General features: G+C 63.6%; 49 protein-coding genes (1 of these 49 running past the window's edge). 20 read left to right on the forward strand and 29 right to left on the reverse strand.

The window, feature by feature from the left end; all coding sequences use genetic code 11:
• On the reverse strand, positions 1–357 hold a 357-nt coding region (locus NKI08_RS22055; RefSeq protein WP_352772082.1), incomplete at its 3' end, for a helix-turn-helix domain-containing protein.
• Positions 358–844: 487 nt separating this feature from the next.
• Between NKI08_RS22055 and NKI08_RS22060 the strand changes: the two genes are divergently transcribed.
• Entirely contained in the window at positions 845–1,483 is a 639-nt protein-coding gene (locus NKI08_RS22060; protein WP_352772084.1) for a DUF1326 domain-containing protein, read from the forward strand.
• 61 nt (positions 1,484–1,544) lie between these two features.
• The gene (locus NKI08_RS22065) at positions 1,545–2,342 is read left to right on the forward strand and encodes a DUF2182 domain-containing protein (protein WP_352772086.1); all 798 of its coding nucleotides are present in this window, start codon (positions 1,545–1,547) and stop codon (positions 2,340–2,342) included.
• A gap of 132 nt (positions 2,343–2,474) precedes the next feature.
• Here the strand turns inward: NKI08_RS22065 and NKI08_RS22070 are convergent, their stop codons facing one another.
• Positions 2,475–3,050 carry a DUF308 domain-containing protein gene (locus tag NKI08_RS22070; RefSeq protein WP_352772087.1) on the reverse strand — a complete coding sequence of 192 codons (576 nt, stop codon included), beginning with the start codon at positions 3,048–3,050 and terminating at the stop codon, positions 2,475–2,477.
• A 77-nt stretch (positions 3,051–3,127) separates the two neighbouring features.
• The gene (locus NKI08_RS22075) at positions 3,128–3,724 is read right to left on the reverse strand and encodes a TetR/AcrR family transcriptional regulator (RefSeq protein WP_352772088.1); all 597 of its coding nucleotides are present in this window, start codon (positions 3,722–3,724) and stop codon (positions 3,128–3,130) included.
• A gap of 731 nt (positions 3,725–4,455) precedes the next feature.
• Between NKI08_RS22075 and NKI08_RS22080 the strand changes: the two genes are divergently transcribed.
• A complete protein-coding gene (locus NKI08_RS22080; RefSeq protein WP_352772090.1) occupies positions 4,456–5,373 on the forward strand; it encodes an alpha/beta fold hydrolase in 918 nt (305 codons plus the stop codon).
• Positions 5,374–5,547: 174 nt separating this feature from the next.
• Positions 5,548–5,802: a hypothetical protein gene (locus NKI08_RS22085; protein ID WP_352772092.1), complete on the forward strand. Its 255-nt coding sequence runs from the start codon at positions 5,548–5,550 to the stop codon at positions 5,800–5,802.
• A gap of 21 nt (positions 5,803–5,823) precedes the next feature.
• Here NKI08_RS22085 and recQ read toward each other — a convergent pair whose 3' ends face one another.
• The 9 genes from recQ to uxaC form a co-directional block, all read right to left on the reverse strand.
• Positions 5,824–7,659, reverse strand: a complete 1,836-nt coding sequence (recQ, locus tag NKI08_RS22090) for a DNA helicase RecQ (protein WP_352772094.1) — start codon at positions 7,657–7,659, stop codon at positions 5,824–5,826.
• A gap of 364 nt (positions 7,660–8,023) precedes the next feature.
• Positions 8,024–8,362: a cupin domain-containing protein gene (locus tag NKI08_RS22095; RefSeq protein WP_352772096.1), complete on the reverse strand. Its 339-nt coding sequence runs from the start codon at positions 8,360–8,362 to the stop codon at positions 8,024–8,026.
• 24 nt (positions 8,363–8,386) lie between these two features.
• Entirely contained in the window at positions 8,387–9,154 is a 768-nt protein-coding gene (gene kduD / locus NKI08_RS22100) for a 2-dehydro-3-deoxy-D-gluconate 5-dehydrogenase KduD (protein ID WP_352772098.1), read from the reverse strand.
• A complete protein-coding gene (gene kduI / locus NKI08_RS22105) occupies positions 9,151–10,008 on the reverse strand; it encodes a 5-dehydro-4-deoxy-D-glucuronate isomerase (protein WP_352772100.1) in 858 nt (285 codons plus the stop codon). Before kduI ends, kduD begins: the two co-directional genes overlap by 4 nt.
• Positions 10,009–10,023: 15 nt before the next feature.
• Positions 10,024–10,800 carry a FadR/GntR family transcriptional regulator gene (locus NKI08_RS22110; protein WP_352618125.1) on the reverse strand — a complete coding sequence of 259 codons (777 nt, stop codon included), beginning with the start codon at positions 10,798–10,800 and terminating at the stop codon, positions 10,024–10,026.
• Between the two features lie 10 nt (positions 10,801–10,810).
• Entirely contained in the window at positions 10,811–12,091 is a 1,281-nt protein-coding gene (locus tag NKI08_RS22115) for a TRAP transporter large permease (protein ID WP_292656436.1), read from the reverse strand.
• Positions 12,092–12,095: 4 nt separating this feature from the next.
• Positions 12,096–12,623, reverse strand: a complete 528-nt coding sequence (locus tag NKI08_RS22120; protein ID WP_023719697.1) for a TRAP transporter small permease — start codon at positions 12,621–12,623, stop codon at positions 12,096–12,098.
• A 104-nt stretch (positions 12,624–12,727) separates the two neighbouring features.
• Positions 12,728–13,705: a TRAP transporter substrate-binding protein gene (locus NKI08_RS22125; protein WP_352636901.1), complete on the reverse strand. Its 978-nt coding sequence runs from the start codon at positions 13,703–13,705 to the stop codon at positions 12,728–12,730.
• Between the two features lie 38 nt (positions 13,706–13,743).
• On the reverse strand, positions 13,744–15,153 hold the full coding sequence (gene uxaC / locus NKI08_RS22130; RefSeq protein WP_352772103.1) for a glucuronate isomerase: 1,410 nt from the start codon (positions 15,151–15,153) through the stop codon (positions 13,744–13,746).
• A gap of 175 nt (positions 15,154–15,328) precedes the next feature.
• Here uxaC and NKI08_RS22135 point away from each other — a divergent pair, with 175 nt between their 5' ends.
• Positions 15,329–16,831: a mannitol dehydrogenase family protein gene (locus NKI08_RS22135; protein WP_352772104.1), complete on the forward strand. Its 1,503-nt coding sequence runs from the start codon at positions 15,329–15,331 to the stop codon at positions 16,829–16,831.
• On the forward strand, positions 16,828–18,006 hold the full coding sequence (uxuA, locus tag NKI08_RS22140; protein WP_352772106.1) for a mannonate dehydratase: 1,179 nt from the start codon (positions 16,828–16,830) through the stop codon (positions 18,004–18,006). Before NKI08_RS22135 ends, uxuA begins: the two co-directional genes overlap by 4 nt.
• 168 nt (positions 18,007–18,174) lie before the next feature.
• Here uxuA and NKI08_RS22145 read toward each other — a convergent pair whose 3' ends face one another.
• The 7 genes from NKI08_RS22145 to NKI08_RS22175 form a co-directional block, all read right to left on the reverse strand.
• Positions 18,175–18,582, reverse strand: coding sequence for a F0F1 ATP synthase subunit epsilon (locus tag NKI08_RS22145; RefSeq protein WP_023678096.1), 408 nt, complete (start codon positions 18,580–18,582; stop codon positions 18,175–18,177).
• A gap of 119 nt (positions 18,583–18,701) precedes the next feature.
• Positions 18,702–20,267 carry a F0F1 ATP synthase subunit beta gene (atpD, locus tag NKI08_RS22150; RefSeq protein WP_352683656.1) on the reverse strand — a complete coding sequence of 522 codons (1,566 nt, stop codon included), beginning with the start codon at positions 20,265–20,267 and terminating at the stop codon, positions 18,702–18,704.
• A gap of 67 nt (positions 20,268–20,334) precedes the next feature.
• A complete protein-coding gene (locus NKI08_RS22155; RefSeq protein WP_352471280.1) occupies positions 20,335–21,219 on the reverse strand; it encodes a F0F1 ATP synthase subunit gamma in 885 nt (294 codons plus the stop codon).
• Between the two features lie 28 nt (positions 21,220–21,247).
• Complete coding sequence (atpA, locus tag NKI08_RS22160; RefSeq protein WP_352489181.1) at positions 21,248–22,777, reverse strand: F0F1 ATP synthase subunit alpha; 1,530 nt, start codon at positions 22,775–22,777, stop codon at positions 21,248–21,250.
• Positions 22,777–23,337, reverse strand: coding sequence for a F0F1 ATP synthase subunit delta (locus NKI08_RS22165; RefSeq protein WP_352636906.1), 561 nt, complete (start codon positions 23,335–23,337; stop codon positions 22,777–22,779). Before NKI08_RS22165 ends, atpA begins: the two co-directional genes overlap by 1 nt.
• Positions 23,338–23,583: 246 nt before the next feature.
• The gene (locus NKI08_RS22170; protein WP_352772110.1) at positions 23,584–23,979 is read right to left on the reverse strand and encodes an AGROH133_08824 family phage infection protein; all 396 of its coding nucleotides are present in this window, start codon (positions 23,977–23,979) and stop codon (positions 23,584–23,586) included.
• 108 nt (positions 23,980–24,087) lie between these two features.
• Positions 24,088–26,271 carry a primosomal protein N' gene (locus NKI08_RS22175; RefSeq protein WP_352772112.1) on the reverse strand — a complete coding sequence of 728 codons (2,184 nt, stop codon included), beginning with the start codon at positions 26,269–26,271 and terminating at the stop codon, positions 24,088–24,090.
• Positions 26,272–26,361: 90 nt separating this feature from the next.
• Between NKI08_RS22175 and fsa the strand changes: the two genes are divergently transcribed.
• Positions 26,362–27,015: a fructose-6-phosphate aldolase gene (gene fsa / locus NKI08_RS22180; protein WP_023719712.1), complete on the forward strand. Its 654-nt coding sequence runs from the start codon at positions 26,362–26,364 to the stop codon at positions 27,013–27,015.
• A 70-nt stretch (positions 27,016–27,085) separates the two neighbouring features.
• Here the strand turns inward: fsa and NKI08_RS22185 are convergent, their stop codons facing one another.
• Positions 27,086–27,667 carry an LPS assembly lipoprotein LptE gene (locus NKI08_RS22185; RefSeq protein WP_352772114.1) on the reverse strand — a complete coding sequence of 194 codons (582 nt, stop codon included), beginning with the start codon at positions 27,665–27,667 and terminating at the stop codon, positions 27,086–27,088.
• On the reverse strand, positions 27,654–30,278 hold the full coding sequence (leuS, locus tag NKI08_RS22190) for a leucine--tRNA ligase (RefSeq protein WP_352772116.1): 2,625 nt from the start codon (positions 30,276–30,278) through the stop codon (positions 27,654–27,656). The genes NKI08_RS22185 and leuS overlap by 14 nt, the downstream gene beginning before the upstream one ends.
• Before the next feature lie 146 nt (positions 30,279–30,424).
• Here leuS and NKI08_RS22195 point away from each other — a divergent pair, with 146 nt between their 5' ends.
• Together NKI08_RS22195 and NKI08_RS22200 are read left to right on the forward strand one after the other, a co-directional pair.
• Positions 30,425–31,087 (forward strand): YggS family pyridoxal phosphate-dependent enzyme, encoded by a 663-nt coding sequence (locus tag NKI08_RS22195; RefSeq protein ID WP_352767527.1) that lies wholly within the window; start codon positions 30,425–30,427, stop codon positions 31,085–31,087.
• 109 nt (positions 31,088–31,196) lie between these two features.
• Positions 31,197–32,246: an aldo/keto reductase gene (locus tag NKI08_RS22200; RefSeq protein WP_352772119.1), complete on the forward strand. Its 1,050-nt coding sequence runs from the start codon at positions 31,197–31,199 to the stop codon at positions 32,244–32,246.
• Between the two features lie 60 nt (positions 32,247–32,306).
• Here the strand turns inward: NKI08_RS22200 and NKI08_RS22205 are convergent, their stop codons facing one another.
• Entirely contained in the window at positions 32,307–33,215 is a 909-nt protein-coding gene (locus tag NKI08_RS22205; RefSeq protein ID WP_352772121.1) for a LysR family transcriptional regulator, read from the reverse strand.
• A 139-nt stretch (positions 33,216–33,354) separates the two neighbouring features.
• Here NKI08_RS22205 and NKI08_RS22210 point away from each other — a divergent pair, with 139 nt between their 5' ends.
• Complete coding sequence (locus NKI08_RS22210; protein WP_352772222.1) at positions 33,355–34,536, forward strand: MFS transporter; 1,182 nt, start codon at positions 33,355–33,357, stop codon at positions 34,534–34,536.
• A 55-nt stretch (positions 34,537–34,591) separates the two neighbouring features.
• Positions 34,592–35,626 (forward strand): aldo/keto reductase, encoded by a 1,035-nt coding sequence (locus NKI08_RS22215; RefSeq protein ID WP_352772123.1) that lies wholly within the window; start codon positions 34,592–34,594, stop codon positions 35,624–35,626.
• A gap of 45 nt (positions 35,627–35,671) precedes the next feature.
• On the opposite strand, the gene NKI08_RS22220 is transcribed toward NKI08_RS22215, so the two are convergent.
• The gene (locus NKI08_RS22220) at positions 35,672–35,944 is read right to left on the reverse strand and encodes an usg protein (protein ID WP_023678111.1); all 273 of its coding nucleotides are present in this window, start codon (positions 35,942–35,944) and stop codon (positions 35,672–35,674) included.
• A gap of 305 nt (positions 35,945–36,249) precedes the next feature.
• On the opposite strand from NKI08_RS22220, the gene acs reads away from it, so the two are divergent.
• The gene (gene acs, locus NKI08_RS22225; RefSeq protein WP_352772125.1) at positions 36,250–38,205 is read left to right on the forward strand and encodes an acetate--CoA ligase; all 1,956 of its coding nucleotides are present in this window, start codon (positions 36,250–36,252) and stop codon (positions 38,203–38,205) included.
• Positions 38,205–38,948: an MOSC domain-containing protein gene (locus NKI08_RS22230; RefSeq protein WP_352772127.1), complete on the forward strand. Its 744-nt coding sequence runs from the start codon at positions 38,205–38,207 to the stop codon at positions 38,946–38,948. Before acs ends, NKI08_RS22230 begins: the two co-directional genes overlap by 1 nt.
• Here the strand turns inward: NKI08_RS22230 and NKI08_RS22235 are convergent, their stop codons facing one another.
• The 3 genes from NKI08_RS22235 to NKI08_RS22245 form a co-directional block, all read right to left on the reverse strand.
• Positions 38,949–40,217, reverse strand: a complete 1,269-nt coding sequence (locus NKI08_RS22235; protein WP_352471295.1) for a class I SAM-dependent methyltransferase — start codon at positions 40,215–40,217, stop codon at positions 38,949–38,951. It abuts the gene before it with no gap.
• 387 nt (positions 40,218–40,604) lie between these two features.
• On the reverse strand, positions 40,605–41,966 hold the full coding sequence (locus NKI08_RS22240) for a pilus assembly protein TadG-related protein (protein ID WP_352772129.1): 1,362 nt from the start codon (positions 41,964–41,966) through the stop codon (positions 40,605–40,607).
• Positions 41,967–42,294: 328 nt separating this feature from the next.
• Positions 42,295–43,164, reverse strand: a complete 870-nt coding sequence (locus tag NKI08_RS22245) for a transglutaminase-like domain-containing protein (protein ID WP_352772131.1) — start codon at positions 43,162–43,164, stop codon at positions 42,295–42,297.
• Between the two features lie 178 nt (positions 43,165–43,342).
• On the opposite strand from NKI08_RS22245, the gene NKI08_RS22250 reads away from it, so the two are divergent.
• Positions 43,343–44,014, forward strand: a complete 672-nt coding sequence (locus NKI08_RS22250; RefSeq protein ID WP_352451228.1) for an HAD-IA family hydrolase — start codon at positions 43,343–43,345, stop codon at positions 44,012–44,014.
• A 17-nt stretch (positions 44,015–44,031) separates the two neighbouring features.
• Here the strand turns inward: NKI08_RS22250 and NKI08_RS22255 are convergent, their stop codons facing one another.
• A complete protein-coding gene (locus tag NKI08_RS22255) occupies positions 44,032–44,244 on the reverse strand; it encodes a DUF1674 domain-containing protein (protein WP_352772133.1) in 213 nt (70 codons plus the stop codon).
• Between the two features lie 116 nt (positions 44,245–44,360).
• Between NKI08_RS22255 and htpX the strand changes: the two genes are divergently transcribed.
• From htpX to purH, 4 genes are all read left to right on the forward strand, one after another.
• The gene (gene htpX, locus NKI08_RS22260; protein WP_352772135.1) at positions 44,361–45,374 is read left to right on the forward strand and encodes a zinc metalloprotease HtpX; all 1,014 of its coding nucleotides are present in this window, start codon (positions 44,361–44,363) and stop codon (positions 45,372–45,374) included.
• Complete coding sequence (locus tag NKI08_RS22265) at positions 45,365–46,753, forward strand: RsmB/NOP family class I SAM-dependent RNA methyltransferase (RefSeq protein ID WP_352772137.1); 1,389 nt, start codon at positions 45,365–45,367, stop codon at positions 46,751–46,753. Before htpX ends, NKI08_RS22265 begins: the two co-directional genes overlap by 10 nt.
• A gap of 146 nt (positions 46,754–46,899) precedes the next feature.
• Complete coding sequence (locus tag NKI08_RS22270) at positions 46,900–48,648, forward strand: heparinase II/III family protein (RefSeq protein WP_352540908.1); 1,749 nt, start codon at positions 46,900–46,902, stop codon at positions 48,646–48,648.
• 84 nt (positions 48,649–48,732) lie between these two features.
• A complete protein-coding gene (purH, locus tag NKI08_RS22275; RefSeq protein WP_352540907.1) occupies positions 48,733–50,349 on the forward strand; it encodes a bifunctional phosphoribosylaminoimidazolecarboxamide formyltransferase/IMP cyclohydrolase in 1,617 nt (538 codons plus the stop codon).
• A gap of 37 nt (positions 50,350–50,386) precedes the next feature.
• Here the strand turns inward: purH and NKI08_RS22280 are convergent, their stop codons facing one another.
• On the reverse strand, positions 50,387–51,763 hold the full coding sequence (locus NKI08_RS22280; RefSeq protein WP_352540906.1) for an MFS transporter: 1,377 nt from the start codon (positions 51,761–51,763) through the stop codon (positions 50,387–50,389).
• A 189-nt stretch (positions 51,764–51,952) separates the two neighbouring features.
• Positions 51,953–56,773 (reverse strand): NAD-glutamate dehydrogenase, encoded by a 4,821-nt coding sequence (locus NKI08_RS22285; protein WP_352772140.1) that lies wholly within the window; start codon positions 56,771–56,773, stop codon positions 51,953–51,955.
• Positions 56,774–56,903: 130 nt separating this feature from the next.
• On the opposite strand from NKI08_RS22285, the gene NKI08_RS22290 reads away from it, so the two are divergent.
• Together NKI08_RS22290 and NKI08_RS22295 are read left to right on the forward strand one after the other, a co-directional pair.
• A complete protein-coding gene (locus NKI08_RS22290; protein WP_352613247.1) occupies positions 56,904–57,467 on the forward strand; it encodes a peroxidase-related enzyme in 564 nt (187 codons plus the stop codon).
• 137 nt (positions 57,468–57,604) lie between these two features.
• Positions 57,605–57,671 carry the beginning of a YciI family protein gene (locus NKI08_RS22295; protein ID WP_023678126.1) on the forward strand. Its footprint extends 257 nt past the window's final position, so the window shows 67 of its 324 coding nt (coding positions 1–67); its start codon is at positions 57,605–57,607; the stop codon falls past the right edge of the window.

Genomic DNA, 57,671 nt, shown 5'->3' on the forward strand with positions numbered 1-57,671 from the left:
GCCGTGACGGTCGAGCACGGCATGCACGGTGCTTTTGGCCGGGATACGCACATCACCGGCGAGCTTCCTGACCAGCAACTCCCTGATCTTGCGAGCGCCCCAAAGCGGCTTCTCACGCTTGGTCTCGACGATCAGCCGCTCGATCTGCTCGGGCAACTGGTTGGCGTACCTCACCGGCCGCCGCGAGCGGTCGCAAAGCGCCTCCAGCCCTTCCTCCCTATAGCGGTTGAAGATCTTGTAGCCAGTCTTGCGCGAAATCCCGAAATCCCGGCACACATCGCTCATGCCTTCTCCCGCGAGAAGGCGGGCAACGAAACGTAGACGTTCCTCCATCACCGAACACTCTCTCCACGGCATCAACACCTCCGGCCAAAAGCCAAAAGTGTTACCCATGTGTCCGGTACAAAACGTCACCTATGTCTCAGGCCGCGCATAATTTTTTTGATGCTGCCTGCCGAACTCAGCCATAAATGCTTGTGAAGTCGCGGAGCTCAAATTGCAGCCCGGCGTTAGCATTGGCCCGCTACGTCTTTGTGACTAGGCAACCGAGCGGTGTTGCGGAAGGTTGTCAGTTCGCAGTGTGGGTCAAGCGTCAGTCGGATCGTGTATTTGGTGATCGACCCGTCGCGAAGCTATCCACGACCTCATCGATCACATGGAACGGAGCAAGAAACCACTTCGCACTGGATGGCGGCTGGGTTCTGTTGCGAGCAGTTACTGATCAAGACGCAGTGACTTGTTCTGCGGCGGCAAGGGCCACCAAAATCAGCGAGCGATGCACTAACTGCTGGAGCGCGCCCCGCCTTCGAGGTATAAATAGCGCTATATTCCGGGAGGAAGAGCCATGAACGCAGTGCCTCAATGGCGGCTCGCAGGCGACTGGTTCGACATCTGCAGCTGCGACATCCCTTGCCCTTGCGAATTCGCCCAGCGGCCGACCGGCAATCACTGCCAGGGCGTGCTCGCCTGGCATGTGCGCGAGGGTCGGTATGGCGACGTGAAGCTCGACGGCCTGTCGCTGGTGGCGCTCGGCGAGTTTGAAGGCAATCTATGGGCCGGCGAGGCAAAAGCCGTGATGGGCATGTACCTCGACGAGAAGGCGAACGAGCGGCAACGTGAAGCCCTTCAGGCGATCTTCGGCGGGCAGGCTGGCGGCTGGCCGGCGGGCTTTGCCGCCAACATCGGCGAGATGCGTGGCATGGAGTTCGTGCCGATCACTTTCGAGGTGGCGGGCGACCTCGCCACCTGGCGGGTCGAGATTCCTGGCCTCGTCGTCGGGCATGCGGAAGCACTTTCAGGTCCCACAACACCACCCGGCAAGCGGGTGCAGACGATCAACCCGCCGGGCTCGGAGGTCGGCCCGGGCCAGGTTGCCACCTGGGGGCGTTCGGTCGAGGTGAGCACCAAAGGCTTCGGGCTCGACTGGACGGGCACGACCCGCTCCAGCAAACACATTCCGTTCGACTGGACCGGCCCGAACTAGGGACGTGCCGATGCCTGACGCGTCCCCCGGGAAATCGTGGCGGCTCCGGAATTTGCGTGGCATGCCGCTCGGCCTTCTCGCATCGCTCGTGGTGCTGACAGCGGCGGCATGGGCGCTGACCCTCAGCATGGATATGCCAATGGGCATTGCGGTGCGCGGCGGGATGGAGGGTATGGAAGGCATGGCCGGCGTGGCGACGGCCGGAATTGCCGCCGACGGCTGGTCACTCGCCGGCGCCGCCGCCTTTCTTGCTGCATGGACGGTGATGATGGCTGCAATGATGCTGCCGGCGGCCGCGCCCATGATCTTTATGTTCGCAGCGGCGCAGGCCAGGCGCGAACAGCACGTCGCCATCCCGGCCTGGATATTCGTCGCGGGCTACATGCTCGTCTGGGCGGCGGCGGGCCTTCTTGTGTATGTCCTGGTCCAGCTCGCAAGCGAGTTTGCGACGAGCCTCGATCCGCCTCAGCGTTCGAAATGGGCGCCGCTCGCGCTCGGTACAACGCTTGGCGTCGCCGGCCTCTACCAATTCACGACCCTCAAGCACATTTGCCTCAGCCATTGCCGTTCGCCGCTCGCTTTCATTGCGCAGCATTGGCGCGACGGGCGGGTTGGCGCAGTCGAGATGGGGCTGCGGCACGGACTCTATTGCCTTGGCTGCTGCTGGGCTCTGTTTGCCGTGCTGGTCGCGGTGGGCATCATGAGCGTCGCCTGGATGCTGCTGTTGACGCTGGTCGTCTTCGTCGAGAAGCTGCTGCAGCGCGGCCGCCCCTTCGAAGTTGCTGTGGGCATTGCGCTGATGGCCCTCGGGGTCGCTGTATCGTTCGGCGCGATCGAGATGCCCTGGATGAGCGGCTAACCCTCAGCCGGGTGGTGAAATTCCAAACACGTCGGTCTCATTTTCAGTCCTTAGGGGTAAGGGTGGGTCGTTCTGTTTGACGAACGATGCCAGCAGCTGACAGTCGGAGCGGTGCTGGCTCAAGATGGCACGCTATGCAGCCTTCCGCCGCAATTGGCTCACGCTCAGCCACACCGCCGAAACCAGGAAGTAGAGGGCGCCTACTGCGGCATAGCCGGCCACGTTGGAGATCGATGGCGGCATCGGCATCCGCGCCTGCGCGATGAAAAACGTGCCTGCCAGTGCTGATTGCCCTCCGCTCAGGATCATCGCCCACTGCGCACCAGAGTTCTTCCAACGGCGGACGGCGGTGCCGAGTTGAAGCAGGCCGGACAGGATCGCCCATAGGCCGAACACGCCCAGCACCCAGTTCATGCTCATCTTCTGCGCAACAACGACCGCGAACGTTGTCGCCACACTGACCACGACGTTGATGGCCTGGGTGCGATTCTGTCCCAATCCTCCGCTGCGCGATGCGTCGACAAAATTGGCCAGGGCATCCCATGCAGGATAAGCCACGAGCAAAACCGCCGCGACCACCCCGGAATGCTGCCCCACCGTAAAGGCAGCCGCCACCCAGACAGCCGAGAACGCCGTCCGAGCGAAGTAATAGAGCTTGAGCCATTGTTCCTGGCTGGCGCGGAAAAGATTGTTACTGTAAGCCGTCATTGGATAAACCTTTCGACTAGTAGGTAGGGTCTCTCGACGAACGTCGCGGAGTGATCGCTAGTATGGTTAGTTGAGATCTAGGCTGGTATCCGGGGGGAAGCGCGGAGCCGCTCCAGGAGCGGGCCGGTCACGACGGCGAATGCCTTCGGATCGCCATAGGCCCGTGCTGAAAGCATCGCGCCATGAACGGTCGCCATGAACGCTTCAGCCTCGGCACGAGGGGTACTCATCAGTCGAAATTGGCCGTGCCGCGCACCGCGCTCCATCACGGATGTCAGCCAAGCCGACAACGAGCGGAAATGCGCCCGGACCTCAAGGCTAACTTCCTCGGGCAGCACGGGGAGCTCGCTTGCCAACAGCGCGCAGATACAAAACGGGGCGCTGGCGTTCGCGATGCAGGCTTCCCAATACCCGGCATAGGTCCGCAACTGTTCGAGCGGATCGGATTCGTGAAGTTCGACATTTGCCATCCCCGCTTCAGTTTCTTCGCGATACCGCGCAACCAGCGTCCGAACCAGATCGACCTTGCTTGGGAAATGGTGATGGATGCTCGCCTTACGGATCCCGACCACTTCAGCAATGTCGGCATAACTGAAACCGTTGTAGCCGCCAGCGACGATCAGTGAACGTGCACAAGCCAGGATGTCGTCAGAGGTGGTAGACAAGTTGCTCATGGTTTTACCTACCTTCTGGTAGGATGGCAGTCAAGCCTTATTGCAACGCGAGCGACAAACAGAGAGCAGTAGCGTGGAATTAGGTAGCTATGGCGTAGACGTAGGTCCCATCTTCGTCGTTCACGGCCCTCCAATTCAAAAGCTCCGGGTGTTTGTCGATCGAGGTAGCCATCCCACTTCGAGGACGAGGTAACACCCTCCGGCCGACCGGACCACCGCTAGTCGCCGTGCGGCACTAGGCGTTTGCACCGACTGCGCTATTTCCCCATCGTCAGCTTGTTCTATCGCTGGTTGAAGACTGGGAGGTTTCCATGGATCGGCGACTATTTTTGACAGGAATGTTTGGCATTGCCGGGGCCGCGGCCCTTGCAAGCACGGTTCGGCCAATCAATGCGGTGGCCGGCGTTCCAACTGCCAGAAGGGGCATTCTCGATGAACTCGAGGCGCCGGATGTCGAGACCTTCGACGACGACGAAACTCAAGCAGAGTTGCAACCAATCTATCATCGCCGGTGGCACATGCCGCGCCGGCGCCGCCGGCGCGCCTGGAGAAGGGTCTGTCGCGTTTACTGGCGAAACGGCTATCGGCGCAGGCGGTGCTTCCGCAGGCGCGTCTGGGTCTGGTTTCGATTCTAGCAACTGGCCGGCTTGAACCCTGGCCATCGCGGCCGGGCCTCAGGCGGCCGTTAGCGCCCTTACGGAGCTTTCCTAAGGGCGCGGAGGAAGCTGACGGTGTTTGCAGGTTTCAGAGCCACCAGCCTACGACTGGACGATACGACGATTTTCGCAAGGGTCGGAGGCACCGGTCCGCCGCTGCTGCTTCTTCACGGTTTTCCAGAAACGCATCTGATGTGGAGGGATATCGCCGCAGCCTTGGCGCCCCGCTTCACGGTCGTCGCCGCCGACCTTCGAGGCTATGGGCAAAGCGGATGCCCGTTTTCCTCTGCCGATCATAGCCCATACGCCAAGCGCGCCATAGCCGGCGACATGGTTCAGGCCATGAAGCAAGTGGGGTTTGAGCGGTTCATGGTTGCCGGGCATGATCGTGGCGGGCGGGTTGCCTATCGCCTGGCGCTGGACCATCCCGACAACGTGCTCAAAATCGCCGTCCTCGACATCATCCCCACCGCCGCAACATGGGATAGGGCGGATGCCAGACTGGCGCTTGGCTTCTGGCCCTGGAGCCTTCTTGCCCAGCCGGAGCCCCTGCCGGAGCGTCTGATCGGCGCGGCTCCCGATGCTGTCGTCGACGATGCAATAACGCAGTGGGGATCGTCAGCGAAAATGGTCTCCAAAGAGGTCAGGGACGCCTATGTTGATGCGCTTAGCGATCCCGCGCATATTCATGCCATCTGCGAAGAGTATCGCGCCGCTGCGACGATCGATCGTGAACATGACGCGTTGGACCGCGCAAACGGTCGTCGCATCGACTGTCCGCTACTGGCGCTATGGAGTGGCGAAGGCGCCCTGGAGAACTGGTATGCGCAAGAAGGCGGGCCGCTGGCCATCTGGAGGAAATGGGCCGACAGAGTGGCAGGACACGCTGTCCAAGGCGGGCACTTTTTCCCGGAACAGCACCCCGACAAGACGGCAGCGGCTCTCTCGGAATTCTTCGAGGACAAACAGGTCGGTCAGCACAGGGTATTGTAGAGGTCACATGCTTCAGTTACGCGGAACCTCGGGAGCGCTTCGCCGCCTGAGATCGAGAACCCTCCGGAAATCCGCCCGTCCGGCATCAATGTGCTTGATAAGGGAATGAAGGCGATCTCCACGGCCGCGCCTCTGATATGCAGCCTCATGTTTGTCGGAAGTTGCGCATCGCCTTTGCCGGCATCCTTTGATGCTGCGAAATACGACAAGATGAGTTGCGTCGAGCTCAACGTGGCGATGGGCGCTGTCGCCGACGAAATGTCGGCGACAGCCATCGCTCGTGGCAAAGTCGTCCACACCAACATTCCGGGCTGGCTGTTGGGAGGGCAGCGTGTCGCCTCGACCGTGGCTGCCCGCCAGAGTGCGAAGATCGAGCGCTTGCGGCAGCAGGAGGCTGCGGTTGCCGCGGCGAGACGAAGCCGGTGCTGATTGCGTCACTGAAGTGGGTCTTCAGCCCGCCACCCCGGATTGATGCGCAGCGATCGCGCCGAGGAATATCTCGCCGAAATCCTTGAGCTTGGCGGCGCCGACGCCGTTGACCGCGGCGAAGGCGTCCAGATCACGCGGGCAGCGTTCGGCCATATCGATCAGCGTACGATCCGAAAAGATCACGAAGGCCGGCACCTGGCGTTCCCGGGCAAGACGCAGCCGCACAGCCTTGAGCGCGGCCAGCAGCGCCGAATCCAGACCTTCCGTGCCTGCTGCGGTATCCTCAGGACGTATCTTGCCTCGCGATGACTGGCGCGCGTCCACGCGATACCGGAACGAGGCCTCGCCCCGGGCCAGCGCACGGCCCTTCTCGGCAATGGCGAGGCCGCCATGGCCGGCTGAGTCCAATGTCAGGAACCCTCCCGCGACGAGTTGGCGGAGCAGCGACAGCAAGAAACTCTTTTTATGCGCCACACCGGTGCCGAAGCTGGCAAGCCTGTGGTGGTTCCTGTCCAGGACCTTCTCGGTTTCATGGCCGAGCAGGACATCGACGACATGGGCGACGCCGAAGCGCTCGCCGGTTTGTGCGATCGCCGCCAGGATGATCCGCGCCTCCGCCTCGCCATCCGCATGCGGCGCCTGGTCGAGGCAGTTGTCGCAATTGCCGCAAGGCGAAGCACTTTCGCCGAAATAGCCAAGCAGGATCTGACGGCGGCACTGCGTCGTCTCGCAATAACCGATCAGCGTTTCGAGCCGGCCATGCGCGCGCCTTTTGTGCTCAGCCGGCGCATCCTCGTCTTCGATGAAAAGCCGGCGCATGCGTATATCGCCGAGACCGAAGAGCAAATGTGCCTCGGCCGCCCGCCCGTCGCGGCCCGCGCGCCCGATTTCCTGGTAATAGGCCTCCAAGCTGCCCGGCAGGTCGGTATGGAAGACATAGGCGACGTCCGGCTTGTCGATCCCCATGCCGAAGGCGATGGTCGCCACCATCACCACGCCGGACAAGGTCATGAAGGCATTTTGATTCGCTTCACGCGTGTCCTTGCTCATGCCGGCATGATAGGCGAGCGCGCGTACGCCGTTCCGCTCGAGGAACGCCGCCACCTCTTCGGTCTTTTTGCGTGACAGGCAATAGACGATCCCGCTGCGGCCGGCATGGCGCTGCACGAAGTTTAGCAATTGGCGCTTGCTGTCATGCTTGGGCTCAATGCCTAGCTTGATATTCGGCCGGTCGAAGCCGAGCACCACCGTATCGACGCGCCCGTCGAACAGCTGCGCGGCAATGTCGGTGCGCGTCGTCTCGTCCGCCGTCGCCGTCAGCGCAATAATCGGCACTTTCGGGAAGATATCACGTAGTCTCGACAATTCTTCGTATTCGCGCCGGAACGCCGGTCCCCATTGGGAGATGCAATGTGCCTCGTCGATGGCGATCAGCCGGACATCGAGCTTGGTCAACGCCTCGAGCATTCGCACCGTCATCAGCCGCTCCGGTGCAAGATAGAGCAGGCGCGTCTGGCCTGCCGCGACACGGCGCCATGCAGCGACATTGGCATCGCGGTCGAGCGAGGAATTGATCGTATCGGCCGCCACGCCGGCAAGGCGCAATGCGGCGACCTGATCCTGCATCAGGGCCACCAGCGGCGAAACGACAATGGTGAGCCCGCCCAGGACCAGCGCCGGGACCTGGTAGCAGAGCGATTTGCCGGCGCCGGTCGGCATGACGGCCAGCACATGATGCCCGGCCAGCAGCGCCTCCATCACGGCCGCCTGGCCGAGACGAAAATCATCGAAGCCGAATACATCCCTGAGGACGCGCCGTTTGGAATCCTCTGCCGGGCTGCTCGCCGCAATCTGCATTACAGAACTTTCGGGGATACGACCTGCCGAAATGCCGCGGCGAATCGCCAGGTGATTGCCTGGACAGCAGATTCGAACATTTATCGACCCCTCTGGTCCTGTCCGGGGCACCGCCTGAGGCGAACTTTTCTCTCATTGGCCGATATCGGACCGTCGTTCCAGCCCCCTATTCGCTTTGGCTGTGAATATCGCACCGCCTCGGAGCGGTTAATCCTATCTTCACCATCATTCGGCAGGTTCAGGTTCTGCGGTGATGTTTTGAGTACCGCGGCGCCACAAGCGCCCAGGCAACACGCCCGCGTCTCTCCGGAGGCGCGGGTTTTTTCGTTCCGAGAGCCGGCTGCCTGAACTTCGGGCCCGCAGCTCAGTCGAGGAAATCGGCGCGGTGCGGCGTGAAGCTGTCGACCAGTCGTCCCGCCTCCAGCGCCCTGACACCATGGACCAGATTGGACGGAACGATGAAGCTGCTTCCGGTCTCCAGGATTTCGGTCCTGCCGTCGATGGTGACTTCGAAGCGGCCTTCGGCGACGTAGCTTGCCTGGACATGCGAGTGCGAGTGCAGCGCGCCGACGCCGCCCTTGTCGAAACCGAACTCGACCATCATCAGTTCGTCCGTGTGCAGGAGCACGCGCCGGCGGTTGCCGTCGGGCGTCGGCGTCCACGCACCCTCGCCGGCATGCGAGAAGATTTTGGTTCCGGTCATCGTCAGACTCTCACCTTTTGTTGTTCATCGCGCCAGCCAGCCGCCGTCCACCGGCACCACCGCGCCGTGCATGTAGTTGGACGCTGGCGCCAGCAGGAAGACGGCTGCGTCGCCGATGTCTTCCGGCGCGCCCCAGCGTCCGGCGGGGATGCGCGCCAGGATCGAAGCGCTGCGGTCGGGATCGGCGCGCAGCGCCTCGGTGTTGTTGGTCTCGATATAGCCCGGCGCAATGCCGTTGACATTGATGCCCTTTGCCGCCCATTCACATGCCAGCAGCCGGGTGATGCCGAGCACGCCGTGTTTGGAGGCGGTGTAGGAGGCGACACGGATGCCGCCCTGGAAGCTCAGCACCGAAGCGATGTTGACGATCTTGCTGCGCCGTCCCGGCTCGGCAAGCACGCGCCTGGCAAAACTCTGGCTGAGGAAGAACACCGTCTTCAGATTGACGCCGATGACGTCATCCCAGTCGGCTTCGGTGAGGTCGACCGCATCGGCACGCCGGATGATGCCCGCATTGTTGACCAGGCCGTCGAGCGGCCCGGTGCCGTCCCAGACGCGGTCAAGCATCGCCTGGGTGGCGGCATCGTCGCCAAGGTCGCAGCGGACCGCCTCGAAGCGGCCGCCGACAGCCGCAATCTTCTCCGCCGTCTCGTCCATCGCCGACCGGCCGACGCCGACCACCGAGCCGCCGGCGCGCGCGATCGACACGGCGATGCCCTGGCCGATGCCGGTATTGGCGCCGGTGACGAGGATGCGCTTGCCGGCAAGGCTGAAGGCCGAGAGATCACTCACCTGAGCTCCTCCATCGCCACCAGGTCGACATCGGTATAGTCGACATTGTCACCGGCCATCGCCCAGATGAAGGCGTAGTTCGAGGTGCCGGCGCCCGAATGGATCGACCATCCCGGCGACAGCACCGCCTCCTCGTTTCGCATGACGAGATGGCGCGTTTCGTCCGGTTCGCCCATGAGGTGAAACACCCGCGCTGCCTCCGGCAGGTCGAAATAGAGATAGGCCTCCATGCGCCGGTCATGCACATGGCATGGCATGGTGTTCCAGACGGAACCGGGGGCAAGCTGCGTCATGCCGACGACAAGCTGACAGGTTTTTACGCCTTCGGCATGAATGAACTGGAAGATCGAGCGCTCGTTGGAGGTTGCCTGGCTGCCGAGATCGAGCCGCTTGGCATCGCCGATGCGGATCAGCCGGTTGGGGTGGCCCTGATGCGCCGGCGCGCTGAGCAGGTAGAACTTAGCCGGCTCAGCCGGATTGGTCGCAGCGAACGATACCTCATCCGTGCCCATGCCGAGATAGAGCATGTCGCGCGCCTGCAGCTCGTAGGATTGGCCGCCAGCTTTGACGACGCCTGCACCGGCGATATTGACGATGATCATCTCACGGCGGTCGAGAAAATTCTTGGTCCCGGTCGGCTTGATCGCCTGCAGCGGCAGCGGTGCGCCGGCGGGCATGGCGCCACCAACGATCATGCGGTCGTAATGGGTGTAGGTCAGGCTGATGCTGCCGGGCCGGAACAGGCCTTCGATGAGAAAATTGTGACGGAGCTCGTCCGTGCCCATCGCCGCGGCAGAAACAGGGTCGATGGCGAAGCGGGAGGTGAAATCCGTGTGATCATCAGATTGAATCATTGCTGCCTCAATTGCTCATTCGGTTGCCGCGGCCTTGACCGAGTCGGCATAAAAAATCTGGCGCGCGTGCAGGCGCTCGCGATAGCGCTGCTGGCTGGCACCGAGATGCGCGCGCATCGCCTCCCGCGCCGCTTCGGCATCGCCTGCCGAGATGGCGTTGAGGATCATCAGGTGTTCGCGCTGCAGGCCGCGCTGGTAGGCGTCGGACTGTGCGAACTCGGTCGACCAGGGCGAGGTCACATCGCAAGGAATAGCGCGCCGGCCGAGCACGTCGAGCATCTCGACATAGAACGGATTGTTGGTGGCGCTGGCGATTGCACGGTGGAAGGCAAGGTCGGCCGGTCCAGTCGGCTCGCTGTTGAGGAGCAGCCGTTCGAACTCGAAGAAGGCTTCCTGGATTGCCGCTTCCTGCGCGGCGTTGCGCCGGATGGCGGCGAGCCCGGCGGATTCGATCTCGATCGCCAACCTGACTTCGAGCACGTTGAGGGCAATCGAATCCTTGCTGCCCATCTCCGCTGCCAGAGCACCGAACGCTGTCGAGATATGTTCGGTGACGAAAACGCCGGCGCCTTGGCGCGGCTCGACCAGGCCGTCCGCGGCAAGCTTGGCCAGCGCCTCGCGTATCACGGTGCGGCTGACCCCGAAGGTTTCCGTCAGTTGGCCCTCGGTCGGCAGCTTTTGCCCAGGCTGGATCTCGCCCGCCTGCAGCTGCTTGCGGATCGCAGCGACAACGGTTTCCGAAAGCTTCGGTCTTCGTTCGACGCGGAGCCCGACGGCAGTGTCCGATGCCATGTCGCACCCCCTATTTGAAGACGCTCGGCAGCCATAGCGAAATGGCCGGAATGTAAGTGACGAGCGCCAGCACCACGAGGCCTGCCGCATAGAACGGCCAGATCGAGCGCATCGATTCCCAGACGGATATCTTGCCCACTGCACACGCCACGAACTGCACCGCGCCCACCGGCGGCGTGTTCAGTCCGATGCCGAAATTGAGGATCATGATGACGCCGAAATGCACCGGATCGACGCCGTAGGCCTGCGCCACGGGCAGGAAAATAGGCGTGCAAATGATGATCGTCGGCCCCATGTCCATGAACGTGCCGAGGAACAGCATCAGGAGGTTGAGCAGGAGAAGCACGACCAGCGGATCGTCCGAGATCGCGTTCATGGAGGCGATGAGCGCTGCCGGCACTTTCAGGAAGGCCATCAGCCACGAGAACGCCGCCGCCATGCCGATGATGAGCAGCACCATGGCCGTGGTGCGCACGGCGCCATGGGTGGCATGAACGAACCCTTCCCAGGTCATCTGCCGGTAAACGAAGACGGTCACGAGCAGCGCATAGATGACGGCGATACAGGAACTCTCGGTGGCGGTGAAGACGCCCGATCGCACGCCGCCGAAGATGATCGCGATCAACAGCAGGCCGGGCACGGCGACGGCGAAAAGATGCGCGACCGCGGTGAAGCCCGGAAACGCCTCGGTCGGATAGCCGCGGGAGCGCGCCACGATATAGGCGGTGACCATCAGCGACAGGGCCAGCAGCAGGCCCGGGATGATGCCGGCCGTGAACAAATCGGCGATGGAGATCTTTCCGCCTGCCGAGATCGAGTAGATGATCATGTTGTGCGACGGCGGCAGCAGCAGCGCGATCAGTGCCGCCATCGACGTGACGTTGACGGCGTAGTCCGCTCCATATCCACGCGCCTTCATCTGCGGGATCATCAGGCCGCCTACCGCCGCTGCCTCCGCCACCGCTGAGCCGGAAATGCCGCCGAACAGTGTTGCGGTTGCAATGTTGACCTGCCCGAGACCGCCGCGCAAATGGCCGACGAGCGAGCCGGCGAAGGCAACGATCTTGCTGGCGATGCCGCCGCGCACCATCAAGTCGCCGGCGTAGATGAAAAACGGAATGGCCAGCAGTGAAAAGACGCTCATGCCGGAATTCAGGCGCTGGAACACGATCAGCGGCGGCAGGCCCATATAGAGGACGGTGGCGAGGCTTGCGACGCCGAGGCAGAAAGCGATCGGCGTGCCGATAAGCATCAGCAGGGTGAAGACGCCGAAGAGAATCCACAGTTCCATGGCGTCAGACCTTCACGTTGGCGGTGTCGAGTTCGGCCGCGACTTCGGCCGGCGGCAGTTCATCGAGGGCATCGTCGATCGGCGCGCCGGAGAGGCGAAGCACAATGCGCTCCAGCGTGAAGAGCACGATGAGCGCGCCTCCCGCGACAAGCGGGACGTAGTCCCAACCCCCCGATATGCCGAGCGACGGCAAGACAGAGCCCCAGGTCAATGCTACCAGCTGACTGCCGTACCAGATCATGCCGATGCCGAAGGCGAGCGCGACGAGGTCCGAAATCATCCGCAGCCAGCGCTTGCCGCCTTTCGGCAGCACGTAGAGCAGGACGTCAAAGCCGAGGTGATAGTTCTCGCGCACGCCGACGGCAGCGCCGAGGAAAATGAACCAGCTCATCAGCATCACCGAGCCCGGCTCGGTCCAGCTCGGCGAACGGTTCAGAACATAACGGCCGAATACCTGCCAGGCGACGAAGGCGGTCATCAGCACCAGCCCGATGCCGGCGATCGACAGCGCCGCCGTGCTGACGCGCGACATCACTTGCGCGACGCCGGACAGAAGCGGTGTTGGTCTTGGGCTGGAAGTCACCGGTTTTCTCCCCCAGGAGGATGGCGGCACGGAATGTCCGCGCCGCCGCTTGATCACTGCACGGCCTTGATGGCTTCGACCATGGCCTTCAGCTTGTCGTCCTTGACGTGCTTCTCGTAGACCGGCCCCATCGCGTCGATGAAGGGCTGCTTGTCCGGCGTCGTGATCTGCGAACCGGCCGCCTCGACCTTGGCGCGCGATTCCTTGACCTTGGCGGTCCACAGCTCGCGCTGCTTGGCGACGCTCTCCTTGGCGGCCGCCTTGAAGATCGCCTGGTCCTCCGGCGTCAGCTTGTCCCAGCTCGACTTCGCCATGACGAAGGCTTCCGGCACCATCGTGTGCTCGTCGAGCGAATAGTACTTGGCGACTTCCGCGTGCTTGGCGGTGTCGTAGCTCGGAAAATTGTTCTCCGCGCCGTCGATCACCCCGGTCTCGATCGCCGAATACACTTCGCCATACGGCATCGGCGTCGCGTTGGCGCCGAGTGCCGCCACCATGTCGACGAAGATGTCGGACTGGATGACGCGGAACTTCATCCCGGCCATGTCGGCTACGGTGTTGATCGGCTTCTTCGAATTGTAGAAGGAGCGCGAGCCGCCGTCGTAAAAGGCGAGCAGCACCAGCCCGACCTGGTCGAACGCCGCCGCGATCTGGTCGCCGATCGCCCCGTCCATGACCTTGTGCATATGCTCTTCCGAACGGAAGATGTAGGGCAGCGAGGGCACGGTGGTCTCCGGGATGAGCCCGTTGAACGGCGCCATCGAGACGCGGTTGAGATCGATCACGCCGGTGCGCACCTGCTCGATCGTGTCCTTTTCCTCGCCAAGTTGCGCGGAAGGATAGATCTCGACCACATAGCGGCCGGCCGTACGCTCCTTCACCAGCTCGCCGAAATATTTGACCGCCTCGACCGTCGGATAGCCATCCGGGTGGGTGTCGGACGAGCGCAGGACCGTCTGGGCGCTTGCCGATCCGGCCAGCAGTGCGGCGGCAACTAGCGTAGCCCCCGCCAGTCTCGAAAAATGCAGCATTGGTTTCCTCCCTTTTTGAACGATGGCGGCAAGCGCCGTTAGAGCCGGTACGCCTTTTTCGCGAGCGCATAGGCAAGTTCCTGCGCCAGCTCGTGCGCCTCGTCTTCGCCGAGCCGATGCTCGGCGACGAGACGCGCCAGAAAAGCGCAATCGACCCGGCGCGCCACATCATGGCGGGCCGGTATGGATGGAAAGGCGCGGGTGTCGTCGTTGAAACCGACGGTGTTATAGAAACCGGCGGTTTCGGTGGTCATCTCACGGAACCTGCGCATGCCTTCGGGGCTGTCGTGGAACCACCAGGCCGGCCCGAGCTTCAATGCCGGGTAGACGCCGGCGAGCGGCGCCAGCTCGCGCGCATAGCTGGTCTCGTCGAGGGTGAAGAGGATGATGGTGAGGTCGCGCTCCAGCCCGACGCAGTCGAGCAGCGGCTTCAGCGCCGTCACATAGTCGGTTCGGGTCGGAATATCGAAGCCTTTGTCCCTGCCGAACTTGTGAAAGATAGAAGGCGAATGATTGCGCCAGGAGCCGGGATGGATCTGCAGGACCAGCCCGTCGTCGCGGCTCATCTTGGCCATCTCGGTCAGCATCTGGGCGCGGAACAGCTTTCGCTCGCGCTCGTCGTCCGAGCCCCGGCGGATGCGGTTGAACAGCTCCTGCGCGGCGGCATCCGAGAGATTGGCGGTTTCGGCCGTCGGATGGCCGTGATCGGAGGAAGTCGCGCCAAAGCTCTTGAAGAAGGCGCGCCGCTGGCGATGCGCATCGAGATAGCCGGCCCAATTGCCGGTGTCGCAGCCGGTGATCTCGCCAAGCCGGTCGAGATTGGCCGAAAAGCCTTCGAAGTCGGGATCGACGATCGCATCCGGCCGATAGGCGGTGACGACGCGGCCCTCCCAGCCGCTGTCGCGGATCATCTGGTGCCATCGGAGATCGTCGAGCGCGCCTTCGGTCGTTGCGATGACTTCAATATTGAAGCGCTCGAACAGCGCTCGCGGGCGAAAATTCTCCCACTGCAGCAAGGTCGAGATCATATCGTAATGGCGGTCGGCGGTTGCGGCCGTCAGCGGCTCGTCGATGCCGAACAGATGGGCAAGCACATGGTCGAACCACAGCCGGGTCGGCGTGCCGCGGAACAGGTAATAATGCTCGGCGAAGCACCGCCAGATCGTTCTGCCGTCGGTTTCAACCGGCGAGCCGTCAAGCGTCGGCACACCAAGCTCCTCAAGCCGAACGCCCTGGCTGAACAGCATGCGGAAAATGTAGTGGTCCGGCACGATCAGCAACTGCGCCGGATCGGGAAACGCCTCGTTGAGCGCATACCAGCGCGGATCGGTGTGGCCGTGCGGGCTGACGATCGGCAGGTCTTTGACCGCGGCATAGAGATCGCGGGCCAGCGAACGCGGGCGCGCCTCGGCGGCAAACAGCAAGTCCGGATCCGTCAATGCGGCCACGTGAATCCTCCCAATCCGGACATCGGTAGGGTTGGAAAGAAATAATGTCAACATACAAAAACTGGGTTGTTGTATGATGACTTTTCGTCGGCCATTGCCCATTGTGCGTGACGGCATCGGGTGTTACGCCGCCTGCCAGCAGTGACCCAACAATCTCGATCAGACACGTGGCGCAATGACCAATAGACGCCTTTCCAACAGCACGCTGAAGGCACTGCCGGCTTCGGTCGCGGTCCCGCGCTACGCCCGCGGCGCTATTGCACCGGGCATCGTCCATCTCGGCGTCGGTGCCTTCCATCGCGCTCACCAGGCGGCCTATGTCGACGACTGCCTGGCGGCGGGCGAGGCGGACTGGGGCATTGTCGGCGTGTCCTTGCGCAGTCCAGACACGCGCGACGCACTGGCGCCGCAGGATGGCCACTACACGCTGGCGATCAGGAGCAGCGTCGGCGAAGAGCTGCGCGTCGTCGGCTCGATCCTGTCGCTGCTGGTGGCGCCGGAAGATCCGGCTGCGGTGCTCGCCGCCCTGACCGATCCGCGCACCCGCATCGTCACGCTGACGATCACCGAAAAGGCCTATTTGAGGGCAGCCGGCGGCGGCCTCGACAATACCCACCCCGACATCGTCCATGATCTGGCCAACCCGCAAATGCCACGGACGGCGCATGGTTTCCTGACCGAGGCGCTGTCGCGCCGCCGTGCCGCCGGCATCCAGCCTTTCACCGTGCTCTGCTGCGACAACCTTCCGGCCAATGGTGCCACGCTGCACCGCCTGCTGGTCGAATTCGCCGCACTGCGCGACGCCAGGCTCGCCACTTCGGGCGATGCCAGGCTCGCCGCACACATCGCCGACGGCGTCGCCTTCCCGTCGAGCATGGTCGACCGCATCGTGCCGGCGACCACCGATGCCGACCGGGCGCGTATCGCCGTCGAGCTCGGCGTCGAGGATGCCTGGCCGGTGATGACCGAGCCGTTCTGCCAATGGGTGGTCGAGGATGATTTCCCGGCAGGCAGGCCGGCCTGGGAAAAGTTCGGCGTCACCATGGTCGGCGACGTCGGGCCCTTCGAGGACATGAAGCTGCGGCTGCTCAACGGTTCGCATTCGGCAATCGCCTATCTCGGCCTGCTCAGCGGCTACGACACGGTCGACCGCGCCTTTGCCGATCCGGCGATCCGGCAATTCGTCGACGGACTATGGGCCGAGGCCATCCCGACGCTGCCGCAGGACGCCGGGCTCGATACGGCCGGCTACACGGCCCAGCTCGCCGAACGCTATTCGAACACCGCGCTCGCCCATCGCACCGCGCAGATCGCCAATGACGGCAGCCAGAAGCTGTCGCAGCGCATCGTCGCCTCGGCCCTTGATCGGCTGGGCGCCGGTGACCCGCCCGCGCATCTCATGCTGGTGGTGGCGGCCTGGATTGCCGCTTGCGAGGCGCGCGGCAAAACCTTGCCGGAAGCCCATTTCACCGACCCGATCGACACTCGGCTTACGGCGCTCGGCAGCCGGCCGGCTGATGAAACGGTGACAGCGATGTTCGATCTCGCCGGCTTCGCCAAGGACCATGCCCACCGCATGACACTGATCGATCTGACGGCAGCCCATCTCGAGCGCCTGCGGCGGGGCGGCACTGCCGCAGCTTTGGCGGCGCTTGGCATAGGGAGTGAGAAGCCATGAGACAGACCTGGCGCTGGTTCGGGCCGGACGATCCGGTGACGCTTGCCCATGTCCGTCAGGCCGGCGCCGTCGGCATCGTCAGCGCGCTGCATCACCTCAATGACGGCCGCGCCTGGCCGGCGGACGAGATCGCCAGGCGCAAGGCCGAGATCGAGGCAGCAGGCCTGACCTGGGATGTGGTCGAGAGCATCGTCGTCCATGAGGACATCAAGACCCGCAGCGGCAACTGGCGCAGCCTGATCGACAATTACAAGGCGTCGGTCCGCGCCGTCGCCGCCGCCGGGATCAATACCGTCTGCTATAATTTCATGGCGATCACCGACTGGACGCGCACAGACCTCGATTATCCCATGCCGCATGGCGGCACGGCGCTGCGCTTCGATGTCGTCGAGCTCTGCGCCTATGACGTCTTCATCCTCGAGCGAGAAGGGGCCGAGGCCGATCACCCACCGGCCCGCGTCGAGGCCGCGCGTGCGCGACTGCAAGGGATGAGCGACAGCGACAAGGCAAGGCTGGAGCGAAACCTGATCGGCTGGGTCCCGGCGCGCGAATTCATCTTCGATCGGGCAAGCTTCCGCCGCGCCCTCGACCTCTACAAGGACGTCTCCACCGAAGGCCTGCGCGAAAACCTGTTTGCCTTCCTGCGCGAGATCGTGCCGATCGCCGAAGAGGCCGGAGTCAGGATGGCGATCCACCCCGACGATCCGCCCTTTTCGCTGTTCGGCCTGCCGCGCATCGTTTCCAACGCCAATGATGCCCGCGCGCTGCTCGACGCGGTCGCTTCGCCGGCTAACGGGCTGACCCTGTGCACCGGCTCCTACGGCGCGGGCGCGCAGAACGATCTGCCGACGATGGCCGAGGCCTTCGCCGAAAACATCCATTTCGCCCATCTGCGCAATGTCACCAAGGAGCCAGACGGCTCCTTCCACGAAGCCGAGCACCTCGACGGCGACACCGACATGGTGGCGGTCGTGTCGGCGCTGATTGGCGAAGAGCGGCGGCGCAAGGCGGCAGGCAGGGCGGACTGGCAGATCCCGATGCGTCCGGACCATGGCCATGCCATTGTCGATGACATCGGCAAGAAGGTGAACCCCGGCTATTCCTGCATCGGCCGCCTGAAGGGCCTCGCCGAACTGCGCGGCGTCATGCGCGCAGTAGAGGCACTGACGGTGTGACCAGCCCCCCTTCTCCCCTTGTGGGAGAAGGTGGCCGAGCGGAGCTCGGTCGGATGAGGGGTGCTCCAGGGATCGCCGCCGTCTCAGTTCTTCCAACACCCCTCAACCGTCTCGGCGCTGCGCGCCGATCCACCTTCTCCCACAAGGGGAGAAGGCAAGGGGCGCCTGTTAAGCCGGCAACAGCGCACCTTCAAGCGTCGTAAGCTGGTTGAGGAACTGCTCGGCCTTGCTGCGGGTCTGGTCGTCCTTGGCGTCGGCGGCGTCTTCCCTGGCCTCCTGGATGCGGCGGGCAAGGTCGGCGCGGTCGATGTCGCCGACGGCCACAGCCGATTCCGCCAGCAGCGTGCAGCCGGCCGGAACGATGTCGGCAAAGCCGCCGAACACCACATAGCGCTCTTCCTTGCCTTGCGCGGTCTTTAGCGTGACGACGCCCGGCTTGATCGTCGTCATGACCGGCGCGTGATGCGCCATGACAGTCATTTCGCCCTCGGCGCCCGGAATGACGACGGATTCGACCTGCTCGGAAACCAAGAGGCGCTCCGGCGAGACCAGTTCGAATTTGAAAGCTTCAGGCATGATCAATTTAGCGACTGGTGAATGGTGAATGGTGAATAGTCAGAAAGAATGACCTTCACTCAGCCCCCGATTTCCTATCCGCTACTCCCCATTCACAATTCACTATCGACCATTCACCATCAGGCCGCTTCAGCGGCCAGGCGCTGTGCCTTCTCGACCGCTTCCTCGATGCCGCCGACCATGTAGAAGGCGGCCTCCGGCAGATGGTCGTAATCGCCGTTGCAAAGGCCCTTGAAGCCCTTGATGGTGTCGGCGAGGTCGACCAGCTTGCCCGGTGCGCCGGTGAACACTTCGGCGACGAAGAAGGGCTGCGACAGGAAGCGCTCGATCTTGCGGGCGCGGGCCACGGTCTGCTTATCCTCTTCCGACAGCTCGTCCATGCCCAGGATGGCGATGATGTCCTGCAGCGACTTGTAGCGCTGAAGGATCGACTGCACCTGGCGGGCGACCTGGTAATGCTCTTCGCCGACAACCATCGGGTCGAGCATGCGCGAGGTCGAATCGAGCGGATCGACCGCCGGATAGATGCCCTTTTCCGAAATCGCGCGGTTGAGCACGGTCGTCGCGTCGAGGTGGGCGAACGAGGTCGCCGGTGCAGGGTCGGTCAGGTCGTCGGCCGGCACATAGATCGCCTGCACCGAGGTGATCGAACCCTTGGTCGTCGTGGTGATACGCTCCTGCAGCGCACCCATGTCGGTGGCCAGCGTCGGCTGGTAGCCCACGGCCGAAGGAATGCGGCCGAGCAGCGCCGACACTTCCGAGCCCGCCTGCGTGAAACGGAAGATGTTGTCTACGAAGAACAGCACGTCCTGGCCCTGATCGCGGAAATATTCGGCAACCGTCAGCCCGGTCAGGCCGACGCGGGCGCGGGCGCCCGGCGGCTCGTTCATCTGGCCATAGACGAGCGCGGCCTTGGAGCCTTCGCCGCCGCCCTTCTTGTTGACGCCGGACTCGATGAACTCGTGATAGAGGTCGTTGCCTTCGCGGGTGCGCTCGCCGACGCCGGCGAACACCGAGAAGCCGCCATGCGCCTTGGCGACGTTGTTGATCAGTTCCTGGATCAGCACCGTCTTGCCGACGCCGGCGCCGCCGAACAGGCCGATCTTGCCGCCGCGGGCATAGGGGGCCAGCAGGTCGAGCACCTTGATGCCGGTGACCAGGATCTGCGCTTCCGTCGACTGCTCGACATAGGTCGGCGCCGGCTGGTGAATCGAGCGCATCTCGATGCCGTCGACCGGGCCTGCCTCGTCGACCGGCTCGCCGATGACGTTGATGATGCGGCCGAGCATGCCCGGGCCGACCGGCACGGTGATCGGAGCGCCGGTATCATAGACGTCCTGGCCGCGGACCAGACCTTCGGTCGAGTCCATGGCGATGCAGCGCACGGTGTTTTCGCCCAGATGCTGGGCCACCTCTAGCACCAGGCGATTGCCGACGTTGATCGTCTCAAGCGCGTTCAGGATCGCCGGCAGATGTTCGCCGAACTGGACGTCGACAACGGCGCCGATGACCTGGCGAACCTTGCCTGCCAGGCCGGTTTTCTTGATGGTGGCGGCCGGCGCATTCACAGCGGCGGCCTTGGTTGCTGCCGCCTTCTTGGCCGGAGCGGCCTTTGCTGCCGCCGGAGCCTTCGCTGGTGCCGCGGCCTTCGGGGCTACCGTCTTCGGGGTCGCTGCTTTCGCCATCGTTCTTACCCTTTTCGTCTCTTTGTTTCTCACACGCTTGAGGTCGATGACCTCCTTGTGGGCGTGCCTAGAGCGCCTCGGCGCCCGAAATGATTTCGATCAATTCCTTGGTGATCTGCGCCTGCCGCTGGCGGTTGTAGGTGATCGACAATTTGTTGATCATGTCGCCGGCGTTGCGCGTCGCATTGTCCATGGCGCTCATCTTGGCGCCCATCTCGCCGGCAGCATTCTCGAGCAGCGCGCGAAAAACCTGCACGGAAATGTTGCGCGGGATGAGATCGGAGAGGATCTCGCCCGGCTCCGGCTCGTATTCGTAGACGGCGCTGCCGCCATCCCTCACTTCCGCGCCAGCCGCAGGCGCGCCCGCCGGGATAATTTGCTGCGCCGTCGGGATCTGGCTGATCACCGACTTGAACTGCGAATAGAACAGCGTGCAGATATCGAAGCCGCCTTCGTTGAACAGGTGGATCACCTTCTTGGCGATGGCATCGGCATTGACGAAGCCCAGCGTCTTGACCTCGCGCAGGTCGACACGCTCGATGATCAGCGCCCCGTAGTCGCGGCGCAATATGTCGAACCCCTTCTTGCCGACGCAGATGATCTTGACCTGCTTGCCGTCTGCCAGAAGCTTACGGATGTGGTCGCGGGCAAAGCGGGCGATCTGCGAATTGAAGCCGCCGCACAGACCGCGTTCGGCCGTGCAGACGACAAGCAGATGCACGTCGTCCTTGCCGGTGCCGGTCATCAGCGCCGGGGCATCGCCGCCGCCGCCGATCGCCTGGGTGATGTTGGCCAGCACCGCGCCCATGCGCTCCGAATAGGGACGCGCCGCTTCCGCCGCTTCCTGCGCGCGACGCAGCTTCGCCGCGGCGACCATCTGCATCGCCTTGGTGATCTTCTGCGTCGCCTTGACCGAGGCGATACGGTTACGAAGGTCTTTTAACGAAGGCATGCTTCAAACCTGATCCCGTCCGTCCTGCTCAAGCAAAGGTCTTGGCGAAGGCGTCGATTTCTGCCTTCAGCCTGGCGCGCAGATCGTCGGACAGCGCCTTCTCCTTGCGGATGCCGTCGAGCACGTCCTTGCCGGCCGAGCGCATATGCGACAACAGGCCATGCTCGAACTTGCCGACCTGGTTGATCGCCAGCTTGTCGAGATAGCCGTTGACGCCGGCGAAGATCACCGCGACCTGCTCCTCGACTTTGAGCGGCGAGAATTGCGGCTGCTTCAACAGCTCGGTCAGACGCGAGCCGCGGTTGAGCAGGCGTTGCGTGGCGGCATCGAGGTCGGAGCCGAACTGCGCGAAAGCAGCCATTTCGCGGTACTGCGCGAGCTCGCCCTTGATTGACCCGGCAACCTGCTTCATCGCCTTGATCTGCGCCGAGGAGCCGACGCGCGACACCGACAGGCCGACATTGACCGCCGGGCGCACGCCCTGGAAGAACAGATTGGTTTCCAGGAAGATCTGGCCGTCGGTGATCGAGATGACGTTGGTCGGGATATAGGCCGAAACGTCGTTGGCCTGCGTTTCGATGATCGGCAGCGCCGTCAGAGACCCGCCGCCGTTTTCGTCGTTGAGCTTGGCAGCGCGCTCGAGCAGGCGCGAGTGCAGGTAGAAGACGTCGCCGGGATAGGCCTCGCGGCCCGGAGGACGGCGCAGCAGCAGCGACATCTGGCGATAGGCGACGGCCTGCTTCGACAGATCGTCGTAGCTGATCAGCGCGTGCATGCCGTTGTCGCGGAAATATTCGCCCATGGTGCAGGCGGTGAACGGCGCCAGGAACTGCATCGGCGCCGGATCGGAGGCGGTCGCGGCGATGATGATCGAATAGTCGAGTGCGCCGCGCTCTTCCAGGACCTTGACGAACTGCGCCACCGTCGAGCGCTTCTGGCCGACGGCGACATAGACGCAGTACAGCTTTTCCTTCTCAGGGCCGTTGTCGTGCACCGATTTCTGGTTGAGCATGGTGTCGAGGATGATCGCGGTCTTGCCGGTCTGGCGGTCGCCGATGACCAGCTCGCGCTGGCCGCGGCCGACCGGGATCAGCGCGTCGATGGCCTTGAGGCCGGTCGACATCGGCTCGTTCACCGATTTGCGCGGGATGATGCCGGGCGCTTTGACGTCGACGCGCTTGCGTTCGGTGGCCTGGATCGGGCCTTTGCCGTCAATCGGGTTGCCGAGCGCGTCGACGACGCGGCCGAGCAGGCCCATGCCGACGGGCGCATCGACGATGGCGCCGGTGCGCTTGACGGTGTCGCCTTCCTTGATGTCGCGGTCGGCGCCGAAGATGACAACGCCGACATTGTCGGCTTCGAGGTTAAGCGCCATGCCGCGGATGCCGCCGGGGAACTCGACCATCTCGCCGGCCTGGACATTGTCGAGGCCGTAGACGCGGGCGATACCGTCACCGACGGACAGCACCTGGCCGACTTCGGAGACCTCGGCCTCCTTGCCGAAATTCTTGATCTGGTCTTTCAGAATTGCGGAAATTTCCGCGGCGCGGATGTCCATCAGCCGACCTCTTTCAGTGCAAGCTTGAGCGAATTGAGTTTGGTTTTGAGCGACGTATCGATCTGGCGCGAGCCGATCTTGACCACCAGTCCGCCGAGCAGCGACGGATCGACGGTGACCGTGATCGCCACGTCCTTGCCGGCGACGCTTTTCAGCGCTGCTTTCAGCTCGGTTTCCTGGGCAGGCGTCAGCGCATGCGCCGAGGTGACCTCGGCAGCGGTCTCGCCACGGTGTTCGGCGGCGATCTGGCGGAACGCCTTGATCATGCCGGGCACGGCGAACAGCCGGCGATTCTGGGCAACGACGCGCAGGAAATTGCCGGTGAGGCCGGTGATCCCCGCTTTGTCGGCGATCGCGGCGATCGCCTTGGCCTGGTCCTCGCTGGAGAAGACCGGGCTCCTGATCAGCCGCGAAAGGTCAGCGCTGCCTTCGAGCATCGCTTCGAAACTGTTGAGGTCGGCCTCGACGCTGGCGACCGAATTGGTCTGCAGCGCGAGTTCGAACAGCGAACCCGCATAGCGTTCTGCGACACCTGAGATTGGCGATGACGATTGGGCCACGGACCGTCTTTTCTCTTGTCTGACAGGCCGCAGATTGTTGGCGCGAGCAAAAACTCTGGCTAAATCTTTGACCTTACTGCATTTTTCCAAGCACGGAGGCGCGGCTTCCGCTATCCCCGGTCGAAAGTCGATTGCCGTCTAGCACAGGCATTTTCAGACCGCAATGCGTCGTCCGGCATGGTTTTCAGGCACTATTGTCGCATCCGCCGGGCGAGTTCAGCAACCAACCCCGGATTGATCCCTGATTCAGGGCAAAAAGCCGAAGGCGAAGGCAAGCGGCAGCGCCGCCAGCACCAGCTCGACGAGGATGGATGCCCAGTTGAACGGCGTATTGGCGCCGTCCGACATCATCGATAGCAGCCGGCCGAAGGCGGTGAATAGCCAGGAGAAGCCGAGCGCCATGTAGAGCAGCGGCTGCGCCAGGAGGATGCAGCACAGGCTGAGGCCGAGATAGAACCCCGACATCCGGCCGCGCCCCTCGGCGATCGCCGCCGCCTTCTCCGGTCTGACCTGCAGCCGCAGGATGCGGAATGCCAGCTGTGGCGCCAGGAATAGCAATAGGCCGAGCAATAGGGTCGCGACCGCGCTCGACCACGCCAGCCACTCGCCCTGGCTCATCGGCCACGGAAACGCAAATTCCATCTTGTCCCCTCTTAAATGCATATTCAAAATTTCGGGCATTCTAGCGAAGCAAGAGACATACGCCAGATGGGCATCGGCAATTTGCGGAAGCCTGTCCTCTGAGCCCCTTCACAAAAAGCTCTGCGGGTCGATGTCGACCTGGACTCGCACCGAGCCCCTTATCTTCGGCCCCTCGGCCAGCATGGTGCGAATGAACCCTTGCATGTCGGCGCGCCGTTCGCCCTGGATCAGCAGGCGAAAGCGATGGCGGCCGCCGATCAATGACAGCGGCGCCTCGGCCGGGCCGAGCACGAACAGGTCGGTGGCTTGCGGCGCGGCGCGACGCAGGCCACGGGCGTGCGCTTCGGCTTCGGCCCGTGTCGCCGCGCTGACGATGACGCCGGCGAGCCTGCCGAAGGGCGGCAGCCCCGCCCGCTCACGCTCGGCGATCTCGCGCTCGTAGAAGGCCTCGGCATCGCCTGAGACGATCGCGCGCATCACCGGGTGGTCGGGTTGGAAGGTCTGCAGCAGGCCGAGGCTTTTCTTGCCGGTGCGGCCGGCGCGGCCGGTCACCTGGCTGAGTAGTTGGAAGGTGCGCTCGGCGGCGCGCGGGTCGCCATTGGCAAGGCCGAGATCGGCATCGACCACACCGACCAGCGTCATGTTGGGGAAGTTGTGGCCCTTGGCGACGAGTTGCGTGCCGATGACGATGTCGGCCTCGCCATTGGCGATGGCTTCAAGCTCGAGCCGCAGCCGCCGCACGCCGCCCATCAGGTCCGACGACAAGACGATGGTGCGGGCATCGGGGAAATGCGCGACGACCTCCTCGGCGATGCGCTCGACGCCTGGCCCGCAGGCGACCAGATGATCGAGCGTGCCGCATTCCGGACAGGCTTCGGGCCGGCGTTCATTGTGCCCGCAGTGGTGGCAGACGAGCTGGCCGCGAAAGCGGTGCTCGACCAGCCAGGCCGAGCAGACCGGACAGCCGAAGCGGTGGCCGCAGACCCGGCAGAGCGTCAGCGGCGCATAACCGCGCCGGTTGAGGAACAGCAGCGACTGTTCCTTTCTTTCCAGCGTCTGCCGTATATGGCCGAGCAGTACAGGCGACAGGAAGCCGCCGCGTGCAGGCGGCGCGCGGCGCATGTCGATCGTCTTGAGATCGGGAAGTGCCGCCTCGGCAAAGCGCGCCGAAAGCACCGCCCTGCTGTAGCGGCCCTGGCTGGCATTGACTCGGCTTTCGACCGACGGTGTCGCCGAGGCGAGCACGACCGGAAAGCCGCCGATATGGCTGCGCACCACGGCCATATCGCGCGCGTTGTAAAAGACGCGATCCTCCTGCTTGTAGGCGGGATCGTGCTCTTCGTCGACGACGATCAGTCCAAGCTCCCTGAACGGCAGGAACAGCGCCGAGCGCGCGCCGGCGACGACCCGCACGCCGCCTTCCGCTACCTGCCGCCAGACCTTTTCGCGCATCCTTGGCGGCAGATCCGAGTGCCATTCCGCCGGCTTGGCACCGAACCGCTCCTGGAAGCGTTCGAGAAAAGCGTGGGTCAGCGCAATTTCCGGCAGCAGGATCAGCACCTGCTTGCCGCGATCGAGCGCGGCCGCAACCGCCTCGAAATAGACCTCCGTCTTGCCGGATCCGGTTACACCATCGAGCAGGGTGACGCCGAATGTGCCGGTCGCGACGTTGGTGCGCAGCATCTCGGCTGCTTCGCTCTGGTCCGGCATCAGTGAAGGCACGGCGTAGCCGGGATCGGGTGCTGCGACCACCGGCCGCGGCGGGATCATCACCGTCTGGAATACGCCCTGCGCCCGCAGCCCGTCCACCACCGTCGACGACACGCCTGCCGCATGCGCCAGGCCGGATCGCGTCCAGGCAAGTCCGCCTTCGGCTGTCTCCAGCACGCGCATCCTCGCCTCCGTCATCCGGTCGGGCTTGGCGAAGGTGCGCTGCAGCCCTTCGATCCACGGCTCCGGATCGAACGCCTCCGGCGCCCTGAGCAGCATGCGCGCCACCATGCCGGGCGGCGACAGCGTGTACTGCGCCACCCAATCGACAAAACGCCGCATCGCGCGGTCGATCGGCGGGCAGTCGAAAACCTGCTCGATCGGCCGCAACTTCTTCGCGTCGACCATCTCGACGGCGCCGTCCCAGACGATGCCGGCGACCTGGCGGGGCCCAAGCGGAACGCGCACGATCGAGCCCGGCACCACGCGCATACCAGCCGGCACGGCATAGGTGTAGGGGCGCTCGGCGGGCATCGGCACCAGCACCGGTGCGGCCGCGACAAAGGGCGAATCTTCGATCATGAGGCGTGACCTTGCCCCGACTTTGGTCTAGATCAAAGTCCGACCCCGAATGTGCATGACGTGCACATGAAAAATCTTCAGGAGACCGCCATGAAATTTTTTGTCGACACCGCCGATGTCAAGGAAATCCGCGAGCTGAACGATTTGGGGCTGCTCGACGGCGTAACCACCAATCCGTCGCTGATCCTGAAATCCGGCGGCAAGATCGCCGACGTCACACGGGAGATCTGCGAGATCGTCAAGGGCCCGGTCTCGGCCGAAGTCGTCGCCACCGAATACAAGGACATGATGGCGGAGGCCAAGATCCTGGCCAGGATCGCCGACAATGTCTGCATCAAGGTGCCGCTGACGCTCGATGGCCTGAGAGCCTGCAAGGACATCCGGTCGGACGGCCGCATGGTCAACGTCACGCTGTGCTTCTCGGCCACCCAGGCGCTGCTCGCCGCCAAGGCCGGCGCTTCCTTCATCTCGCCGTTCGTCGGCCGCATCGACGACAGCGGCTGGGACGGCATGGAGCTGATTGCCGATATCCGCACCATCTACGACAATTATGACTTCCAGACCGAGATCCTGACCGCTTCGGTGCGTACCGTGAACCATGTCAAGCAGGCGGCGCTAATCGGTGCCGATGTCATCACCGCGCCACCGGCGACGCTCAAGGCACTGGTCAAGCACCCGCTGACCGACAAGGGCCTGGAGCAGTTCCTCGCCGACTGGGCAAAGACCGGGCAGAAGATCGGCTGAAGCGACTATCCTACGAACAAAAAAGGCCGAGCAATCGGCCTTTTTTGCAGATTGCGCACTCCGGAAAGACCTAGCTTGCCGCCGGCTTGCCGTGCTTGATCAGATCCTGGGCGATCGACAGCCGCAGCACATCTGCCAGCTCGCGCGCCGCACGGTTCTCGGCGTCGATCTGGGCCCGGTATGACGCGAATTCCTGGCGCGGCCTGTCGTATGACGACGGAATCGAGCGCTTGCCCCTAGCTATGACCGTGCCCGTCTTGGCATCGCTGAGCACATAGTTGGCGGTCAGCGTTACAGTGCCGGCGGTCGGCTCGTCCTCGTCGGTCGTGACCTGCTCGATTGCCGCCGATTCGACGAGTTCGGAGACGCCGAGATCAAGCGAATAGACCGGCGAAGCCGGCTCGCCGGCGCCCTGGCCGAGCGCGAAGATCAAATTGTTGCGGACCTGCTGGGCGTAGCGGGTCTTGACCGGCTTGACCGAGATCGATGCCAGCTCGGCAGCAGCGCCGACCTGCGAGCCGGCGACCAGCGGCGCGCTCGAATAGAGCGGCCGCACCGTGCAGGCGGAAACCAGCGCCACCGAGGCGAGCAGCCCGCAAAGCACGACACGGCGCAGCGTCAGCTCTGTCTTTCGCGGATCAGGCAACGACATTGACGATCCTCTGCGGCACGATGATCACCTTGCGCGGCGCCTTACCTTCGAGCGCTTTCTGCACGAAGTCGAGAGCCAGAACCGCTTTTTCGACCGCACCTTGGTCCGCGTCTCGGGCAATTGTCAAATCGCCGCGCTTCTTGCCGTTGACCTGGACCGGCAGCACGATCTCGGCGTCGACGACAAGCGAGGCATCGTAGTCCGGCCAGGGCCGTTCGGCGACAAGGTCGGTGCCGCCGAGCGTCTGCCAGCACTCCTCGGCCAGATGCGGCATGACCGGCGCGATCAGGTGCACCAGGATCTCGACGGCCTCACGGCAGGCCGCTTGCAGCGCCGGACCGGCCTTGCCCTCTGCCGCCTCGTTGAGCGGTACGGTCAAGGCATTGGCGAGCTCATAGATGCGGGCGATGGCGCGGTTGAAGGCGAGCTTTTCGATATCCTCGCCGACCGACTTCAAGATCTTGTGCGCGGCCTTGGACACTGTCCCGGCCTCGCCGTCCTTCGCCGCCTCTGGCCGGACTCCGGCGAGCGATTCGGCAGCCGTCGACACCAGGCGCCAGATGCGCTGGATGAAGCGATGCGCGCCGGCCGCACCCTCGTCGGTCCATTCGACATCGCGCTCGGGCGGCGAGTCGGACAGCATGAACCAGCGCGCCGTATCGGCGCCGTAGCCGTCGGTGATCTCTTCCGGACTCACCGTATTCTTCTTCGACTTCGACATTTTTTCGAGCGGACCGATCACCGCCTCTTCGCCGGTGGCGATTTCGAAGGCGCGGCGCTTGCCGTCGGCGTCTTCCAGCCTGACCTCGCTTGGCGCAAGCCAGCGGCCGTTCGAGGCGCCGCCAACCCGATAGGTCTCGTGCACCACCATGCCTTGCGTGAACAGGCCCCTGAACGGCTCGGCGAGATCGACATGGCCGGTCTCGCGCATGGCGCGGGTGAAAAAGCGCGAATAGAGCAAATGCAGGATCGCATGCTCAATACCGCCAATATACTGGTCAACCGGCAGCCATTCAGTCGCGGCCTCGGGATCGGTCGGATCATTTGCCCACGGCGCGGTGAAGCGAGCGAAATACCACGAAGAATCGACAAATGTGTCCATCGTGTCGGTTTCTCGCCGCGCATCCTTGCCGCAACGCGGGCATTTGACGCGCCGCCATGTCGGATGGCGATCGAGCGGATTGCCCGGCCGGTCGAACTCGATGTCGTCCGGCAGCTTGACCGGCAGGTCGGCTTTCGGCACCGGCACCACGCCGCAATCCTCGCAATGGATCATCGGGATCGGGCAGCCCCAATAGCGCTGGCGCGAAATGCCCCAGTCGCGCAGGCGGAAATTCACCTTGCGCTCTGCCATCGGCCGGTTGCCGATGGTCCTTTGTTCCAGCAGCTTCGCCACCTCGTCGAATGCCTGATCCGGCTTCATGCCGTCGAGGAAGCGCGAATTGATCATCGCGCCATCATCGACGTAAGCCTCGTCGATGACCTGGAAGCTTCCTTGATTCTCGCCTTCCGGCATCACCACCGGAATGACCGGAAGGCCGTATCTGTTGGCGAAGTCGAGGTCGCGCTGGTCATGTGCCGGGCAGCCGAAGATGGCGCCGGTGCCATAGTCCATCAGCACGAAATTGGCGACGTAGACGGGTAGCGTCCACCTCTCGTCGAACGGATGGACGACGCGAATGCCGGTATCGAAGCCCTTCTTCTCGGCCGTCTCCAATGCCGCCGCCGAAGTGCCCATATGGCGGACTTCGTCGATGAACTTTGCCAGTGCCGGATTGTCTTCGGCGGCCTTTTTGGCCAGCGGATGGTCGGCCGCAATCGCCATGAAGGACGCGCCGAAGATGGTGTCGGGCCTGGTCGTATAGACTTCGAGCTCATGCTCGCCGGCGATTGGCTTGGCCAGCGGCCAGCGGATCAGCAGCCCTTCTGAACGGCCGATCCAGTTCGCCTGCATCAGCTTCACTTTTTCCGGCCAGTCGTCGAGCTGATCGAGCGAATCCAGCAGATCCTGCGCATAATCGGTGATCTTGAAGAACCACTGCGTCAGCTCGCGCTGTTCCACCAGCGCGCCTGAGCGCCAGCCGCGTCCGTCGATGACCTGCTCGTTGGCAAGCACCGTCATGTCCTCCGGATCCCAGTTGACCTTGGAGGATTTGCGCGTCACCAGCCCCTTCTCGACGAAATCGAGGAACAGCATCTGCTGGCGGTGATAGTAGTCGACATCGCAGGTGGCGAACTCGCGCGCCCAATCGAGCGACAGGCCCATGACCTTGAGCTGCTCGCGCATGGCGGCAATGTTCTGATAGGTCCAGTCCTTGGGATGGACCTTGTTCTGCATCGCCGCGTTTTCGGCTGGCATGCCAAAGGCGTCCCAGCCCATCGGGTGCAGCACGTTGAAACCCTTGGCCCGCTTGTAGCGCGCCACCACGTCGCCCATCGTATAGTTGCGGGTATGGCCGATATGGATGCGCCCCGACGGATAGGGGAACATCTCCAGCACGTAGTATTTCGGGCGCGGGTCGTCATTGTCGGCTTCGAACAGCTTCTTGGCGTCCCAGGCCTTCTGCCATTTGGGCTCTGACGCGCGCGGATTGTATCGTTCGGTTGCCATCGGGTGTTTTTCACTTAAAAGCATGCGCGAGCCGCCGGACAATGCCCGGGCGGCTCAGGAAATGTCGTCGCGGTGTTCATCATGGATTGCCGGACCCGTCAACTGCGGCGATCCGGCGAAAAGCCAAACACAGGCAGGATATAGGCATGGCGAGCGCCGCCGAACAGCTTTTCACGGTCAAGGCAAGGATCGCTGCCGCCGAGCGCGAGGCAGGCCGTGAGGCCGGAGCGGTGACGCTGGTCGCGGTCTCGAAAACCTTCGACGCCGCCGATATCCGCCCCGTCATCGAGGCCGGCCAGCGCATCTTCGGCGAAAACCGCGTCCAGGAAGCACAAGCCAAATGGCCGGCACTGCGGACGGCGTTTCCCGATATCGAGCTGCATCTGATCGGTCCGCTGCAATCGAACAAGGCCAAGGAAGCGGTGGCATTGTTCGACGTCATCGAAACCATCGATCGTGAAAAGATCGCCGCAGAGCTGGCCAAGGAAATCGCCAGGCAGGGCAGGACGCCAAGGCTCTATGTCCAGGTCAACACCGGCTCCGAGCCGCAAAAGGCCGGCATCGAGCCGCGCGAGGCTGTCGCCTTCGTCGCCCGCTGCCGCTCGGTTCACGCCCTCGCCATCGAAGGGCTGATGTGCATTCCGCCGGCCGACGAGAACCCCGGTCCGCATTTCGCGCTGCTGGAAAAGCTTGGGCTCGAGGCCGGCGTCGACAAGCTCTCCATGGGCATGTCCGGCGACTACGAAACCGCGATCGCCTTCGGCGCGACCAGTGTCAGGGTTGGATCGGCGATTTTCGGCGCCAGATGAGGCGCAGCCGACCTTAGGCCACAGGCTGACATTGACTAAGCCAGCGTATAGAAACGGAACGTTTCGTTCCTATATCGGTCGAGTTATTCTCAACCCGTCTGGAGCCACCATGCGTTACAATCAACTTGGAAATACGGGGATGTTCGTCTCCGAACTTTGCCTCGGCACGATGACGTTCGGCGCGGCCGGCGAGAATGCCCAATGGGGCCTGATCGCCAGCCTCGACCAGAAGGGCGTCGACGAGATCGTTGCCCGCTCCCTCGCCGCCGGCGTCAATTTCTTCGACACGGCGGATGTCTATTCCTTCGGCGCCTCGGAACGGCTTCTCGGCCAGTCGCTCAGGAACCTTGGCGTCAACCGTCAGGACGTGATCATCGCCACCAAGGTTCACGGCGCCATGGGCGGCGGCCCGAACCAGCGCGGTTCCTCGCGCGGCCACATCATGGATTCGGTCGAGAGCAGCCTCGAGCGGCTACAGCTCGATCACATCGATCTCTACCAGCTGCACGGCACCGACACGGTGACGCCTATCGACGAAACGCTGCGGGCGCTCGACGACCTGGTTGCCGCCGGCAAGGTCCGCTATGTCGGCGTCTCGAACTGGCAGGCCTGGCGCATTGCCAAGGCGCTGGGTATTGCCGAGCGCAAAGGCTTTGCCCGCTTCGAGACCGTGCAGTCGTATTATTCGATCGCCGGCCGCGATCTCGAGCGCGAAATCGTGCCGCTGATCAACGAGGAGAAGCTCGGGCTGATGGTCTGGTCGCCGATGGCTGGCGGCCTGCTCTCCGGCAAATACGGACCGGGCGCCCCCGGCAATGGCGAGGGCCGTCGCGCCAGCTTCAATTTCCCGCCGGTCAATGAGGACCGTGCCTGGGCAGCGGTCGCCGTCATGCGCGAGATCGCCGTCAAGCACGGCGTCAGCGTCGCCACGGTGGCGCTCGGCTATGTCCTGGCCAAGCCATTCGTGATGAGCGTCATCATCGGCGCCAGCCGCATGGAGCAGCTGGAACAGAACCTTGCAGCCACCGAGTTGCAGCTCGATGCCGATGATCTTGTTCGCCTCGACGAAGTCAGTGCCCTGCCCGCCGAATACCCCGGCTGGATGCTGGAGCGTCAGGCGGCCGGCCGGCGGCCGGCGCCCTTTGTGCCGAAAAAGTAGTTCAATTTACCTTCGATTCGATGCTTTGGGAGCCGGCAGGCTCCCGATCTTTTTTTGGGCTCAAGTCAGCCGAACAGTCTCGACCAAAAAGTCCAAAAACGCCCGCACCCGCGCCGGCAGATACTTGCCTTGGCCGACATAGACGGCGTGGGTGAGTTCCTCGTCGCCGGGATTGAAATCTTCCAGCAGCGGCAGAAGCCGGCCGGCGGCAATGTCGGCCTCCACATGCCAGCGTGCCAGCCGGGCGATGCCCGCCCCCGAGAGCGCCATCAGCCGCATCGCCTCGCCGTCGCTGACTAGCGTATTTCCTATGATCGACAGGGTGATCGGCTTGCCGGCCGCGTCGATAAAAGGCCAGCCCTCGAGGTGACGAACGAAACGGAAGCCCATCCGGTTGTGACGATCGAGATGGGCGGGCGTCTTGGGCGTGCCACGCGCTTCGAGATACGATGGCGCCGCAACGACGACCACCCGGCTCTGCCCGAGCTTGCGCGCCACCAGCCGTGATTCGCCGAGCGGCCCGGCGCGGATGGCGACGTCAGCGCGCTCCTCCATCAGGTCGATGACATCGTCGGTCAACACCAGATCGACCGAGATTTCGGGGTAGCGCTCTAGGAAACGCGGCAAAAGCGGGATCAGCCGATGCTGCCCGAAAGGCACGTAGCTGTTGATCCGCAGCCGGCCACGCGGCGCGGCACCCGCCGCTGCCTCGCGCTCGGCCGCCGCCATGTCGGCAAGGACGCGCACGCCGCTGTCGAAGAACGCCGCCCCCTCCGGTGTCAGTTGCAGCTTGCGCGTCGAACGGCTGACCAGCCGCGCACCAAGCCGCGCCTCCAGCCGCGCGATCAGCTTGCTCACCGCCGACGGCGTCATCCGCAACGCGCGGGCAGCGGCTGAAAAGCTGCCCGCCTCGACGACGCGAACGAACACTTCGATCTCGCCGGAGCGATTGATGTCGGGCCTGGCCATTGGTGAATCTATTTCACAGACGATGTGCCCGATGCAAGGCTGGTTCACAGCACATCGCGGCACGATCTTCCGGATCGGGGCGTGGGAGGACACGGGGCGCCCGTCATCAAAACTGGTCGTCATCGAAGTGGGAACCGCCATGCCCCTTGCTCTTTACGCTCTTGCCGCCGGTGCCTTTGGCATCGGCGTCACCGAATTCGTCATCATGGGCCTGCTGCTCGACGTCAGCACCGATCTCGGCGTCTCGATCTCAGCTTCCGGCCAGCTGATTTCTGGCTATGCGCTGGGCGTCGTCATCGGCGCGCCGCTGCTGACGATCGCGACCGGCCGTTGGCCGCGCAAGACTGTGCTTCTGGCGCTGATGGCGATCTTCACGCTGGGCAACCTCGCTTGTGCGCTTGCCCCAGACTACTGGACGCTGATGGGTGCGCGCGTACTGACCGCCTTCGCCCACGGTACCTTCTTCGGCGTCGGCTCGGTCGTGGCGACCGGACTGGTGGCGCCCAACAAGAAAGCCTCGGCGATCGCCCTGATGTTCACCGGCCTGACCATCGCCAACATCCTCGGCGTGCCCTTCGGCACATGGCTCGGCCAAGCCTTCGGCTGGCGCGCGACCTTCTGGGCGGTGACCCTGGTCGGCATCGCCGCCTTTACCATCATTCTGCTGCTGGTGCCGCGCAGCCGAACAGAGCCTGAGAAGAGCAATTTGCGCGCCGATCTCGCCTTGCTCGGCCGCGCGCCGGTCCTGCTTGGCTTTGCCACCACCGTGCTTGGCTATGCCGGCGTCTTCGCCGTCTTCACCTACATCGCCCCGTTGCTGACCGAGATCACCGGTTTTGACGAGACAGCGGTGTCGCCGATCCTGCTGGTCTTCGGCGGCGGCCTCATCGCCGGCAACCTCGCCGGCGGCAAGTTCGCCGATCGCTGGCTGGTACCGTCCGTTCTCGGCAGTCTCGTCGTGCTGGCGCTGGTGCTCGGCACCATGACCTTCGCCCTGCACAGCCAGATCATGGCCGTTATCTATGTCGGCCTGCTCGGCGCCGCCGCCTTCGCCACCGTCGCGCCGCTACAGTTATGGGTGTTGCAGAAGGCGCAAGGCGCCGGCCAGAGCCTAGCTTCATCCTTCAACATCGCCGCCTTCAACCTCGGCAATGCGGCCGGCGCCTGGCTCGGCGGCGTGGTCATCGCCCATGGTCCCGGCCTCGGTGCCGTCACCTGGGTCGCGGCGCTGTTGCCACTTTCAGCGCTTGCCGTAGCGGCGTTTGCGCTGCGTCTCGACCGAGATCCTGTCCTCGCTACACCGGAAATCGCGCGGTCATAGAACGCAAACCTCAGCCAATCTTTGAAACAGCCATCCTTCCACAAGGAGCAAACCCATGGATTATCGAAATCTTGGCGCATCAGGCCTGAAGGTCCCGGTGCTCTCGTTCGGCGCTGGAACCTTCGGCGGTTCAGGCCCGCTGTTCGGTGCCTGGGGCAACAGCGATGCGGCGGAAGCACGGCGGCTGGTCGACATCTGCCTTGAGGCCGGCGTCAACCTGTTCGACACCGCCGATGTCTATTCGAATGGCGCTTCCGAACAAGTGCTCGGCGCTGCCATCAAGGGCCGCCGCGACGCCGTGCTGATCTCGACCAAGACCTCGCTGCCGATGGGCGACGGTCCCAACGATGCCGGCTCGTCACGTTCACGCCTGATCAAGGCCGTCGAAGACGCGCTGAAGCGTCTTGGCACCGATTACATCGACCTGCTGCAACTGCACGCCTTCGACGCCGCAACACCGATCGAGGAGGTGCTGTCGACGCTGGACAGTCTCGTGCGCGCCGGCAAACTGCGTTATGTCGGCGTCTCCAATTTTTCCGGCTGGCAAGTGATGAAATCGCTCGGCCTGGCGGATAGACATGGCTATCCCCGATACGTCGCCCATCAGGTCTATTACTCGCTGGTCGGACGCGATTATGAATGGGAGTTGATGCCGCTCGGCCTCGACCAGGGCGTCGGTGCGCTGGTGTGGAGCCCACTCGGCTGGGGCCGCCTGACCGGCAAGATCCGCCGTGGCCAGAAGCTGCCTGAGAAAAGCCGGCTGCACGACACGGCAAGCTTCGGACCGCCCGTCGAGGATGAGCATCTCTATCGGGTCGTCGACGCGCTTGATGTTGTCGCCGAGGAAACCGGCAAGACCATACCGCAGATCGCCATCAATTGGCTGCTGCAGCGGCCGACCGTCGCCTCCGTCATCATTGGCGCGCGCAACGAGAAGCAGTTGCGCCAGAATCTCGGCGCCGTCGGCTGGTCCTTGACAGCCGAGCAGATGAAGAAGCTCGACACGGCAAGTGAGGTCACCGCACCCTATCCGTATTTTCCCTATCGCCGGCAGGAGGGTTTTGCCCGGCTGAACCCGCCCGCAGTCTAACGCTCCAAAAGCTGGGCGGCGGCTCCCAGGCTGCCGCCCGCCCGGCTAATGCAGAACGAACTCGCCGTCGACCTTGCGCCATTCGTTCGGCGCGATCAGCTTCTGGTGCGTGTAGCTGACCGAATGCAGCGGGCCTTCGAGCTTGGCCTTCCAGAACTCGATGAAACGGATCAGCACGGGAAATTTCGGGGCGATGTCGTAATCCTGCCAGATGAAGCTCTGCAGCAGATGCGGATGATCTGGGAAGTGATAAAGAATCTTGGCCGTGGTCAAGCCATAGCCCTTGAGCATCAGGTCCATTTCTGAATGGTCGCGCATTGCGGTCCCCTGGTTGATTCTCCTTCCTCCCAGCCTGAAATTGTGCACCCCATTTGCTTATTCGTCTATTGATATTTCTACGATCAAATCAGATTCCTCCCGCAAAAACATGCGCTTAGCAGCCGCCTCACGAGAGTGCTGACACCGCCGGGCAAGGCACCTGCGGCATCCCGCCGCGCGAATCCAACGTCTAATGTTGCCGTCACCGCCGAACTGTTAATAATGCGCGCGAATTCGCGGCCGCATCGCCGCGATCCTGCCGGCGGTCAAGCCGGCGGTTTGGTTTTGGGGAGGAAGGCGAAGAAATGTCCGATGTTCATGTCCATCGCGTCCAGCCGGCGTGGAAGAAGAACGCGCTGATTGACAATGACGCCTACCTGAAATGGTACGCCGACAGCGTCAACAACCCGGACAAGTTCTGGGGCAAGCACGGCAAGCGCATCGACTGGTTCAAGCCCTACAGCAAGGTCAAGAACACGTCCTTCGACGGCAAGGTTTCGATCAAATGGTTCGAGGATGGCCAGACAAACGTTTCGTGGAACTGCATCGACCGGCATCTGAAGAAGCGCGGCGAACAGACCGCCATCATCTGGGAAGGCGACAATCCCTACGACGACAGGAAGATCACCTATAACGAACTTCACGCACATGTCTGCCGCCTCGCCAATGTGATGAAGAAGCACGGCGTCAAGAAGGGCGACCGCGTCACCATCTACATGCCGATGATCCCGGAGGCCGCTTATGCGATGCTCGCCTGCACGCGCATCGGCGCCATTCATTCGGTTGTCTTCGGCGGCTTTTCGCCGGATGCGCTGGCCGGACGCATCGACGACTGCAAGTCGAACTTCGTCATCACCGCCGACGAAGGCCTGCGCGGCGGCAAGACTATCCCGCTGAAGGAGAACACCGACAAGGCGATCGAGATCGCCGCCAAGGCCGGAACGAAAGTCGAAAAGGTCTTGGTCGTGCGCCGCACCGGCGGCAAGACCGGCTGGGCCGCCGGGCGCGACGTCTGGTACCATGACGAGGTCGCCACGGTTAAGGCCGAATGCAAGCCCGAGAAGATGAACGCCGAGGACCCGCTGTTCATCCTCTACACATCCGGCTCGACCGGCAAGCCGAAGGGCGTGCTGCATACCACCGCCGGCTATCTCGTCTATGTCTCGATGACACACCAATATGTCTTCGACTATCATGAGGGCGATATCTACTGGTGCACCGCCGATGTCGGCTGGGTCACCGGCCACAGCTATATCGTCTATGGGCCGCTCGCCAACGGCGCCACCACGCTGATGTTCGAAGGCGTGCCGAACTACCCATCGCAGTCGCGTTTCTGGGACGTGATCGACAAGCACAAGGTCAACATCTTCTACACCGCGCCGACGGCGCTGCGCGCGCTGATGGGCGCCGGCGATGCCCATGTCACCAAAACGTCGCGCAAGTCGCTGCGCGTGCTCGGCACCGTCGGCGAGCCGATCAATCCGGAAGCCTGGGAGTGGTATTTCAACGTCGTCGGCAACGGCAAGGTGCCGATCGTCGACACCTGGTGGCAGACCGAGACCGGCGGCATCATGATCACGCCGGTTCCGGGCGCCACCCACCTCAAGGCGGGTTCGGCGACGCGGCCCTTCTTTGGCGTCAAGCCGCAGCTGGTCGACGCCGACGGCAAGGTACTGGAAGGCGAAGCCAGCGGCAATCTTTGCATTGCCGACTCATGGCCGGGCCAGATGCGCACCGTCTATGGCGATCACGACCGCTTCGTGCAGACCTATTTCTCGACCTACAAGGGCAGGTACTTCACCGGCGACGGCTGCCGCCGCGATGCTGACGGCTACTACTGGATCACCGGCCGCGTCGATGACGTCATCAACGTCTCCGGCCACCGGATGGGCACCGCCGAGGTCGAATCGGCGCTGGTTTCGCATGAGAAGGTCTCGGAGGCCGCCGTCGTCGGCTACCCGCACGATATCAAGGGCCAGGGCATCTACTGCTATGTCACGCTGATGGCCGGCGAGACGCCAAGCGAGGAATTGCGCCAGGAGCTCGTCGCCCATGTCCGCAAGGAGATCGGCGCCATCGCTTCGCCCGACAAGATCCAGTTCGCGCCCGGCCTGCCGAAGACCCGTTCCGGCAAGATCATGCGGCGCATCCTGCGCAAGATCGCCGAGGATGATTTTGCCGCGCTCGGCGACACCTCGACGCTCGCCGACCCGGCAGTCGTCGACGACCTGATCGCCAACCGGCAAAACAAGAAGGGCTGATGCAACCCGCATTGGGCGCCGTCACCGAGCTTTGGCGCTATCCCGCGAGCTCGCTCGCCGGCGAGTTTCAGGAGGCGATCTCCGTCGACTGGCATACCGTCGAAGGCGACCGCCTGTTTGGTCTTGTCGATACCTCGACCGATGAAATCGCGCGGCCCGACCGCGAAGCGAAATGGCACAAGGTGCCCCGCATCCGCACCCGGCTGTCGCAGGCCGGCAGGCTGGAGGTCGCCATCCCCGACGGACGCTGGCTTTCGGCACCTGGCGCGCAAAGTGATCGCGCGGTTTCCGCGTATCTCGGCTTTGCGGCTTCCATCCGGCCGTTCCGCCGGGAAAACGCGGCTCCGGATTACCTCGGCCCCCTGCTGACGGAACGCTACGTCAAAACCCCTATTCATCTGCTGACCACCGCCTCACTGGCGCGTTTGAAAGTGCTGCATCCAGAGGGCACCGCCGACGCGCGCCGCTTCCGCCCCAACATCGTCGTCGATATGCCAGAGGTCGAGGGGTCGTTTCCCGAGACGGAATGGATCGGGTGCAAGCTGGCCATCGGCGACCTGCTCCTGACCATCTCCGAGCCGTGCCGCCGCTGCGGCTTCACCATCATTGGCCAGAACGGGTTCGACCACGACCCGGCAATCCTGCGCAGCCTGGTCCGCCACAACGCCCATAACCTCGGCGTCTACTGCACCGTCGACCGACCGGCCCGCGTCGAGATCGGCGCCACGATGCGCCTCCTGTAGCTATCGATACAAATCCGCCCGCGTCGGCGGCAGGCCGCTCGGGCCGCGCGCGCGCCTAGTGACAACGGTCTGGAAGATCTGCGCCGAGGCGCGTTCGAAGGTGATCGAGCAACCGGTCAGATAAAGCAGCCAGAGCCGCGCCTTGGCTTCGCCGACCTCGGCGATGGCTTCGTCGAAGCGTGCGTGGAGACGCTCTGCCCATAGCCTGCAGGTGCGCGCATAGTGCTCGCGCAAGTTTTCGACGTCGTAGACGAGGAAGCCGTGCGCCTCGAGATTGCCGAGCGTCATGCCGATCGTATCGAGTTCGCCGCCCGGAAAAATGTATTTGATCAGCGCCTTGAATTCCGGCCCCTTGCGCAGCGTCTTCTTCAAGCTGCCCTTGTCGCGCCGGGTGATGGCGTGGTGCAGATAGATGCCGCCGGGCTTGAGCAGGCGATGGATCCTCGAGAAATAGGCCGCATGGTTGGCAAGCCCCAGATGCTCGAACATGCCGATCGAGGAGATCTTGTCGAAGGAGCCGGACAGCTCGGCATAGGACTTGATCTCGATGGTGATGCGGTCCTCCAGCCCGGCGGCGCGGATGCGTTCACGGGCGAGTTCGGTCTGTGCTTCCGATAGCGAAACGCCGTGGCCGACGACGCCATAATTCTTCACCGCATGGATGAGCATCGCTCCCCAGCCGCAGCCGATGTCGAGCAATCTGTCGCCGGGCTTCAGGCGAAGCTTGCGGCAGATATGGTCGAGCTTGTCTCTCTGGGCCTGATCGATATCGTTGGCGAAATCCTTGAAGTAGCCGCAACTATAGACCATGCGCTCGTCGAGGAAGAGCCGGTAGAATGCGTTGGAAATGTCGTAATGATGCTGGATCGCCTCCTTGCTCGAACCGCTGACGAAAGGATTGCGGCCGGAAAGATCGGTTCGCGTCGTCATCTGTTTTCGCGAAAACAGCACCGCCGGCAGGTCGCGCAGGATCGCCAGCTTCGGCAATGTCTTGAGCTTCGTCCTGAGCTTGCCGTGCGTGGGCAAGGCGTAGAAATCGAACAGCGATCCGTCTTCGACGTCGACCGCCTTGGCAATCCACATCTCGATCAGCGTCGATAAAGAGGGCCGACGTACGATCTGCCAGACGATGTCCTGGTCGTTGATAGTGAGCACCGGGCCGGTAGCCGGGCCGATCCGCTCGCCTGTCCACAGCCTCACCGCGAAACCCGGCTTCAGCGTCTCGATGACCGTCCGAACAATCCGGGCCGCTCTCTCGGCTGCCTCCATCCCCGTCCTCCCTTACCCGGCAAATAACGGCCCGGAACAATCGCGGCTCGATCTTGCCTGCCCGATCGGCCGGCCGCAAGCCGCCCGAGTGCACAAGCACGCTTGTTCAGGATTTTCGAGTGCCGCGCCTTGCCATTTGCCGGATGACACCCCATCATGGGGAAGTGTTCAACAAATCGAAAGGAGGTGATCCGATGTCGAGTGATTTCGTTTTCCAGAACGTGGCCTCAGCGGATCGCACTTTCGGGAAGCAGTCTTCCCGTTAAGGCGCGAGATGCGCGGCTGGCGACCAACCGTCGCCGCCAGGAGCCGTGCCATGGACGGAAACACGGAAGGCCGCCGACTTCGCGAGAAGCGGCGGCCTTTTCCTTTTTGGGCTGTTGTCCCTTATTTGGTTACGGTCAACATCTCGACGTTGCGCGCTATGTCCTGGAAAGCCTGGTTGAGTTCGGTTCCATTGGCAGCTTGGTAGAAGTGCTTGATCTTGGCGGTGTCCGGGCTCGCGCAATCCTGGAGCGTGGCCTTGGCATTCGTTTCGTTTAGGTCAAACCCAATAGTGAAGATCTCGATGCCGTTGTCGCGCATGGCAGCGCAAAGTTTCTTGGCGGCCGTGCGGGTCGGCTCCTTGCCGGCGTCATTGTAGACGTCGCTCACCGTGCTCGCATCGAAGTAGGACAGGTTGAATTCGCCGTCGGTCATCAGGATCGCGATTTTGGCGACCTTTTTTGGATCCATCTTGGCCGGCCGCTGCGAAGTCCTCATTATGCTCCCCCAGTTCTCCGAGAGCATGTACCAGGTCCACTGTACGCCGATATGGCCGGCAGTGCCGCCGGAGGCGATGAAATTCTTGATGACCGTCTTGAGCGCCGTCGCATCCGCCGTCAGCGGCATCAGCGTGGCGGCCGGGCAGGCGGCGGTGCCGGTTTGCCAGGCGAAGGACGACAGCAGGTAGTCGCGGTTGACCATGCTGGCGTCGGGGCCTGCGTCCGAATATTGGTAGGTCCCCTTGCGTTCGGTGGCGCAATTGTCAGGACGGATGAGCCCCGAGACATACTGCACAGCGTCATTGGCCGGCGCCTGTTTGCGTTGGCTGGCGGTGGTTTCCACATAGACGCTGCTGGCGGCAAGTGTACCGGCATTCACCGAATTGGCATAAGGTACGATGGCAACCCGCACGCGCGGTTTGGAGGTGTCCTGACCGCCCAGAAAACTGTCGACGGCATTCGCCGCAGCCGTCCGCAGATCGATGATTTTCTGGCCTGCCATCGAGCCGGTCACATCGAGCATCATCGCGACTTCGATCTGCTTGTCCGAATAGAGAGCCGTCGTCGATGCGGGAACGCGTTGCATGCCAACCGTGCTGAAAAGCGGGAAATAGTAGTTGACGTTGACATGGACGTCCGCCTGGACAGTCTTGGCTGTCCTGTCGACAACCAGATTGTCGAGGACGATCTGGTTGTCCTGGAGGATACCCGCCGTGCTGTTGGCATCGAGAAAGGCCTGCACCGATTTGCTGGCGTCGGCCTCGCTGATGACGCCGGTTGTCAGGTCGCGGGCCGTCGAGGTGACCGCTGCATCGACCACGCCTTGCAGGCTCGATTTTACATTGTAGAGTTGGGACACGTTGACGGCAAAGCCGACACTCAGCGCCAGTACTGAGCCGATTATACCAAACAGGACCGCGAAATTTCCGCTGCGATCCCCGGCAAAGCCGCCGATCGCCTGAACAAGACCCCCGAAACGCCGCATTCCTTCCGCCTCCATTCGCTACAGCCTGCAGCTGTCCGAACGCGCATTGCAGGAATCCGGCCGGATCGCGCCGCCGGGCGCGGGAAAGCGAGCGGCCCCCGCTCAGGCCATTGTTTCCAAACGGTTTCGAGCGGCGACAAGGTAAACAGCGGGTAAACGAAAGCCGCGTCGGCACGGCTTTGTTCAAAAAGCGCTTACCAAGATTCGGGCTCGCAATTCGAGACGGCTGGACTGCGTCCCAATCCGGTACAGACGAGATGTATCGAACAGGATCAGTGCTGCCGCGGTGGCGGCAGGTGGAAATCCGGACTGCGAATGCGTCCGAAGATCAGGCCAGCATCCGTGCGCTGACCGTCCGGTCGAGGCCGCGATAGGGCGGCTTGAACAGATTGCCTTCCTGCTCGTGGGTCCAGACCTTGAACAGGCTGAGCCGATGCGGGCCGAAACTGTGCAGCAGCGGCACGTCGGTGGCGTCGCGGCCGCGGGCTATGACGACGCGGCCGATCCTCGGCACATTGTGGCGAGGATCGAAGGTGTACCATCTGCCGTCGAGGAACACTTCCACCCAGGCCGAGAAATCCATCGGCGCCGGATCGGCGGGCACGCCGATATCGCCGAGATAGCCGTTCACGTAGCGGGCCGGGATGTTCATGCAGCGGCAGAGCGTGATCGCCAGATGGGCAAAGTCGCGGCAGACGCCGACGCGCTCCTCATGCGCCTGCGCCGCCGTGCGGGTCGAGCGCGCATAGCCGTAGCCGAAGGACAGGCGGTTGTGGACATAGTCGACGATCGCCTGCACCCGCGCCCAGCCCGGCGGAAGCTGGCCGAAAAGTTGCCAGGCCAGGCCGCCGAGATGGTCGGTCTCGCAGTAACGGCTGCCGAGCAGATAGCCGAGCACCTCGTCCGGCAATTCGGCAACCGGGACTTCCCCGGCCAGCGTGCTGACTTCGTCCATCTCGCCGCTGTCCTCGACCACCGCGTCATAAAGGATGCGAAAGCTTCCGGCCGGCGCCGTGAAGCGGCGGCAGCTATTGCCGAAAAGATCGTGGTAGACCCTGGTCGGAACCGACGGCGACGTCAGCACGCGCGTCTGCCGCTTGATGTCGGCCTGGCGATCCCGATGGATCTCGAGCAGCGAAACAATCGGCGTGGCTGCAGCGCATTCAATGGCAATTTCATAGCCGAGCCTGATCAGCATCGCCGTCCCCCTACGATCGTCATGGAAGATAGTGCTGGTCAACGCAGGAGAGTGTGCGGCGGTTCCTTGTGGTCGTCAAAAACGGCGCCTCGAGGCTTCCCACACGGACGCGGCAACGTTACGGTCGATCGACACGCGTCTTTCGAAATAATTCCTCCAAGATGACCCCGGGAAACCGATGTTCGCAGGCAGAAAATTCGCGGCCTTCCTGTTCGATATGGACGGCACGATTCTCAATTCGATCGCCGCGGCGGAAAGGGTCTGGGCAGCGTGGGCGCATCGGCAAGGTCTTGACGTCGCCGCATTCCTGCCGACCATCCACGGCGTGCGGGCGATCGAGACCATCGGCCGGCTGGCGCTCCCAGGCGTCGATCCTGCCCGCGAAGCCGAATCGCTTTTGCAGGCCGAGGCGGCCGATGTCGAGGGCATTCGCCCGATTGCCGGCGCCGCGGCCTTCTTGGCGTCGCTGCCGCCTGGAAGCTGGGCGATCGCCACTTCGGCACCGCGCGAACTTGCCTTGCTGCGCCTGCAGGCCGCCGGCATTCCGGCTCCCGCCGTGATCGTTGCGGCGGAGGACGTGGCTCGCGGCAAGCCGGCGCCCGACTGCTTCCGGCTGGCGGCCGCACGGCTCGGCGTCGATGTGCGCGACTGCCTCGTCTTCGAGGACGCGCCGGCCGGCATAGCGGCAGCCGAAGCCGCGGGCGCTGCAATCGTGGTGATCAGCGCCACGCACCGGCATCCGTTGCAGACGCCGCATGCCGCCATCACCGGCTATGGCGCGATCGGCATCGCCGTCGATGACAACGGCTGGATTGCCATCGAAGCGGAACGGACCGCACAGCCTGCTTAACTAGCATCCTGCTTGCGCTAAAAGTCGCTGGTCAGGCCCTTGACCTCCCAGTCGCCATAGCGGCCAGGCTCCTTGCCGCCGCGCCCGCCGATCTCCCTCGGCAGCGTGGCTTCCTGCTCGCGATATTTCTCCCGCCGGGCCTCGGCCTCGACCAAGGCGCGCCTGGCTGCCGGGATCAGCGGCTTTTGCGGCGAGCCGTTAGCATGCGTTTGGCTGGTTTTGTCGATCATGCGATCTTCCGCTAGATTGAAACAGGCCCCGATTGAAACGGGAACCGCTGTTTCCCATCATATAGCGATGGGCCCACAAGGATCGACCCCTTTGTTGGGCCCAAATGGAGCAGACGATGAACACCCTTCGCACCGCCATGCTTTTGGCCGCAATGACGGCCCTGTTCATGGGCGTCGGCTATCTGGTCGGCGGATCCGGCGGCATGATGATCGCCTTGCTGATCGCCGCCGGCACCAATTTGTTCAGCTATTGGAACGCCGACAAGATGGTGCTGTCGATGCACCGTGCGATCGAAGTCGACGAACGCAACGCGCCTGAATATTACGCCATCGTGCAGGGTCTCGCGCAACGTGCCGGCCTGCCGATGCCGAGAACCTATCTCATCGACAATCCGCAGCCCAATGCCTTCGCCACCGGCCGCAATCCGCAAAATGCCGCTGTCGCCGCCAGCACCGGCCTGCTCGAGCGGCTATCGCATGAAGAAGTCGCGGCGGTGATGGCGCACGAGCTCGCCCATGTGCAGCACCGCGACACGCTGACCATGACGATCGTCGCCACCTTTGCCGGCGCAATTTCGATGCTCGGCAATTTCGCCTTCTTTTTCGGCGGCAACCGCGACAACAACAATTCCTTCGGCATCGTCGGCGTGCTGGTGGCAATGATCGTCGCGCCTTTGGCCGCCATGATCGTGCAGATGGCGGTGAGCCGCACCCGCGAATATGAGGCCGACCGGCGCGGTGCCGAAATCTGTGGACACCCGCTGTGGCTCGCCTCGGCGCTTGACAAGATCGCGCGGGGCGCCGAACGCATCCGCAACCTGGATGCCGAGCGCAATCCGGCAACCGCCCATCTCTTCATCATCAATCCTCTTTCCGGCGAGCGTATGGACAGTTTGTTTTCCACTCACCCGAGCACAGAAAACCGCATCGCCGCGTTGCAGAGGATGGCGAGCGAAATGGCCGGCGCACCCGAAGCGGCCGCGACGCCAAGGCCGGCGCCGGAAGGGACCGGGCAGCCGTCTGGTCCGTGGGACAGGGCCGCGCGGCCCGAGAGGCCGGCTGAGCCGGCCAAGCCGAGACCCAATCCCTGGGGACGCAATCCGACCGGCCCCAAAGGTCCGTGGTCGTGAGTTCAGCGAAGCGCCGGCACGGAATTTCAGGCGATCGTGAACACAATTCGAGCGGCGAGGCCGTAGCCGGTCTCGCCGCGCGCAAGGCAGCCGCGCGGCTGCTTGCCGCCGTCATCGACGCGAGGACGCCGCTCGACGGGCTGACCGACCATGAGAACGGCCATCCACAATACAAGGCGCTCGACCTGCGCGACCGCGCTTTGGTGCGCGCCATTCTGGTCACCGCCCTGCGCTACCGCATGACCATATCAGGCCTTTTGGCCCGTCGCCTGGAAAAGCCGCTACCGCCCAACGCCACGGCGCTTTCGCACATTTTGCATGTGGCGGCAGCGCAGATCCTGTTCCTCGATGTTCCCGACAGCGCCGCCGTCGACCTCGCCGTGACACACGCCAAGTCCGATCCGCGCACGGCGCGCTTTTCCGGCCTCGTCAACGGCGTGCTGCGCACGCTGGCGCGGGCCAAGCAGGACGAGCTCGCCGCAGCATTTGCCGCTACCGACGAGGCGCCAAAATGGTTTTCCGACCGTTTGAAAACAGTCTACGGCCTCGACAAGGCCCGGCAGATACTGCTCGCCCATCGCCATGAGGCACCGGTCGATTTCTCGGTCAAGTCGGACCCGGCGCTGTGGGCCGAACGGCTCGGCGGCTTTGTCTTGCCGACCGGCACGGTGCGGGTGGAAAAGCTCAGCGCTTCCGTGACCGAACTGCCCGGCTTTGGGGAAGGCGCCTGGTGGGTTCAGGATGCAGCGGCCAGCCTGCCGGCCCGGCTGTTCGGCGACATCAATGGTTTGCGAATCGCCGACCTCTGCGCCGCGCCGGGCGGCAAGACCGCCCAGCTGATCCTCGCCGGCGCGCACGTCACCGCGCTAGACATGTCCAAAACGCGGCTGGCACGGCTGACGCAGAACCTCGAACGGCTCGGTCTGGCCGCCGAGATCGTCCAGGCCGATCTGCTCAAATACGAGCCGAAGGACCTCTTCGACGCCGTCCTCCTCGACGCACCTTGCTCTTCGACCGGCACGGTGCGGCGGCATCCCGACGTCCCCTGGACGAAGACGGTGGCCGACGTCGAAAAACTGGCCGACCTGCAACGCCGGCTGCTTGCCCGCGCCGTCACCCTGGTCAAGCCTGGTGGACGCATCGTCTTTTCCAACTGTTCGCTCGATCCGCTGGAAGGCGAAGAGCTCTATCGCGACTTTCTCGCCGGCAATGCGGAGATTGTCGACGACCCGCTTCGGCCGGGTGAGATCGCCGGCATCGACCCGTTTCTGACGCCGCAAGGCACGTTGCGCACCACGCCTGCCGATCTGGAGCTAGGCTCGCCGGGCCGCTCCGGGCTGGACGGCTTCTTCGCCGCCCGCATGCGCAGAGCCGGCTAAGGGCCGATCCTGAAGCGCCGTCCGGCTTCTTGGGGCGAGGAGGCATGGAAAACAGGCTGAACGGCCCCACTGCCGCGGAATTCGCCTTCGCACAAGTTCTTGAATCATATAAACTTGTGCTTGGGTGAGGACGATCAGGAGGGGTTTTGGCAATCGCTGCCGGTAACACGACGCGTCTGTGGACGCTTGTCGCGAGGGAGTTCTGGCGCAAGACGCGCCGGCGCTTGCGCGCCGGGCCACTCTATCGCTGGCGCTACTCAGGCCGCACGCCGGAGCGCGTCCTGATCGCCCCACCGGACCTGCGGCTCGCCGATCCTCAGATCGCGCTCGAGATCTATTACGGCCGCTATCCGCTTTCGGGGCATCTGGTCGAGACCGGCGGCAAATCGCCCTTCCAGATCGACGTGCCCAATCCCGGCTGGCAAAAAACGCTGCATGGCTTTCGCTGGCTGCGGCATATGCGTGCCGCCGGCACCGAGCTAGCCGCCGCCAACGCGCGGGCGTTGGTTTCCGACTGGATTGCAATCCATGGCAGCCATATTTCCGGCGTCGCCTGGGAGCCCGGCACGACGGCCAAGCGTGTCATTGCCTGGCTGCAGCATTCCTCGATCGTGTTGCAGGGCGCCGAATTTCCGTTCTACCGCGCGTTCTTGAAATCGCTCGCCGTCCAGATCCGCTATCTGCGCGCCATGGTGCGCGAGATGCCGGACGGCAAGGACCGGCTGCGCGCCCGCATTGCGCTGGCCTTTGCCGCTTTGTCGCTGCCGGCGCCGGCCTCGGCGCTACGCGGTGCTACCCGCAATCTCGCCGAGGAGCTCGACCGCCAGATCCTGCCTGACGGCGGCCATATCTCGCGCAATCCGATGGCCGTGCTTGAAATCCTCGCCGACCTTCTGCCGTTGCGCCAGACATACGCCAATCAGGCCGAGACACCGCCTGCCGCCCTGATCGGCGCCATCGACCGGATGCTGCCGGCATTGCGCTTCTTTCGCCATCAGGACGGCAGCCTCGCCCGCTTCAACGGCATGGGCGCCACCATTCACGACCGTATCGCCAGCATCCTGCATCACGACGACACCGCCGGCGCACCGTTGCTGCACGCGCCGCATTCGGGTTATGAGCGCCTGTCGATGGGCGGTGTCACTGTGATCGCCGATACCGGCCCGCCGCCCCCTGTCGACGTATCCAATGCCGCTCACGCCGGATGCCTCGCCTTCGAATTGTCGTCGGGCCGCCAGCACTATATCGTCAACGCCGGAATAGACACTTATGGCGCCGCCGAGTTCCGGCCGCTTGCCCGCGCCACCGCCGCCCACTCGACCGCCACCATCAACGACACGTCGTCGGCGCGCTTCAATCACTCCTTGCGCGTCAACGACCTGCTCGGCACGCCTTTGATCGGCGGGCCGCAGCATGTGCCTTGCAAGCGCACCGACCAGAAGGGCAGCCAGGGCTTCATCGCCCGCCATGACGGCTATGCAGCGCGCTTCGGCTTCCTGCATGAGCGCGAGCTGAAATTATCGACCGAAGGCAATGTGTTTGCCGGCAGGGACCGTTTCCTGCGCCCGGGCGGCGCTTCTATCCGCAACAATGGCCGTGACTTCGTCACGGTGCGTTTCCATGTCCATCCCGATATTAGCCTGCTCCAGGATGAGCATGACCGTCTGGTGCTGGCCGCCGACCATGCCGACACCTGGGTGTTTACCTCTACCGAAGTGGTGCCCGAGGTCGAGGAATCGATCTATTTCGCAGGGCTTGGCGGCCCGCGCCGCAGCCGCCAGATCGTGCTTGCGTTCAAGGCCTCGGAAATTTCGGAGGTCCACTGGCAATTGACGCGCACCATCATCGCCGGCCGTCCGGAAAAAGCTGAAGCCGGTGGCAACGGCAGACACTGATCAAGTCTTGCGGCTTGATTTCCGGGCCTCATATGCTACGGCCCGCGGACGCTCTCCAACCAGAACTGGAAAGGCCGCCAGCCCATGGCCGTCGCCGCCAAGAACATTCCCGCGCCCGACCTTGTACCCATCCGTCGCGCGCTCCTTTCCGTCTTTGATAAGACCGGCCTGATCGATTTCGCCAGGGCGCTGGCTTCGGCCGGCGTCGAGCTAGTCTCGACCGGCGGCACCGCAAGGGCGCTTGCCGAGGCAGGCATGGCGGTGCGCGACGTGTCCGAGCTCACCGGCTTTCCCGAGATCATGGACGGCCGCGTCAAGACGCTGCACCCGTCGGTGCATGGCGCACTGCTTGGCGTGCGCGACGATCCCGAGCACGCCGCAGCGATGCGCGACCACGGCATCGAGCCGATCGATCTCGTCGTCTCCAATCTCTATCCGTTCGAAGAGGTGCGTCGCTCCGGCGCCGACTACGCGGCGATCGTCGAGAACATCGACATCGGCGGCCCGGCGATGATCCGTGCCTCGGCCAAGAACCACGCCTATGTCGGCATCGTCACCGATCCCGATGACTATGCCTCGGTGCTCAACGCGCTGGAGATGAATTTCGGCTCGTTGTCGCTGGATTTCCGCAAGAAGCTGGCAGCCAAGGCCTTTGCCCGCACCGCCACCTACGATGCGGCGATCTCGGGATGGTTCGCCGAGGCGCTTGAGATCGAGCATCCGACATGGCGCGCCTTCGGCGGCAAGCTGCAGTCGGTGATGCGCTATGGCGAAAACCCGCATCAGGGCGCCGGCTTCTATGTCAACGGCGACAGGCGGCCGGGCGTCGCCACGGCGCGCCAGCTTCAGGGCAAGCAGCTTTCCTACAACAACATCAACGACACCGACGCTGCCTTCGAGCTGGTCGGCGAGTTCGACCCGTCGCGCTCCGCAGCAATTGCCATCATCAAGCACGCCAACCCGTGCGGCGTCGCTGAGGACGCTTCGCTGCAGGCGGCCTATGCCAAGGCGCTGGCCTGCGATCCGGTCTCGGCCTTCGGCGGCATCGTCGCCATGAACCGCATCCTCGATGCCGGAACCGCCGAAGAGATCGTCAAGACCTTTACCGAAGTGATCATCGCACCGGAGGCGTCCGAAGAAGCAGTGCGCATCATTGCCGCCAAGAAGAACCTACGCCTGCTGGTCACCGGCGGCCTGCCCGACCCGCGCGCGGCGGGCCTTGGCTTGAAATCGGTTGCTGGCGGTTTGCTGGTTCAGGGCCGCGACAACGCGGTGGTGGATGACCTCGAGCTGAAAGTGGTGACCAGGCGCGCTCCGACTCCGGCCGAATTGGCCGATCTGAAATTCGCTTTTCGCGTGGCAAAGCACGTCAAGTCGAACGCCATCGTCTATGCCAGGGATGGCGCTACAGTCGGCATCGGCGCTGGCCAGATGAGCCGGGTCGATTCCTCGCGCATCGCGGCGCGCAAGGCGCTCGACGCCGCCGAGGCTGCCGGCCTGACGGAGCCCTTGACCGGGGGCTCGGTCGTCGCCTCGGATGCCTTTTTCCCGTTCGCGGATGGGCTTTTGTCGGCAATCGAAGCCGGCGCCACAGCCGTTATCCAGCCCGGCGGCTCGATGCGCGACGACGATGTCATCGCCGCCGCCGACGCTCACGGCATTGCCATGGTCTTCACCGGAGTGAGGCATTTCCGGCATTGAACGCGTTACCCCCGCTGTGGGAGAAGGCAAGAGCAGCTCACTCCGCCGGCCGATCCGCCGGATAGGGCGTGCCGATCAGGATTGCCATGCCGGCGCCAAGGAACAGCACGATCGCCGCCATGCCGAGCCGCGCCGAGCCGCTGGCCAGGGTGATCGTGGCCACCATGAAGGGTGCGGCAAAACTGGTTGCCCGGCCGGCCAGCGCATAGATGCCGAAATAGCGGCCCGATTCGGCAGCGGAGACGCTGCGCGCCATGTAGGAGCGCGACGATGCCTGCACCGGCCCGAAAGCAAGCCCGATCAGCAGGCCGTAGAAAATGTAGGCTTTTTCCGCCGCCGTGCCGAACAATCCGCCGCCGTCCAGTCCGGGCATCACCCAGGCGCCGAACAGCGTATAGCCCGGGCCGGTCGAGACGATGCCGAGCGTAGCGATGCTTAGCATGACCAGCGAAATCATCACTATGGTCTTGGAACCCAGTGCTGTGTCGAGGCGTGCGGCAACCAGGCAGCCGACGATGGCAACGACGTTGAGGATGATGCCGAACAGGCCGATCTCGGTAATCGACCAATGGAACATTGCCGCCGCAAACGTTCCGCCCAGCGCCAGCAGTGCATTGACGCCGTCCTGATAGATCATGCGGGCGATGAGAAAGCGAAAAATGCCGCTGCGCTTGCGCACTTCGGCCAGCGTCGACTTCAGTTCCGACAGGCCTTCGCGCACCGCCGGCCCGATTGGAATGCCTTTGATCGCATCAGGCGTGAAGAAGAACATCGGCAGGATGAACAGGAAATACCAGGCCGCCGACAACGGTCCGGTGGCGCGCGCGTCCTCGCCGAGCCTGGGGTCGAGGCCGAAGATCGGGTCGAGCCCAACGACGGTCTTGCCGGTTTCAGGCGAGCCGGCCATGACGGTAACGACGAAGATCAGTGCGATCATGCCGCCGAGATAGCCGAGTCCCCAGGCCATGTTCGAGATCCTGCCGATGTCGCTCTTCGGCACCAGGCGGGGCATCATCGAATCGTTGAAGACAGTCGAGAATTCCGCCGCGACCGACGCCAGCGAGAACAACACCACGACCAGAAAAAGATTAGAGCCGGGCGCGGCGAACCACAGCAGGGTGAGGCAGGTGATCTTGACCGCGGCGAAGAAGGCTATCCACGGTTTGCGTGGTCCGGTCTGATCGGCGATCGAGCCGAGGACCGGCGACAAAACGGCAATGACGACGCCGGCGGCGGCAATGCCGTAGCCCCAGGCCGCTTGCCCGGTCTCTGGATTGCTGGCCATGCGCGAGACGAAATAAGGACCGAAGATGAAGGTGGTAACGACCGTGAAAAACGGCTGTGCCGCCCAGTCGAACAGCATCCATCCCCAGATGCCGCGTCCCGATGCCCGCTGCACTGCCATCTCAGCCATGTCCCCTCCGCTGGAGCTTGCTTCATGCCGATCGAATCGGAATGATGCTCCGTCTTGTTGTTGAGCACGATCTTGTCCAAAAGCCGATCGTCACTTTTTGGGATCATGCTCCGGCGCCCCCCAACGCAGGGCGCTGTTCGCTCTATGGCGTAGTTCTTCCCGGCAATCCCGCGCGATGTGGAAGACGTCTCACAGCCCTGTCAGATCGCTCATCAGGCCGGACGCCACCGACAGCCGCGACACGGTGATGTCGCCGCCCTCGGTCAGAGCCTGCAGCCGCTCGCGGATGCGTCCGACCCGTTCGCCGCCCGCCTCCAACCATGCTGTCACCGGATCCGCCGCCTCGGCATGACTGGTGAGTGCCGCCACCGCGATGCCGCGCCTGGCGGCGCCGATCGTGTCGGTGGCACGCGAAAGCGCCAGTTGATCGTAATAATCCGAGGGCGTGATCGAGCGCGCCGCATCTTCGACGCGCGGTATGCGGAAGACATCGCTGACTGCAAAAAACGCCTTGGCGGCAGCGACGATGCCGGCAGTTGCCGTCCGCGCCGTCAGCGCAATGTCGGGGATGAGTTCCGCCACATCGGTCAACGCCAGTTGCTCGGCCAGGCTCTCGGGCGCGCCGCCCTTCGACAGACTGTGCCGCCGCTCCTCGATCCGCTCGCGCGAGAAGGCCGGCAACAGCGCAACGAGCTTCGGCTCCAGCGCCTTGCGCGCATCCTGCAACTCGGTGATCCGCTGCCCGAGCGGTGCGGTGCCGGCATCGTTCTTCAGGTACCAGCCGCTGGTCACATAGATCAGCCGGCTGACCGCCTGATAGAGGTCGAGCTGGATCTGTCCGTCGATCCGGTTGTCGAGCGCGTCGATCTGGCGATAGAGCGCCGGCAGCGCAAAGCCATCCCGCACCACGGCGAAGGTGCGCACGACATCGGCGGCACTGCGCCCGGTCGCTTCCTGCAGCCTGTTGACGAAGGACGGGCCGCCGCGATTGACCAGGTCATTGGCGACGGCACGGGCGATGATCTCGCGGCGCAGGCGATGGCCGTGGATTTCCGCCGCATATTTCTTTGCCATGCGGTCGGGAAAGTAACCCATCAGGTCGCGGTCGAAATGCGGATCGTCCGGCACGTCGCTGGCGACGATATCGGAAAACAGCACGATCTTGGCATAGGCAAGCAGCACGCCGAGCTCGGCCCGTGTGAGCGGCTCGCCGCGCGCTTCGCGCTCGGCAAGAGCCGCCGGCGACGGCAGCGTCTCGACGGCACGGTCGAGCAGCCCGCGCGCCTCGAGCGCCTCCATGAAGCGGCTCTGATGGGCAATGTCGGCAAGGCCGCGCTTGCGAGCAAGGGACAGCGCCAGCGTCTGCTGGTAATTGTTGGACAGCACCAGGGCGCTGACCTCGTCGGTCATCTCGGCCAGCAATTTGTTGCGCGACGGCCGCGTCAGCGATCCCTTCCGCATGGCGGAAGCCAGCGCGATCTTGATGTTGACCTCGACGTCTGAGCAGTTCACGCCGCCCGAATTGTCGATCGCATCTGAGTTGCAGCGGCCGCCATTCAATCCGAATTCGATGCGCGCCCGCTGTGTGACGCCGAGATTGGCGCCTTCACCGATGACCTTGGCACGCAGGTCGAGCGCGGTGATGCGGATCGCGTCATTGGCACGGTCGCCGACGTCCTGGTTGGTCTCGCCCGATGCCCTGACATAGGTGCCGATGCCGCCGAACCACAAAAGATCTGCCGGCGCCTTGAGGATGGCACTCATGATCTCGACCGGCGTGGCCGTTATCTTGCCGAGGCCGATAGCTGCAGCCGCGGCGGCCGGCAAGGTGATCGACTTCTGGCTGCGCGAGACGATGATGCCGCCTTCGGACAGCTTCGTCTTGTCGTAATCCTGCCAGCTTGAGCGAGCGAGAGCGAACATACGCCGGCGCTCGGCCATCGAAGCGGCCATGTCGGGATCGGGATCGATGAAGATGTCGCGATGATCGAAGGCGGCGATCAGCCGGGTCTGCTCCGACAGCAGCATGCCGTTGCCGAACACGTCGCCCGACATGTCGCCAACGCCGACGACGGTGAACGGCGTGGTTTGGATGTCGCGGTTCATCTCGCGGAAATGCCGCTTGACCGCTTCCCAGGCGCCCTTGGCGGTGATGCCCATCTTCTTGTGGTCGTAGCCGGCCGAACCGCCGCTGGCGAAAGCGTCGTCGAGCCAGAAGCCGTGCCTTTCGCTGATGGCGTTGGCGATGTCCGAGAAGGTCGCCGTGCCCTTGTCCGCGGCGACGACGAAATACGGATCATCCTGATCGCGCCGCACGACGCCGACTGGCGGGATGACGCCATCCAGCCCGATATTGTCGGTGATCGACAACAGGCTGGAAACGTAATTCTTGTAGGCGGCCATGCCGGCCTCGAAAATTGCGTCGCGCCCGGCGCTCATCGGCAGCTTTTTCGGGTAGAAGCCGCCCTTGGCGCCAACCGGCACGATCACCGCATTCTTGACCTGCTGTGCCTTGACCAGGCCGAGCACCTCGGTGCGATAGTCCTGCGCACGGTCCGACCAGCGCAGGCCGCCGCGCGCGACCGGGCCGAAGCGCAGATGCACACCCTCGACCTCGGAGCCGTAGACGAAGATCTCCCTCCATGGCCGCGGCGCCGGCAGCCCGTCGACCGATTGCGAATCGAGCTTGATCGCCAGCGATTGGCCTTTCTGTTTCGTATCGGCAACGAAATGATTGGTGCGCAGCGAGGCTTCGATCAGGTTCAGATAACGGCGGATGATGGTGTCGTCGTCAATGTTGGGAACGTCTTCCAGCGCATCCGTGATCTTGGCTTTCAGATGTTTGGCCTGAACGACGCCTTCCGTCTCGGCCGTCGCGCCGAGGCGGGCGACAAACAGCGCATGCAGGTCGCGGGCGATCTCGGGATAACGGTTGAGCGCGGCGGCGATGAAATCCTGGCTCTGCGGGATGCCGGCCTGCTGCAGATAGCGGCCATAGGCGCGCAGGACGGTGATCTCGCCCGACCACAGGCCGGCGGTCTGGGCAAGGCCGTTATAGCCGTCATTGTCGACATCACCGCGCCAGACGGAAAGGAACGCATCCTCGAACAGCGCGCCGCCATTGCCGAGGTCGATCGGCCTGCCGTAGCTGTTCTCGAGTTCCATGTCGTGGATGAAGACCATGCCGGGCTGATCACTATTGATCATGCCGGATTGATTGTCGCCGACCTCGAAAGTGCGCTCGCTGATGACGCGGAAACCAATGTTTTCCAGCACGGGCACGCGCCGCGACAGCGCCACCGGGCTGCCATGGTGATAGATCTTCAGTGCCGCCTGATGCGGCTTCTGGTCGGCGTGACGGTAATAGTCGATGGCGATCGGATTTGACGCATCGAGCTTGGCGATGCGCCCGGCATCGGCCAGCGCCACGCCCGGCCGAAAACTGTCGCGATAGCTTTCCGAAAAACGCGAGGCGATGGCCGTGAGTCTCGCATCGGCGCCGGTCTCGGTCGCGGTCTCGCGCAGGGCATCGTCCCAAGTCCGTACGATGTCGCGGATCGCCGCCTCGATCGTTGCCTGCTCGACCTTCGGCGTCTTGCCGCCGGAGCGGCCGATGATGAAATGGACGCGCGCCAGCCCGCCTTCCGGGAAGGCCGGGTAATAGGCGGACAGCCGGCCTTCGAAGACGGTCTTCAGATAGGTGCCGATCTTCTCGCGCACGACGCTGTCGTAGCGGTCGCGCGGCACGAAGACGAGCACGGAGACGAAGCGGTCGAACTGGTCGACACGCACCAATGCCCTGACGCGCGGCCGCTCGATCAAGCCCAGTATGGCTTCGGCATGCTTGCGCAGGATCGGCACCGGAACCTGGAACAGCTCGTCGCGTGGATAGCTCTCCAGCACGTTGATCAATGCCTTGCCGGAATGGTCGCTTGGATTGAAGCCGGATTTGGCGATGACGGTTTCCGCCTTCGAGCGCAGATAGGGGATTTTCATCACCGAGCGCGTATAGGCAGTCGAGGTGAACAGGCCGACGATACGGAGCTCGCCTGAAAGCACGCCTTTGCCGGTGTAGGTCTTGACGCCGATGTAGTCGAGGTAGATGCGGCGGTGCACCGACGACTTGGCGTTGGCCTTGGTGACGATCAGCGGTTCCGGCCCATGCAGGAAGGCGCGGATTTCCGGCGTCGTGCTCACCGCTTCGGTGCCGCGTCTGAGCACCAGCACGTCGGGATCGGAAAGGATGCCGAGGCCGGGCTTTTCGGCGCGCTCGAGCATGCCGCTCGTCTCGCCGCCGGTATAGTTGAATTCGCGCATGCCGAGAAAGGTGAAGTTGTCGTCGCGCAGCCATTCGAGGAAGGCGATCGCCTCGGTGACATGGGCCTTGTCGAGCGGCACTGGCGAGTAGCGGAATTCCGAGATCGCCTGGTCGAGGCGGGCAAGCATCGGCTTCCAGTCGGTGACGGCGGCTCGCACCTGGCCGAGCAGTTTCGTCAGGCGTGCGGCCAGGCCTTCGGCCTGCTCGGCCGAAAGGCGGCCGATATGGACATGGATGACGCTCAGTCGGTCATGGCTGTGGTCGCCCTTGGCATAACCGCCATCGCCGAGGATTTCCTCGACGCCGTTCTTGCCGTGCCTGACGACTATGACTGGATGGGTAACCAGCAGCGGCTCGCCGGCGCTTTCTGTAATCTCGCCGAGGACGGAATCGAACAGGAACGGCATGTTGTCGTTGACGACAGTGATCACCGTCATCGGCCGGCCCTGGCGGACGACACCGGAATCGACGTCTATGGCAACGACGCAGTCGTCCTTCTTGTGCCTGGCCACTGCGCGGCCGGCGAGTTCGGCAGCGCGTTCGAGATCGATGACGTCGTAGGCGGCGACATCTTCGGCCGGAGCTCGGGCCAGCAGGTAGTCGGCAAGCCTGCCGGGCTTTTCACCACCCGCGGCTTCACCCCTCGTCAGGCCGGCTTTTTTCAACCGGCTCGCTGACTTTACGCTGGCCATGAGTCCCTCCCGTCACATGTTTTTGCGGCTATGCTAACAGATGACGGGTATTTGGCGACAAAGGTTTGACGGCTTGCGACGAAATGTCGGAATTCACCGGCAGCCTGGCGAAAAAGAGGAGAGATCCGCCATGACGGACAAAATCACCGCGCTTGACCTGGCACCGGCGGAGCTGAGCGACGCGACCAAGGCCTATTTCACCAAGTGCCGGGAGAAGCTCGGCCTCGTTCCCAACGTGCTGCTCGCCTATGCCTTCGACGAGAAGAAGCTGCGCGCTTTCACCGACATGTACAATGATTTGATGCTGGGTGAATCCGGCCTGTCGAAACTCGAGCGCGAGATGATCGCGGTGGCCGTCTCATCGGTCAACCATTGCTACTATTGCCTGGCCGCGCATGGCGCGGCGGTGCGCCAGCTTTCCGGCGACCCGGCCTTCGGCGAGATGATGGTGATGAATTTTCGCGCCGCCAAGCTGTCGGACAGGCAACGCGCCATGCTCGAATTCGCGGTGAAGCTGACCGGGCAGCCGGCAAATATCATCGAAGCGGACCGGGCGGCGCTGCGGCAAGTCGGCTTTTCCGACCGCGACATCTGGGACGTCGCCTCGACCGCGGCGTTCTTCAACATGTCGAACCGGCTGGCATCGGCAATCGACATGCGGCCGAACGATGAATACCATGCGATGGCGCGATAGGGCATCGCCGTTGCGAGCCAACCGCACATTATATTAGCTACTTCGCATTCTCGTTGCTTGTTTGCCGGTTTGGTCCGATGATCGGCATGCGGCATGACCGCATGCCGGTTCGATGCCGCCGATCAGAGGAGGAGAACATGGCGAAATTTCTCTACGTCTATCACGGCTCGGGCAAGATGCCGACCGAGGAGGCCGAACGGAAGG

Source organism: Mesorhizobium sp. M0768, assembly GCF_040320195.1.
Taxonomy (GTDB): Bacteria; Pseudomonadota; Alphaproteobacteria; order Rhizobiales; family Rhizobiaceae; genus Mesorhizobium.

Excerpts from the sequence above, each read along its gene's own strand:
- NKI08_RS22280 (WP_352540906.1), bottom strand. The coding sequence starts at position 51,763 with ATGGCTGAGATGGCAGTGCAGCGGGCATCGGGACGCGGCATCTGGGGA.
- NKI08_RS22215 (WP_352772123.1), top strand. The coding sequence starts at position 34,592 with ATGGATTATCGAAATCTTGGCGCATCAGGCCTGAAGGTCCCGGTGCTC.
- kduI (WP_352772100.1), bottom strand. The coding sequence starts at position 10,008 with ATGATTCAATCTGATGATCACACGGATTTCACCTCCCGCTTCGCCATC.
- NKI08_RS22200 (WP_352772119.1), top strand. The coding sequence starts at position 31,197 with ATGCGTTACAATCAACTTGGAAATACGGGGATGTTCGTCTCCGAACTT.
- NKI08_RS22095 (WP_352772096.1), bottom strand. The coding sequence starts at position 8,362 with ATGACCGGAACCAAAATCTTCTCGCATGCCGGCGAGGGTGCGTGGACG.
- htpX (WP_352772135.1), top strand. The coding sequence starts at position 44,361 with ATGAACACCCTTCGCACCGCCATGCTTTTGGCCGCAATGACGGCCCTG.
- purH (WP_352540907.1), top strand. The coding sequence starts at position 48,733 with ATGGCCGTCGCCGCCAAGAACATTCCCGCGCCCGACCTTGTACCCATC.
- NKI08_RS22120 (WP_023719697.1), bottom strand. The coding sequence starts at position 12,623 with ATGTCGCGCGTCAGCACGGCGGCGCTGTCGATCGCCGGCATCGGGCTG.
- NKI08_RS22145 (WP_023678096.1), bottom strand. The coding sequence starts at position 18,582 with ATGCCTGAAGCTTTCAAATTCGAACTGGTCTCGCCGGAGCGCCTCTTG.
- NKI08_RS22060 (WP_352772084.1), top strand. The coding sequence starts at position 845 with ATGAACGCAGTGCCTCAATGGCGGCTCGCAGGCGACTGGTTCGACATC.
- leuS (WP_352772116.1), bottom strand. The coding sequence starts at position 30,278 with ATGGCAACCGAACGATACAATCCGCGCGCGTCAGAGCCCAAATGGCAG.
- NKI08_RS22290 (WP_352613247.1), top strand. The coding sequence starts at position 56,904 with ATGACGGACAAAATCACCGCGCTTGACCTGGCACCGGCGGAGCTGAGC.
- NKI08_RS22235 (WP_352471295.1), bottom strand. The coding sequence starts at position 40,217 with ATGGAGGCAGCCGAGAGAGCGGCCCGGATTGTTCGGACGGTCATCGAG.
- NKI08_RS22065 (WP_352772086.1), top strand. The coding sequence starts at position 1,545 with ATGCCGCTCGGCCTTCTCGCATCGCTCGTGGTGCTGACAGCGGCGGCA.
- uxuA (WP_352772106.1), top strand. The coding sequence starts at position 16,828 with ATGAGACAGACCTGGCGCTGGTTCGGGCCGGACGATCCGGTGACGCTT.
- NKI08_RS22245 (WP_352772131.1), bottom strand. The coding sequence starts at position 43,164 with ATGCTGATCAGGCTCGGCTATGAAATTGCCATTGAATGCGCTGCAGCC.
- NKI08_RS22185 (WP_352772114.1), bottom strand. The coding sequence starts at position 27,667 with ATGTCGTTGCCTGATCCGCGAAAGACAGAGCTGACGCTGCGCCGTGTC.
- NKI08_RS22240 (WP_352772129.1), bottom strand. The coding sequence starts at position 41,966 with ATGCGGCGTTTCGGGGGTCTTGTTCAGGCGATCGGCGGCTTTGCCGGG.
- NKI08_RS22125 (WP_352636901.1), bottom strand. The coding sequence starts at position 13,705 with ATGCTGCATTTTTCGAGACTGGCGGGGGCTACGCTAGTTGCCGCCGCA.
- atpA (WP_352489181.1), bottom strand. The coding sequence starts at position 22,777 with ATGGACATCCGCGCCGCGGAAATTTCCGCAATTCTGAAAGACCAGATC.
- recQ (WP_352772094.1), bottom strand. The coding sequence starts at position 7,659 with ATGCAGATTGCGGCGAGCAGCCCGGCAGAGGATTCCAAACGGCGCGTC.
- NKI08_RS22115 (WP_292656436.1), bottom strand. The coding sequence starts at position 12,091 with ATGGAACTGTGGATTCTCTTCGGCGTCTTCACCCTGCTGATGCTTATC.
- NKI08_RS22250 (WP_352451228.1), top strand. The coding sequence starts at position 43,343 with ATGTTCGCAGGCAGAAAATTCGCGGCCTTCCTGTTCGATATGGACGGC.
- NKI08_RS22135 (WP_352772104.1), top strand. The coding sequence starts at position 15,329 with ATGACCAATAGACGCCTTTCCAACAGCACGCTGAAGGCACTGCCGGCT.
- NKI08_RS22285 (WP_352772140.1), bottom strand. The coding sequence starts at position 56,773 with ATGGCCAGCGTAAAGTCAGCGAGCCGGTTGAAAAAAGCCGGCCTGACG.
- fsa (WP_023719712.1), top strand. The coding sequence starts at position 26,362 with ATGAAATTTTTTGTCGACACCGCCGATGTCAAGGAAATCCGCGAGCTG.
- NKI08_RS22205 (WP_352772121.1), bottom strand. The coding sequence starts at position 33,215 with ATGGCCAGGCCCGACATCAATCGCTCCGGCGAGATCGAAGTGTTCGTT.
- NKI08_RS22070 (WP_352772087.1), bottom strand. The coding sequence starts at position 3,050 with ATGACGGCTTACAGTAACAATCTTTTCCGCGCCAGCCAGGAACAATGG.
- atpD (WP_352683656.1), bottom strand. The coding sequence starts at position 20,267 with ATGGCGAAAGCAGCGACCCCGAAGACGGTAGCCCCGAAGGCCGCGGCA.
- NKI08_RS22195 (WP_352767527.1), top strand. The coding sequence starts at position 30,425 with ATGGCGAGCGCCGCCGAACAGCTTTTCACGGTCAAGGCAAGGATCGCT.
- NKI08_RS22075 (WP_352772088.1), bottom strand. The coding sequence starts at position 3,724 with ATGAGCAACTTGTCTACCACCTCTGACGACATCCTGGCTTGTGCACGT.
- NKI08_RS22255 (WP_352772133.1), bottom strand. The coding sequence starts at position 44,244 with ATGATCGACAAAACCAGCCAAACGCATGCTAACGGCTCGCCGCAAAAG.
- NKI08_RS22230 (WP_352772127.1), top strand. The coding sequence starts at position 38,205 with ATGCAACCCGCATTGGGCGCCGTCACCGAGCTTTGGCGCTATCCCGCG.
- NKI08_RS22175 (WP_352772112.1), bottom strand. The coding sequence starts at position 26,271 with ATGATCGAAGATTCGCCCTTTGTCGCGGCCGCACCGGTGCTGGTGCCG.
- NKI08_RS22110 (WP_352618125.1), bottom strand. The coding sequence starts at position 10,800 with ATGGCATCGGACACTGCCGTCGGGCTCCGCGTCGAACGAAGACCGAAG.
- NKI08_RS22155 (WP_352471280.1), bottom strand. The coding sequence starts at position 21,219 with ATGCCTTCGTTAAAAGACCTTCGTAACCGTATCGCCTCGGTCAAGGCG.
- acs (WP_352772125.1), top strand. The coding sequence starts at position 36,250 with ATGTCCGATGTTCATGTCCATCGCGTCCAGCCGGCGTGGAAGAAGAAC.
- NKI08_RS22210 (WP_352772222.1), top strand. The coding sequence starts at position 33,355 with ATGCCCCTTGCTCTTTACGCTCTTGCCGCCGGTGCCTTTGGCATCGGC.
- NKI08_RS22170 (WP_352772110.1), bottom strand. The coding sequence starts at position 23,979 with ATGGAATTTGCGTTTCCGTGGCCGATGAGCCAGGGCGAGTGGCTGGCG.
- NKI08_RS22220 (WP_023678111.1), bottom strand. The coding sequence starts at position 35,944 with ATGCGCGACCATTCAGAAATGGACCTGATGCTCAAGGGCTATGGCTTG.